47 protein-coding genes and 8 tRNA genes (1 of these 55 running past the window's edge) are annotated in these 57,671 nt (G+C 38.3%); 14 read left to right on the plus strand and 41 right to left on the minus strand.

All coding sequences use genetic code 11. The features are described from left to right. On the minus strand, window positions 1–749 hold a 749-nt coding region (locus Q0779_RS12125; RefSeq protein WP_298772903.1), incomplete at its 3' end, for a hypothetical protein. Between the two features lie 351 nt (window positions 750–1,100). Between Q0779_RS12125 and Q0779_RS12130 the strand changes: the two genes are divergently transcribed. The 6 genes from Q0779_RS12130 to Q0779_RS12155 are packed head-to-tail and all read left to right on the plus strand — an operon-like array spanning window position 1,101 to window position 10,112. Continuing rightward, window positions 1,101–1,430, plus strand: a complete 330-nt coding sequence (locus Q0779_RS12130; protein ID WP_298772904.1) for an Hpt domain-containing protein — start codon at window positions 1,101–1,103, stop codon at window positions 1,428–1,430. Window positions 1,431–1,456: 26 nt separating this feature from the next. Then, a complete protein-coding gene (locus Q0779_RS12135; protein WP_298772906.1) occupies window positions 1,457–2,794 on the plus strand; it encodes an HlyD family type I secretion periplasmic adaptor subunit in 1,338 nt (445 codons plus the stop codon). 9 nt (window positions 2,795–2,803) lie between these two features. Next, window positions 2,804–5,002 (plus strand): response regulator, encoded by a 2,199-nt coding sequence (locus Q0779_RS12140; RefSeq protein WP_298772907.1) that lies wholly within the window; start codon window positions 2,804–2,806, stop codon window positions 5,000–5,002. Continuing rightward, the gene (locus Q0779_RS12145) at window positions 5,003–6,373 is read left to right on the plus strand and encodes a TolC family protein (protein ID WP_298772909.1); all 1,371 of its coding nucleotides are present in this window, start codon (window positions 5,003–5,005) and stop codon (window positions 6,371–6,373) included. Window positions 6,374–6,385: 12 nt separating this feature from the next. Beyond that, window positions 6,386–7,969, plus strand: coding sequence for an ABC transporter transmembrane domain-containing protein (locus Q0779_RS12150; RefSeq protein WP_298772911.1), 1,584 nt, complete (start codon window positions 6,386–6,388; stop codon window positions 7,967–7,969). Window position 7,970: 1 nt separating this feature from the next. Then, entirely contained in the window at window positions 7,971–10,112 is a 2,142-nt protein-coding gene (locus tag Q0779_RS12155; RefSeq protein ID WP_298772912.1) for an ATP-binding cassette domain-containing protein, read from the plus strand. A 283-nt stretch (window positions 10,113–10,395) separates the two neighbouring features. On the opposite strand, the gene Q0779_RS12160 is transcribed toward Q0779_RS12155, so the two are convergent. The 11 genes from Q0779_RS12160 to Q0779_RS12210 all read right to left on the minus strand — a co-directional run bounded on the left by Q0779_RS12160 (window position 10,396) and on the right by Q0779_RS12210 (window position 16,817). Next, window positions 10,396–12,024 carry a phosphoethanolamine transferase gene (locus Q0779_RS12160; protein ID WP_298772914.1) on the minus strand — a complete coding sequence of 543 codons (1,629 nt, stop codon included), beginning with the start codon at window positions 12,022–12,024 and terminating at the stop codon, window positions 10,396–10,398. Window positions 12,025–12,783: 759 nt separating this feature from the next. Then, a complete protein-coding gene (locus Q0779_RS12165) occupies window positions 12,784–13,164 on the minus strand; it encodes a hypothetical protein (protein WP_298772915.1) in 381 nt (126 codons plus the stop codon). Between the two features lie 456 nt (window positions 13,165–13,620). After that, a tRNA-Leu gene (locus Q0779_RS12170) sits at window positions 13,621–13,720 on the minus strand. Between the two features lie 93 nt (window positions 13,721–13,813). Next, a tRNA-Leu gene (locus Q0779_RS12175) sits at window positions 13,814–13,913 on the minus strand. Between the two features lie 82 nt (window positions 13,914–13,995). Further along, window positions 13,996–14,093 (minus strand) — tRNA-Leu (locus Q0779_RS12180). Between the two features lie 165 nt (window positions 14,094–14,258). Then, window positions 14,259–14,344: transfer RNA gene (locus Q0779_RS12185), tRNA-Leu, on the minus strand. A 173-nt stretch (window positions 14,345–14,517) separates the two neighbouring features. Next, window positions 14,518–14,603, minus strand: a tRNA-Leu gene (locus Q0779_RS12190). A gap of 173 nt (window positions 14,604–14,776) precedes the next feature. After that, window positions 14,777–14,862, minus strand: a tRNA-Leu gene (locus tag Q0779_RS12195). A gap of 86 nt (window positions 14,863–14,948) precedes the next feature. Beyond that, a tRNA-Cys gene (locus Q0779_RS12200) sits at window positions 14,949–15,022 on the minus strand. 35 nt (window positions 15,023–15,057) lie between these two features. Then, a tRNA-Gly gene (locus tag Q0779_RS12205) sits at window positions 15,058–15,133 on the minus strand. A gap of 247 nt (window positions 15,134–15,380) precedes the next feature. Beyond that, complete coding sequence (locus Q0779_RS12210; protein ID WP_298772916.1) at window positions 15,381–16,817, minus strand: glyceraldehyde-3-phosphate dehydrogenase; 1,437 nt, start codon at window positions 16,815–16,817, stop codon at window positions 15,381–15,383. Window positions 16,818–17,473: 656 nt separating this feature from the next. Between Q0779_RS12210 and gap the strand changes: the two genes are divergently transcribed. Then, window positions 17,474–18,481 carry a type I glyceraldehyde-3-phosphate dehydrogenase gene (gene gap / locus Q0779_RS12215; RefSeq protein ID WP_298772917.1) on the plus strand — a complete coding sequence of 336 codons (1,008 nt, stop codon included), beginning with the start codon at window positions 17,474–17,476 and terminating at the stop codon, window positions 18,479–18,481. A gap of 111 nt (window positions 18,482–18,592) precedes the next feature. On the opposite strand, the gene Q0779_RS12220 is transcribed toward gap, so the two are convergent. The 3 genes from Q0779_RS12220 to Q0779_RS12230 form a co-directional block, all read right to left on the minus strand. Next, window positions 18,593–18,871 carry a hypothetical protein gene (locus Q0779_RS12220; protein WP_298772919.1) on the minus strand — a complete coding sequence of 93 codons (279 nt, stop codon included), beginning with the start codon at window positions 18,869–18,871 and terminating at the stop codon, window positions 18,593–18,595. A 159-nt stretch (window positions 18,872–19,030) separates the two neighbouring features. Beyond that, a complete protein-coding gene (locus Q0779_RS12225) occupies window positions 19,031–20,377 on the minus strand; it encodes an FAD-binding oxidoreductase (RefSeq protein WP_298772920.1) in 1,347 nt (448 codons plus the stop codon). Between the two features lie 40 nt (window positions 20,378–20,417). Then, window positions 20,418–20,996: a GNAT family N-acetyltransferase gene (locus tag Q0779_RS12230; protein WP_298772921.1), complete on the minus strand. Its 579-nt coding sequence runs from the start codon at window positions 20,994–20,996 to the stop codon at window positions 20,418–20,420. Between the two features lie 244 nt (window positions 20,997–21,240). Here Q0779_RS12230 and Q0779_RS12235 point away from each other — a divergent pair, with 244 nt between their 5' ends. Together Q0779_RS12235 and Q0779_RS12240 are read left to right on the plus strand one after the other, a co-directional pair. Then, entirely contained in the window at window positions 21,241–22,917 is a 1,677-nt protein-coding gene (locus tag Q0779_RS12235) for a hypothetical protein (protein ID WP_298772922.1), read from the plus strand. A 243-nt stretch (window positions 22,918–23,160) separates the two neighbouring features. Then, window positions 23,161–25,566, plus strand: coding sequence for an AAA family ATPase (locus Q0779_RS12240; RefSeq protein WP_298772923.1), 2,406 nt, complete (start codon window positions 23,161–23,163; stop codon window positions 25,564–25,566). Window positions 25,567–25,701: 135 nt separating this feature from the next. Here Q0779_RS12240 and Q0779_RS12245 read toward each other — a convergent pair whose 3' ends face one another. Continuing rightward, entirely contained in the window at window positions 25,702–26,622 is a 921-nt protein-coding gene (locus Q0779_RS12245) for a manganese-dependent inorganic pyrophosphatase (RefSeq protein WP_298772925.1), read from the minus strand. 392 nt (window positions 26,623–27,014) lie between these two features. Between Q0779_RS12245 and Q0779_RS12250 the strand changes: the two genes are divergently transcribed. Both Q0779_RS12250 and Q0779_RS12255 read left to right on the plus strand, forming a co-directional pair. Then, the gene (locus Q0779_RS12250; RefSeq protein WP_298772927.1) at window positions 27,015–27,503 is read left to right on the plus strand and encodes a hypothetical protein; all 489 of its coding nucleotides are present in this window, start codon (window positions 27,015–27,017) and stop codon (window positions 27,501–27,503) included. Between the two features lie 285 nt (window positions 27,504–27,788). Next, complete coding sequence (locus tag Q0779_RS12255; protein WP_298772929.1) at window positions 27,789–28,256, plus strand: hypothetical protein; 468 nt, start codon at window positions 27,789–27,791, stop codon at window positions 28,254–28,256. A gap of 82 nt (window positions 28,257–28,338) precedes the next feature. On the opposite strand, the gene Q0779_RS12260 is transcribed toward Q0779_RS12255, so the two are convergent. The 8 genes from Q0779_RS12260 to Q0779_RS12295 form a co-directional block, all read right to left on the minus strand. Then, the gene (locus Q0779_RS12260) at window positions 28,339–28,878 is read right to left on the minus strand and encodes a DUF2937 family protein (protein WP_298772931.1); all 540 of its coding nucleotides are present in this window, start codon (window positions 28,876–28,878) and stop codon (window positions 28,339–28,341) included. 114 nt (window positions 28,879–28,992) lie between these two features. After that, entirely contained in the window at window positions 28,993–29,427 is a 435-nt protein-coding gene (locus tag Q0779_RS12265) for a DUF4144 family protein (RefSeq protein ID WP_298772933.1), read from the minus strand. A gap of 42 nt (window positions 29,428–29,469) precedes the next feature. Next, window positions 29,470–29,874: a GFA family protein gene (locus Q0779_RS12270; RefSeq protein WP_298772935.1), complete on the minus strand. Its 405-nt coding sequence runs from the start codon at window positions 29,872–29,874 to the stop codon at window positions 29,470–29,472. 88 nt (window positions 29,875–29,962) lie between these two features. Beyond that, window positions 29,963–31,003 (minus strand): hypothetical protein, encoded by a 1,041-nt coding sequence (locus Q0779_RS12275; RefSeq protein ID WP_298772936.1) that lies wholly within the window; start codon window positions 31,001–31,003, stop codon window positions 29,963–29,965. A 327-nt stretch (window positions 31,004–31,330) separates the two neighbouring features. Further along, window positions 31,331–31,867, minus strand: coding sequence for a GNAT family N-acetyltransferase (locus Q0779_RS12280; protein ID WP_298772937.1), 537 nt, complete (start codon window positions 31,865–31,867; stop codon window positions 31,331–31,333). A gap of 97 nt (window positions 31,868–31,964) precedes the next feature. After that, window positions 31,965–35,027, minus strand: a complete 3,063-nt coding sequence (locus tag Q0779_RS12285) for an efflux RND transporter permease subunit (protein ID WP_298772938.1) — start codon at window positions 35,025–35,027, stop codon at window positions 31,965–31,967. A 3-nt stretch (window positions 35,028–35,030) separates the two neighbouring features. After that, on the minus strand, window positions 35,031–36,185 hold the full coding sequence (locus tag Q0779_RS12290; RefSeq protein WP_298772939.1) for an efflux RND transporter periplasmic adaptor subunit: 1,155 nt from the start codon (window positions 36,183–36,185) through the stop codon (window positions 35,031–35,033). Window positions 36,186–36,435: 250 nt separating this feature from the next. Beyond that, window positions 36,436–36,903 (minus strand): DUF6265 family protein, encoded by a 468-nt coding sequence (locus Q0779_RS12295; protein ID WP_298772941.1) that lies wholly within the window; start codon window positions 36,901–36,903, stop codon window positions 36,436–36,438. A 734-nt stretch (window positions 36,904–37,637) separates the two neighbouring features. On the opposite strand from Q0779_RS12295, the gene Q0779_RS12300 reads away from it, so the two are divergent. Beyond that, the gene (locus Q0779_RS12300) at window positions 37,638–37,892 is read left to right on the plus strand and encodes a hypothetical protein (protein WP_298772943.1); all 255 of its coding nucleotides are present in this window, start codon (window positions 37,638–37,640) and stop codon (window positions 37,890–37,892) included. 230 nt (window positions 37,893–38,122) lie between these two features. On the opposite strand, the gene Q0779_RS12305 is transcribed toward Q0779_RS12300, so the two are convergent. Further along, window positions 38,123–38,473, minus strand: a complete 351-nt coding sequence (locus Q0779_RS12305; protein ID WP_298772945.1) for a hypothetical protein — start codon at window positions 38,471–38,473, stop codon at window positions 38,123–38,125. Between the two features lie 122 nt (window positions 38,474–38,595). After that, window positions 38,596–39,678, minus strand: coding sequence for an NAD(P)/FAD-dependent oxidoreductase (locus Q0779_RS12310; protein WP_298772947.1), 1,083 nt, complete (start codon window positions 39,676–39,678; stop codon window positions 38,596–38,598). Between the two features lie 131 nt (window positions 39,679–39,809). On the opposite strand from Q0779_RS12310, the gene Q0779_RS12315 reads away from it, so the two are divergent. Then, window positions 39,810–40,694: a LysR family transcriptional regulator gene (locus Q0779_RS12315; protein WP_298772949.1), complete on the plus strand. Its 885-nt coding sequence runs from the start codon at window positions 39,810–39,812 to the stop codon at window positions 40,692–40,694. Window positions 40,695–40,738: 44 nt separating this feature from the next. Here Q0779_RS12315 and Q0779_RS12320 read toward each other — a convergent pair whose 3' ends face one another. The 5 genes from Q0779_RS12320 to Q0779_RS12340 form a co-directional block, all read right to left on the minus strand. Further along, window positions 40,739–41,224 carry a tetratricopeptide repeat protein gene (locus Q0779_RS12320; protein WP_298772951.1) on the minus strand — a complete coding sequence of 162 codons (486 nt, stop codon included), beginning with the start codon at window positions 41,222–41,224 and terminating at the stop codon, window positions 40,739–40,741. A gap of 140 nt (window positions 41,225–41,364) precedes the next feature. Then, window positions 41,365–42,321 carry an alpha/beta hydrolase gene (locus Q0779_RS12325; protein WP_298772952.1) on the minus strand — a complete coding sequence of 319 codons (957 nt, stop codon included), beginning with the start codon at window positions 42,319–42,321 and terminating at the stop codon, window positions 41,365–41,367. 95 nt (window positions 42,322–42,416) lie between these two features. After that, window positions 42,417–43,208 carry a helix-turn-helix transcriptional regulator gene (locus tag Q0779_RS12330; RefSeq protein ID WP_298772953.1) on the minus strand — a complete coding sequence of 264 codons (792 nt, stop codon included), beginning with the start codon at window positions 43,206–43,208 and terminating at the stop codon, window positions 42,417–42,419. Window positions 43,209–43,271: 63 nt separating this feature from the next. Beyond that, complete coding sequence (locus Q0779_RS12335; protein ID WP_298772954.1) at window positions 43,272–43,727, minus strand: carboxymuconolactone decarboxylase family protein; 456 nt, start codon at window positions 43,725–43,727, stop codon at window positions 43,272–43,274. A gap of 629 nt (window positions 43,728–44,356) precedes the next feature. Continuing rightward, a complete protein-coding gene (locus Q0779_RS12340) occupies window positions 44,357–44,518 on the minus strand; it encodes a hypothetical protein (protein ID WP_298772956.1) in 162 nt (53 codons plus the stop codon). A 213-nt stretch (window positions 44,519–44,731) separates the two neighbouring features. Between Q0779_RS12340 and Q0779_RS12345 the strand changes: the two genes are divergently transcribed. Then, window positions 44,732–45,955 carry an NAD(P)-binding protein gene (locus tag Q0779_RS12345; RefSeq protein WP_298772957.1) on the plus strand — a complete coding sequence of 408 codons (1,224 nt, stop codon included), beginning with the start codon at window positions 44,732–44,734 and terminating at the stop codon, window positions 45,953–45,955. 332 nt (window positions 45,956–46,287) lie between these two features. Here Q0779_RS12345 and Q0779_RS12350 read toward each other — a convergent pair whose 3' ends face one another. The 10 genes from Q0779_RS12350 to Q0779_RS12395 all read right to left on the minus strand — a co-directional run. Next, window positions 46,288–47,280: a transposase gene (locus Q0779_RS12350; protein WP_298772959.1), complete on the minus strand. Its 993-nt coding sequence runs from the start codon at window positions 47,278–47,280 to the stop codon at window positions 46,288–46,290. Between the two features lie 319 nt (window positions 47,281–47,599). Further along, window positions 47,600–48,085 (minus strand): hypothetical protein, encoded by a 486-nt coding sequence (locus Q0779_RS12355; RefSeq protein ID WP_298772961.1) that lies wholly within the window; start codon window positions 48,083–48,085, stop codon window positions 47,600–47,602. A 234-nt stretch (window positions 48,086–48,319) separates the two neighbouring features. Next, window positions 48,320–48,715: an Imm41 family immunity protein gene (locus tag Q0779_RS12360; protein ID WP_298772964.1), complete on the minus strand. Its 396-nt coding sequence runs from the start codon at window positions 48,713–48,715 to the stop codon at window positions 48,320–48,322. Window positions 48,716–48,762: 47 nt separating this feature from the next. Beyond that, window positions 48,763–49,944, minus strand: a complete 1,182-nt coding sequence (locus Q0779_RS12365) for a toxin C-terminal domain-containing protein (RefSeq protein WP_298772966.1) — start codon at window positions 49,942–49,944, stop codon at window positions 48,763–48,765. Window positions 49,945–50,127: 183 nt separating this feature from the next. Continuing rightward, the gene (locus Q0779_RS12370) at window positions 50,128–50,604 is read right to left on the minus strand and encodes a hypothetical protein (protein ID WP_298772968.1); all 477 of its coding nucleotides are present in this window, start codon (window positions 50,602–50,604) and stop codon (window positions 50,128–50,130) included. 246 nt (window positions 50,605–50,850) lie between these two features. Continuing rightward, window positions 50,851–51,363 (minus strand): hypothetical protein, encoded by a 513-nt coding sequence (locus tag Q0779_RS12375; protein WP_298772970.1) that lies wholly within the window; start codon window positions 51,361–51,363, stop codon window positions 50,851–50,853. Then, complete coding sequence (locus Q0779_RS12380; RefSeq protein ID WP_298772972.1) at window positions 51,348–52,634, minus strand: AHH domain-containing protein; 1,287 nt, start codon at window positions 52,632–52,634, stop codon at window positions 51,348–51,350. Before Q0779_RS12380 ends, Q0779_RS12375 begins: the two co-directional genes overlap by 16 nt. Before the next feature lie 195 nt (window positions 52,635–52,829). Further along, window positions 52,830–53,135, minus strand: a complete 306-nt coding sequence (locus Q0779_RS12385; protein WP_298772974.1) for a hypothetical protein — start codon at window positions 53,133–53,135, stop codon at window positions 52,830–52,832. A 2-nt stretch (window positions 53,136–53,137) separates the two neighbouring features. After that, window positions 53,138–57,025 (minus strand): DUF637 domain-containing protein, encoded by a 3,888-nt coding sequence (locus Q0779_RS12390; protein ID WP_298772975.1) that lies wholly within the window; start codon window positions 57,023–57,025, stop codon window positions 53,138–53,140. A gap of 13 nt (window positions 57,026–57,038) precedes the next feature. After that, window positions 57,039–57,671, minus strand: the end of a protein-coding gene (locus Q0779_RS12395) for a hypothetical protein (RefSeq protein WP_298772976.1). The gene runs 2,181 nt beyond the window's last position; the window shows 633 of its 2,814 coding nt (coding positions 2,182–2,814); its start codon lies off the right edge, out of view; its stop codon occupies window positions 57,039–57,041.

The following is a 57,671-nucleotide window of genomic DNA, read 5'->3' on the forward strand; positions in this document are numbered from 1 at the left end:
GACAACAACTGGGCATCGGTGAAGGTCAAGCTGCCGTCTTCTTCAATCACGTAACCGACATCTTCCACTACCGCTGCGTCATTGACATCACTCACTTCCACTGCGATAGTTTGAGAGGTTGTTTTTGAATCAAAATCATCCTCAATCGTCTGATTTAAATCATTTTCATCATCAGGAGAATCTTGTACATTAACTTCGAATGTTTCAGTTGTTGTTTTGGAGTCCACGCCATCATCAAGATCTGAATCTGAACTATTGGAAAATCCAGCATTTGACTCTGCAGTCCCTGATGAGCTAGTACCAGCAACACTAGGGTCGAGAATATTTCCATCAACTCCTAAGTCTTCCCCATGTTGAGAATCTTGGATACTTTCTCCACCAACACTTTGTGCTCCCACACTCGAAGGTTCATTTGCAGAATTGACAGCTTCTCCATTTTCAGCAATGGGACTATCCATCACATTTGATTGTGCATCAGCACCCGATTGAGTTGGAGAACCATCCCCTGATACCGCAGCCGGACTTGATTGATCGACGAAATCATCTTCAGATCCCGCTCCCGTTGCTTCGTCCTCTTGAGCAACTTGTGAATCATCAGCCAAATTTGTTGCATCGACTGTCGTGGCAGCAGCAGTACTTGCAGTGTCTAATCTATTTCTGGCTTCTGAGGAAGATACATCCGCATTTTCAGTATTTTCTTGTTCAACAGCGTCATTTAAGGGGTTATTTTCATTTTCATCAATGGCCATGATGTAGCCTCCATGCAAAACAAAATTTGGCTTTAAATAGGTACTCTTTGATTGCTTTAAGCAAAGCTTAGGATGCAGTGAAATACAAGGTTTTTAAAGATAAAAAGACATCAATGATAAGAGAAAAAAAGGAACTAATCTAAGATTAAAAAAAAGATGACTTTAAAATTCATTAAAACTCAACCAACTATTGATATCAACAGAATAAGATCTGAACCTTTCTTCAAAAGAAAGTCGCTTGATATAATACAACAATCAATATGATTTTTTTTATTATTAGACTACAGTATAGATAGAAAGAATTAATGAAGGATTTAAGAGTTTAAACTTTTTTGAATTCAGGGAGGATATATGAAACATTACCAGCAATTTTTGGACTCTTTAGACAACGACCTAGATATGGTAAATATTATACTCAGTATGTATAAAGAAGAGCATAGTGATGATATAGAAAAAATAAAATCTTATTATAATAATAAAGATTTAGACGGTTTGTTTCATGTAACGCATTCCCTTAAGGGCGTAATTTCTAATTTTTTTGAAGAAGAAATATGCGACTTATTGGAACAAATAGAAACCAAATCAAAAACGGGAGATACACCCGACGAAACCCTAATCCTCTCTGCCTGTGAAGAAATAAACAAACTGAACAGTGACATCAATAGTCGAATTAATGCATAGTCTAATACAGGGGCTGAGGCTGTAACATGAGTGATATAGAGAGGTATATCAACAAAGCATTAACACAAGAGAAAGCAATAAGTAATGAAGAAGACAATAATATAAAAATAAAAAGTGTAATGACAAGTACCCATAAGTCTCTTCTGTTTATATTTATTGCTGTTACTCTTGTCATTATACTTGCCTCACAAGCAAAAATAGATATTATCGTCTCATCGAGAGGTGAATTACTTTTAGATTCAGATATAGAAAAAGTACAACATTTAGAAGGTGGGATTTTAGAACAACTCATGGTCTCACAAGGTGATACGGTATATGAAGGTCAACCTATTGCTAAGTTGAAGTCTCTTGAAAGACATTCAACACTTGAAACGACAAATATTGAGATTATTGAACTTGAACTAGACTTACTTACTTACCAATCTCTGATTAACATGCTATCCCCTGATTTTTCAAGTTATGAAACATTCCCTAAAATAGTGAATAATTATCAAAAAAAGTGGCAGAGCGAATTCAACAAAAACACTTCTAATGAGTCACTTATCTCTCACGATATTGAACATAAAGAAAAGCTCATTCAATCAATGAAATCTAGGATCGTTAGTTCAAAAAGCCAATTAGATATCATAAAAAAACAACTTTCGATAAAGAAAACACTTTTTGATGAAGAAATGGCCTCTTACGTTGACGTGTTAGCCATGCAAATACAAGAAATGAATATGCTCAGAGAGATAGAAAATTTAGAGGAAGCAATACTAAATGAAAACTTTCAAAAACAGAGATTAACTAAACAATTAACCGATCTTATTTCTAACAGAAATGCTGAATATCAAGCAAAAGTCAATGAAAGTGCAAAACAGTTAAAAATTAAACATGCACAAAAGCCACAACATACCGATAAAGTTGACAGGCTCATAGTATATTCTCCCGTCGACGGTATTGTTGACAAAATTCACTTCAATTTCAAATCGGCCGTTATCCCTCCAGGTGAAAGTATCGCAGATATTGCTCCATTAAAAAATACATTACATGGAGAAGCGAAAATACCAAGAAAAGACATGGGATTTGTCGAAATAGGACAAGAAGTGAAATTGAAATTTGATACTTATAACTCAGCTAAATACGGTGCATTATCAGGAATTATTGCATCTATTAGCCGTTCTTCATATGAAGAAAAAGATGCCGAATTCTATTTAGCCAACATCACTCTTGAAAAGCTATACTTAGAAAAATCGGGGATCAAACATAAACTATCGCCCTACATGGAATTTACAGCAGAAATTAAAACCGGATCCAGAAAAGTCATCGATTACGCAGTAAAACCCGTAATGTCTGCGATTGAAGATACATTTGATGAAAGGTAGGAATAGACAGTGAATAATCGTTTACCCTACACATTAACGATGAGCGTACTCTCCCTCATTATCTTAATTCCCTCCATTTATTTGATATTCAATCACAATACCACTAATGAAAAAACATTAATATTATTAGAAAGCTCTAGCACGTTGATTAATGAAACTGAATTGTTATTATTGAAATTAATAAACTGTGATAACCACCCTTGCTTAAAAAATAAAAAGCAGATTGACTCATTACATAAACAACTAAACTCATTCTTAAATACTGCATCGATTGATAAAAACTTGGTCAGCTTAGTAGGCGCAACCGAGTATTCTAAATTAACACTAATTATTAATAAATTTATTGCTACTGGAACAGAACAAAAAATAATTAAAGAGTTAACCCCCATTCTAATAGAAATGAAAAACAGCCACCTTAATATAATTAAAAATCAAAATAAAAAAAACTCAAACAATCAACTTAGAGACAACATAATAACAGCATTATTAGTTATTATTCTAACTATATTATTAATCGTAGCTGTTTATATTATAGAGTCTAAAAAAAACAAACAAAACAAACAAATAAATAATAAAGAGCAAGGGATTGAAAAACTACTAAGCGTAATTGGTGATCTTAATTCAAATTATGCAAAAAGCATACTTAACGATTTAAATTTAAGTAAAGAAGAAAGAACAATATATTCAAAATTAAAGAAACTGAATGATAAAATTGAAGAAAGTGAACGTAACACAGATCTATCGAGACAGCTATATTCAATGATTGGTTACGAAATGAGAGGAATATCAAATACTATAAAAGGCGGAATACACTTACTCATTAAAGAAAAAGAAGAGGATGAAAAATTAACTAACTTAGCTAGAGATCTTGAAATAGCAACTGAAACCTTATCTAATTTAGCCGAAAATTATAATAAGTTATTTTCACAAGGTTTAAAACAAAAAACAGAAAATTACTCCTTTATAAAATTACTAACCGAGATTATTGTCCACATCAGCAACAAAGGCAACGAATCAGAACTCAACATTGAATGCATTATACACAATAACTTACCCAATGAACTTATGGGTAACCCAACAAAACTATTTTGGATTTTATTTCTTCAGCTTTCTAATGCCATTAGCGCTCAAAATAAAGACAATATTCTCATCGATATCAACAGCCATTCAAGCGATGATGTCTCTGGTTCAGTGATAGTTATTACACTGATTTTTTTAACCACATTAGATATAAGTGAAAATAAAATCAACCATTTACACTGGGAGCAATCAAAAAGAGGGACTGTAAAAAATGATGAATGGACAATATCTTTACTCGATAATATTAATACATTTAATACTGAATGGTATAAGTCAGGTCAACAACAAAAATTTTCAATAAAAATGGGCGTTACTCCTATATCATACACAAAAGAATCACCTCTTTTAAAAAATAAATTCTTCCTTATCTGTGCAGACTCTGAGATAAGGATCAGTATCATATCAAAATTGCTTATTTCACATGGTGCAAAAGTTAAAGTCTCTCGAGAAGCTAATGAAATATTCAAATCCATATCAAAAATTTCTTTATATGATGCCATCATAATGACCGACACAGTAAAAGGCATTCAACTTACGTCGTTTTGTAAAACATTACATGAAAGAATACCCGATGACGGTCACACTAAACTCTTACTTGCTGTGTCTTCAAATCAGGTTGTGAAAAGTGCTATTCAATATGTAAATCAAGTTTTTTATACACCATTAATTCCTGATGATTTCATTCCACAGCTTGTTAAAGCTGTCGAAGATGAAGAAAGTAATGATGAAATAAAACATCAATTTCTTATTGTTGAAGATGATAGAATACAACAGTTTATATTAAAAAAAATTCTCCAACAAGCAGAATACGAAACAGATATTGTCAATGGAGGATTGGAAGCTGTTAATTGGGTTAAAAATAATACAACAGATATCATTTTTATGGATTGTATTATGCCTGGTATGGGTGGCCTACAAGCAACGGAGCTGATCAGACAATATGAGAAAGAAAATAATATTCAACCAATTTCAACCATCATTGGCGCTACTGCTTTAACCAGTAAATCTGAACATCAAGCGTGTTTAGAAGCTGGAATGAATTATGTAATAAGTAAGCCTTATAATAGTGATGAAATTTTAAAATCAATTAAAAGATATATTCACATCCATAATAAAAGGGGGTCATAGATGCAGATAAGGATAATATTACTAATTTCTATTATTACGTCAACGGATCTCCTAGCCGCTAGTTTAATTGATATAGTTAATATTGCAAAAGAGAATAATTTATCTTTAAAAAGCAGTGAAAAAAGCTATCAAGCAAGTCAATATGATATTGACATTCATCGTTCTAAGTTTTTACCCAGTTTATCTTTAAGAGCCGATAGTACTTGGAATGAAAATAAGAAATTCCAAACAACAGATCAACATATTATCAATGATTACAACTCTAATAGTTACAGTCTTTCTCTTAGCCAAAACATATTTAATTTAACAGATATTTACACTATTGAGTCTACACAAATTGATGTGGACATTAGCGAATTACAAACGATAAAAACTGAACAGAGAATAATAAAAGAAGCCGCAGTAAAATATTTTGATTATCTAAAAAATAATTCACAAATTAAAGCAACAGAAGCTGAATTTATTTCATCTGAGTCAAGATTTATACACATGAGAAGAAATATTCAACTCGGAAATACTGCAGGTAGTGAAATATATGAAGTTATTGCACAAAAAGAAAATACAAAAAATAAATTACTCACATTAAAGAAAGAAAGAAAAGTCATTCTAAATGATTTATATAACATTACACAAGATAATAAAACCCCATCTTACGATTTAAACAAATTATCAACATTCCCTAAAATTGAAGAGCACAGAGAAATATTTTTAAAGAATACACTTTTTCAGTTAAACTTAGATATATTAATTTCAAAGAAGCAATTAAAAAAAAGTAAGCAAAAAATAAAAGAAACAGCATCAAGTTTTTCGCCAACATTAACTGGAGATATTAGCTATAGAAAAGATAACACCAATAATCCATCTGATAATAGCCCTCCAAACTTTGGTATTAGTGAATCAGTTGTTTATTCGATAAATTTTGATTTACCCCTATCTTCAGGAGGTCGAGATATATACAAATACCGTAAAAACAACATTGAATATGAAAAATCTCACTTAGATCTGATGCAATCAGGCGAAGATAGTATACAACAATTTTATAATTATATTGAAAACATCAATGATTACTCACGCTCACTTGAAACCTATACTATTATTATAAAAGCCAACTATTCTTCTTATAATGGAATAAAAAAAGCTCATAAACTTGGAACTCGAACTATTACCGATCTTCTGTCTGCTGAAAGTAAATTATTCAATAGTATTAGAGATTATGAAAATGCACGTTATAATTATATTATTGAAATAATAAACTTAAATGAGTTAATCGGATTACTAAATGATTACTTCATAAAGGATATTATGAGTGATATGTTACCGATAACCAATGACTTATCTTCATCTCCTATCCCGCTTCATTTAATCAAGTAATGAGATAAAATAATGAGCACCTTTAAATTTAAAAGAAAAATAAGCGATTTGGATAAATTATATTTGTTCATATCAAGCATTATGACCACTTTTTTAGGGCTCGTTCTGCCTTTCTCTATACTCATTATTTTCGATCGTATTTTACCAAATCAATCCAAAGATTCATTAATGCTACTAGGATTAATTATTTTAATCGCCATCTACTTTGACTATATATTAAAAAGGAAAGAAGAGGCTATCACTTCTCTTATAATGAAAAAATTCGACAAGGATTTAACCAGCAATGTTTTTAAAAATATTTGTAATTCTGATATCGCTACATATAGCAAGCACTCTCCTGGAGAGTATTTAGAAAGAATATCAGTCATACCTGAATTAAAAAGTTTTTTTGGTGGGGAATCTGTAAAAGCCATTATTAATACTATAACAAGTTTCATCACAATTCTTATTATCGGACTCATTAATGTATGGTCTGGAACAATAATTATCATTTCTTCAACCATTTTAATTTTTACAGCAATCATTATTTCAAATAAAAAAATCAACGTATTAGTAAAACGTTCAGATATTGAAGGAAGAACCAGCTCTAAGATTATTGAAATAGTCTCTAGTCCTTTAGACATAAAAAGTAGAACAATGGAATATAGAGTAGAAAGTTTAATGACCGAAATGATAAGAGAGCGTGAAGAGCATAGTGTTGCATTTGAAAAACTAGACTCTATTCTAAACTTAATCTTAACTTTTATACAGCAACTATCCATAGCCACTGTTGTTGTCATGTTAGCGCTTTCTGTCATAGCACAAGAGATCGGTCAAGGTGTGATGGCTGCTGTGATATTACTAACCAATCGTTATTTCTCTCCTTATCAACAAGTCATGCAAACCTTAAGCCGATGGAAAGTCAACCAACTTAATGAGCAAAGAATGAATACGCTTTTTCAATTAAATCACAATATTGATAGTGACATTAAGGATTTTTCTATTAATACAATATTGTGTGAAATTAATAATAATGAGGAGATCTGTTTTAAGAAAGGTCAAGTTTATGTTGTAAATGGTAAAGCCAACGCAGGAAAGTCTTATTTGAGCCGTTGTCTTACCATGGAAGAAAAAAGTACATCTATTAATATCATTATTGGTGAGCACTCATTAGGTGAAATAGATTATAATACATGGAAACAACATGCTTTGAAAATTGATAATAATAGCGCTCTTATAGAAGGTAATATCATTGATAACTTAACCTGTTTTAGAAGTTATTTAAATGAAACTGCATTTACCCTCTGTGAAAATTTAAATATAAAAAATGAAATCAATGCACTAAAAAGTGGTTTTTACACTCAAATATCAAGCAACCAACAGCCTCCTTTTTCTAGAAAAGTTAATTACTGTCTATTAATAGTAAGAGCAATATTAAGTAATAAATCAGTTATCATATTAGATGATATCGATACGATATATGATGAACATTTTGAAAAAGTGTTAACATCAACATCCCTTTCAAAAAAAGATAATATAATATTTATTTTTATAAGCAATAAGATTAAAAATAAAGATAATAACATTCGCTATTTAAATATCAAAAAAGGTTATTAAAATGACAATCCTTATTAATTTTTCTGATATTAAGCAAAGGTTAGATGATTTTTCAAACGAGAAAATGGATGATAGGTATTTACATTCACCATTAATTAAAGGCATAGCATTAAGTTTAATTTCTTTACAATGGGAAGGAACAGCTGATATTTTATCTGATGCATTTGTGCCCAAAAAGCAAGATATCGATTCATTTTATTCAACAATAACGCGACTAGGCTATCAATGTAATAAATTAAAAATAAAATCAATGGATCAATTAGATCACATTATCAGCCCCGCGTTTATACAATTAGAAAATATTTCAGGCATTTTGATTAATACAGAAGATGATATTGCTTATATATTTGATTATGTCAATAATATCACCATAGAGCACCCACTCAATGCAACGCCATGCCAACTCTGTGTGATCTCTGAATATTCTAAAATATTTAGAGAGCCCCCCCCTGAGTCACAAGACAAATCAAATTGGATAAAATACGCCTTTTATAGGTATAACAATGAATTTAAAAGCCTCGTTTTTTTAAGCCTCGTTGTCAATATACTTGGTGCACTACAACCCTTTTTCATTATGAGTGTTTATAATTTTGCACTCACCTCTGAGTCAACAAGCACACTATTTTGGCTATGCAGTTTTGCGATCGCACTTGCCCTTGCGGAGTTTTTCTTCAAACGCGTCAGAATGAACATACTCACCTCCTCAGGTAAAGATCTTGCGGTACATATCTCTAAACATGTTATCGGAAAACTTCTTTGGTTACCCTATGCGATGACTTCATCTGCGGGGGTATCAAGCCAATTAGCGCGCTTAAGGGACATCGATCAATTTAGAAAACTTGTTACAGCAGAATCGACACTCAGTTACTTTGACATGCCGTTTATCATAGTATTTATCATCGCTATTACCGTTATTTCAGGCAGTGCAGCAATCACGGTAATAATAGGTATCGTTATTATGTTGTTATTTTGTATCTATGCGAGATACCTATATGTTCATGCCACCTCCAAAAGTTCAACAGCCAATAGTATGGTCTCTTATCAATGGAATGAATTGTTAAGAAGCATCAATAGTATGCAAGGCCTACCACTGCTAAAAGTGATTCAATCACGTTTTCATGCCGCTCATACACAAAGTTTAGAGGATGGTGAAAATGTATCCGTCACTAATAGTAAAATACAAGGAATGGGTCAAGGCCTTATTCAAAGCATAGGTACTGCCAGTATTGTCACTGCGGTACTAGGCGTGATGGACGGAACATCTGATGCAGGAGCCATGCTCGCTATCGTCATTTTAGTCTGGAAAGCACTCGGCCCCATTATGGGGATTTATAACTCCATCGTAAAATTCAAATCTATTCAAGCTTCTGCAAAACAAATTAATGCGCTAATGTCATTAAATGACGATCAAACATCACTTGAAAAAAGCCCACCAATACGCCAATTCAACGGCGAAATTGTTGTTAGTGGACTGAACCATCGATATTTACATGCAGGATCAGGACTCACTAACCTCGGATTCAAATTCGACTCCGGCGATAAAATATCCATTAGTGGCCCATCGGGATCAGGTAAAACAACCTTACTCACGATACTCGCAGGATTAGATGAAAAATACCAAGGTATCGTCTATATGGATGGATATAATATTAAACAATTTAACAATTATCGATACAGAAAGGCTATCAACTATGTCCCCTTTGAATTAAGGCTTTTCGAAGGCAGCCTTGCTTCAAACTTTATTTTACATAATGGTATGATCACAGAAACACAAATGAAAGACATTGTAGCGCTTCTTGATCTCAATGATATTCTGCCCCAAGGTATCGACACAGTATTTAATAATCAATTTATTCAGCAGCTCTCAAGCAGCAAAAAACAATCGATCAGACTTGCACTCGGCTTAGGGGCATGCGACGCCAAAATTGTCATCATCGATGAGCCTTTTTGCGGAGTAGAAGAAGCTCATACTCCATATATTAATAAATTATTGTCCGATAAACTTGCTCACTCAACTGTTATTTATACAACAAATAGCCGTCATTTAATCGCTGCATCCAATAATTGTCTATTACTGGATGCTGATGGAAGTCAGAAGTATTTTGGTTTTCCAGACAAAGTTATACAAAGCATGAATAATTAAGGCCTAGTGATTTAAGTCATCTTTCTTTAAACAAAGGGGCCGCCAGCAAAATGTAAGACACGTTTAGCCGGCTCCTGCTTTATAAAGGAATTAAGACAGCATTTGTGGTGCCTTTTTACGACATTATCGTTTGTTTATGTTCGGCCCCATGAGCGAAGGAGATAGAGCGACGTTTGAGCCTAAACCGAGAATAACTACACCGCATAAGCTCTGCCTTGTACAAATAATCAAAAAACTGCTGCAGAAATCATCGCCAAAGTTCAACTCGTCCTAATCTTCTTTTTTATATTCCCACTCGGCACTGACTAAAGATATCTTTACTAGCAAGATATTCTTTCGTTTTAACATTGAAAATGCCTAAAAGACTATCAAACAAATTATCATGGGAAAATCCACCTTTTTCAGCCACACTCTCAAGACAAAATTGACTTAACCTATTCTGCTGATAGAAGGTATCAGAGAACCACGATAAGAATGGAATATGCGTTTGCTCATTCGGCGCGAGACTGTAAGGCGCTCCATGTAAATATAGGCCTTTTTCGCCTAAAGACTCCCCATGATCAGACATATAAAGCATACCGGTATTAAATGTTGAGTTGTATTGTTTAATATTTTCAACAACTTTAGAAAGAATATAATCAGTATACAATATTGTATTATCATAGGTATTGATTAATTCTTGTTTACTACAATTTTGAATATCACTCCTTTGGCAATCTGGAATAAACTGCCTAAAAGCTTTTGGATAACGTAAATAATAGGTAGGACCATGGGAACCCATTAGATGTAATACAATGAAAATATTCTGTTTTTTTGCTTCCGACAACGCTTTTTTTAATGGTGTCAATAAAGCTTCATCAAAACAAGATGCTGATGTACATTCCTTTGGAAACTGTGCCTTTATTATCATTTCATGCTTAACTTTATTACATACCCCCTTACAACCGCTGTCATTATCAAACCATTGAACGTTAATCTTAGCATAAGATAAAACATCTAAAACTGTATCTTGGCTCTGCGCTTTTTTCAGCGCATAATCTGAACGATTAAGATGAGAAAACATACAAGGGACTGAAATTGCTGTTGCTGTGCCACAAGAAGAAGTATTTTGAAAAGCTAACAAACCTAATTTTCTTGTGTATGCGTTAGTGAGTCGATTATATCCAAAATATGCATCATTCTTTGCTCTGGCCGTTTCTCCAAGCACCATGACGATCAAGTTTGGCTTCGTCCCTTTAGCGTTAATGACCACAGCATCAGCACCTAACTGTTGGTACGGGATAGGTTTAGAAAAATAGTGATTATTAATATACTTAATTGTAGAGGCAACAGCATAGGAAGGTATAATCAAACGTTTCAAGTTATCATTATTTCGACCAAATGCAGCATAGTTTTGATAAAAAATCCCTAAAATAATAAAAATAGCCACCAGAGAAATAACCAAATAAAGCAACTTATTCAGTAATTCTTTACAAAGGGCATGATAAGTAATGTTAGCCTTAAAGATTAATAAACAAGGAAAAACCCCAGTCAATATAAAGTATATTATAGCATTCAAATTGAAATAAGAGAGCGCTTCTGCTTGAGTCGTATCAGCAATATTTTGGATCATATTTCTATCAAATATCACCCCATACTTCATACTTGCGTAAAAAACCAAAGAAGATAGCATCGTCAGAGTAATAAAAAATGGCTTAGTAATATACTTTACTGAAAAAAGTGAAAACAGAGAAAAAAGTAACAAAAAAAGCAACACGGGTATGGATAGAACAAATAAAGAATTTGTATCAGATTGAAGGATAAGACCTTGTTTAACCTTCAAAAAGAAGGGAGCATTGAACACAACCAAGTAATAAAATGATAGTAAAACCACAAATGTTCTTGAAGATATAGAGTGAATATTTTTAAACAAAACCAAACCACCAAAAAGTTAACTCGCAGATCAGCTCACTAATCATGAAGGTGAAATAGTGTCATCAACAAGAGTCAAATATAAAAATTGATATTAATTACTGTCTTGATAGTAGTCCACCTAATATACTAAGGCTATATAAAAACGAAGATATGGTTAAAATACGCAAATCAAACAACAGATTTACCTCACCATCAACTAACTAAACAAATAATAAATTACATTTAATTACCTGGCAAATAAATAACAATACATTTATTTACAAAGTTAAATGAAAAATGAACATTAGATTAATTATTGGCAAAGATAAGCCGACTCCTTTAAAATCTATTATGAATAATATTATCCTTATAATATGATTTGTAATTGAATAGTCGACAACAGATATTAAAATCAATTACTCACCCCATTTTTACTTTTACATTAAAGGTTTGCAATTTTGACTCAAAAAACCAACATCTCGCCCCTTAAACAACGTCAAACCAGCCAAATAGAGACCAAAATTATTAAAAAAACACACTCAATTCCCACTTATGGAGACAACTTGCAAGTTTTTATACAATATTTAGAAAACCTTACAGCTTCAGGCCAAAAAGCGGCTATTACTTTTGATAAAGACACCCCCTATCCCTACTCAAGTATTAAAAAAAGAAAAACACGCTTAGTGAATACACCACATAAGGCTAAACTGCACCTAGTAAGCTCCTTTTCAAATAAAAAATAACATAAAGGTTTGCCTTATTGAATGATGATAAAAGACTAAACCGTCGATACCCACTTTCCTTTATCAACATAGATTGCTTCGCTATTATCAGGCCATGACGGCATCCTCATACAAATAAATATCAGTGGTTCACTTAATACATTCCTATACTGAAAAACAGCATTTGGCTGAATATCAATTGAAGCCCCTTTAGTCAGCGTTGTTACAAAGCTGTCAATGCCATTATCTCGCCATATCTCCCCATGACCACAACACATACCAAAACTCATTGACTGTAGCATAACTGCCTTGTTAATTTGAAATGGGAGCAAGCTACAATGGATCATTCCTCCTGTGGCTCCTTCCATCATAAAACGAACTTCAGCCCCTGCTGGCGAGCGAGTATCAGGTTCATCTGACAATCTTGTTGTTTTCATTCTTACCCACTGTTCATGTTGTTAAAAACAGAGAGGTTTTAACATAGTAGACAATAAATCAATAACTAAGACTCTATTTATCGCAAGCCATAGGCCTAATATACAAAGAATAATTAAACGTCAAAAATGAACAAGAATAAGGGAGATTTTACTTGAGGCTTTCATAGATAAGTCTCCAAAGCGTCAACTTATCTCAAGACTGGACAAGATTTAAAATAAGAAAGCCCTGACTCATGTCAGGGCTTTAATACGCTTTACTATAAAAATGGTACCCGAGCCCAGACTTGAACTGTCACGCGCACTTTACTAACAAGAGTGCGAGGGATGTTAAACCCCTTGTGTTCACCGATCCCACCACTCGAATGTGAGCCACTATTTACTCAATTTGGTATTACACAATTAACAGACACAAAAAACCCGACTTATGTCAGGGCCTGATACTCTTTACTATAAAAATGGTACCCGAGGCCAGACTTGAACTATCACGCGCACTTTACTAACAAGAGTGCGAGGGATATTAAATCCCTTATGTCTACCGCGCTCCCATCACTCGAATGTGAGCCACTATTTACTCAATTTGGTATTACACAATTAACAGACACAAAAAAAACCGACTTATGTCAGGGCCTGATACTCTTTACTAGAAAAATGGTACCCGAGGCCAGACTTGAACTATCACGCACACTTTACTAACAAGAGTGCGAGGGATATTAAATCCCTCATGTCTACCGCGCTCCCATCACTCGAATGTGAGCCACTATTTACTCAATTTGGTATTACACAATTAACAGACACAAAAAAGCCCCGACTCATGTCAAGGCTTGTTTGTGATGGTACCCGAGGCCAGACTTGAACTGGCACGCGCACTTTACTAACAAGAGTGCGAGGGATTTTAAATCCTTTGTGTCTACCGATTCCACCACTCGGGCAAAACTGTTTGCCTTTTAGAATGCGCTTAATCAGGATCAGACAATGTCTTAACAACAAGAGATCACGATAATAGCCAGACCAAACATAAAGTGAATCACTTTAAAAGATTTAAAATAAGAAAGCCCTGACATGAGTCAGGGCTTTAATACGCTTTACTATAAAAATGGTACCCGAGGCCAGACTTGAACTGGCACGCCTATTAAGCGAGGGATTTTAAATCCCTTGTGTCTACCGATTCCACCACTCGGGCAAAACTGTTTTCTTTATTCTGTTTAGAAAGACCACTTTGGCTTTAACAGGAGCATATGACGTCGGTAGTCGTAATATTGCCTTGTTACTTTCTTTCATTCGCAACAAAAGTGCGAATGCTTTTATTTTAATTTTCATTCAGTCCGCTTACAGTAGAAAGCTAACTGATAAAAATGGTACCCGAGGCCAGACTTGAACTGGCACGCCTATTAAGCGAGGGATTTTAAATCCCTTGTGTCTACCGATTCCACCACTCGGGCAAAACTGTTTTCTTTATTCTGTTTAGAAAGACCACTTTGGCTTTAACAGGAGAATATGACGTCGGTAGTCGTAATATTGCCTTGTTGCTTTCTTTCATTCGTAACAAAAGTGCGAATACTTTTATTTTAATTTTCATTCAGTACGCTTACAGTAGAAAGCTAACTGATAAAAATGGTACCCGAGGCCAGACTTGAACTGGCACGCCTATTAAGCGAGGGATTTTAAATCCCTTGTGTCTACCGATTCCACCACTCGGGCAAAAAAATTTTTAATAAATTGACACGTATTATCGGTAGTTAATACTGCCATTGATGTTAAAACCAATGACTCAATCATTCTAAATTTGGAGGCGCGACCCGGAGTCGAACCGAGATAGACGGATTTGCAATCCGCAGCATAGCCATTCTGCCATCGCGCCATATTTTAATAAAAAACAACTTCAAAATTGTTTTTTGGAGCGACATATCGGGTTCGAACCGATGACCTATACCTTGGCAAGGTATCGCTCTACCAACTGAGCTAATGTCGCATCTGTAAGACCAAGAAAACAAACTATACGCATCACAACTTGTTTTTTATTTCACTTCGTCTTGACTACGGGATGGCATTCTACCGATTTGTTTATCAGAGTCAATCAACAAAACGCTTTTATTCTTCCGTTTGCTGCCAATTCGACCAAGCTGTTGTTTTTTTGATTTTTTTGTTCAAATATAAAGCGTCCTGTGAACTGGGGGCGCTTCATCATTAATCAATAAAAGGAGAAATCATCTCCAAATTTACAGTTGAGGTAGAGATTGGTAGTTCAACGCCAACATTTTTTGCATCACCCCCACAACTTGGCAGCTATAACCAAACTCATTGTCATACCACACATACAAAATTGCGCGCTTACCATCGGCAATGGTAGCCTGAGAGTCCAATACTCCCGCGTAGCGAGAACCAACCAAATCACTCGACACAATTTCAGTTGACTCAGTAAAGTCAATTTGATTTTGTAATTCGGAGTGCAACGCCTTATTACGTAAATAATCGTTGATATCTGCTTTATCCGTTTCGATATTCAAATTCAAACTGATAATCGCCATTGATACATTCGGTGTCGGCACCCTTATTGCGTTTCCTGTTAATTTACCTTCTAAAACAGGTAATGCCTTAGCGACTGCTTTGGCAGCGCCTGTTTCTGTGATCACCATATTTAACGGCGCACTGCGACCACGTCTATCGGCTTTATGATAGTTATCAATCAAATTTTGATCATTCGTATATGAATGAATAGTTTCAACATGACCATTCACAATACCGTATTCATCATTCACTGCCTTTAACACAGGCGTAATGGCATTTGTTGTGCAGCTGGCTGCAGAAATAATCGTATCTTCTGATAAAATATCGGCTTCATTAACACCATAAACAATGTTCTTAATCTTCCCTTTTGCCGGTGCTGTTAATAATACTTTTGCCGCTCCTTTTGAATTAAGGTGTAACCCTAATCCTGCTTCATCTTTCCAGATCCCAGTATTATCGACAATCAGTGCATCTTCAATACCATATTGGGTATAATCAATTTCATCTGGAGAGTTAGCATTAATGATTTGAATATAGGTACCATTGGCAATGATAGCGTTATTTTCTTCATCCACTGATACAGAACCATTGAAAGGGCCGTGAACAGAATCACGACGAAGTAGACTCGCTCGTTTTTCTAAGTCCCCTTTGCGACCACCACGTAACACAATGGCCCGTAATCTTAATTTATTGCTGACACCACTTCTTTCAATTAATAAACGCGCCAATAAACGGCCAATGCGTCCAAAACCATAAAGTACCACATCTTTTGCTTCATCATCATGCTCTTCATTGATTGCTGAAGCTAATACATCACTCATATAAGCATCAATCTGAGAATCGTCTGAATATTCACGCCAATAATTCACTGCCACTTTACCAATATCAACTTTACATTGCTTCACAGCTAATCGAGTCAATGCCTCAATAAAGGGAAGACTCTCTCGCAATCGTAGTTTTTCCCCCACATGATGACGAACTAGGCGATGCGCTTTAATAATATCAATGGTAGAGGCATTTAATAAAGGCTTACCATAAACAACAACTTCAACACCTTGATTACGGTATAATTTCCCTAACAAAGGCTGCATAGCCTCAGCCATTTCAAAACGTTCTTGCCAACTTTGTAGGTGTTTATCAGCGCTCATTTATAAATCCTTGATCTCATATCTCTGTGAAAAACAGAATTGTTTGAGTAACAAAAAGAAAGACGGTTATTCATATAAAAACGGCCTTATTGTAATGAAAATCCCTCAGCCTTTCTAGTCAACGGATCTGAGTAAATATGTAATTTAATTAGCAATAAATTCTAAAAATGGTTTTTTTTGCGTGCAATGTTGTAATATTTACATCATTTTCTCTTTTTGGAGCAAAAATAGCGTCCAAAAATACTCAATTACGCCTTTTTATTTCATAGAAAATAAGTGAAATTAGCTATTTTATACCACTTTATCAGCTTATCTACGGGCATTAAGCAATGAATTACACATTATTTGTACGTGTTTTGCCCATTTATATTGATCTCAAACAACGCAAAAACAATCAAAATGCGCTTTACTATAGCCAGCGACACAAAACAGCTCAAACTTCAATACCGCTATACCCGTCGATAACCCGTCACATACAACAAGGAGGATCAATACCTCTGGCTGTACTATTAAAAAGCGAAAAATGTGCTCTATGTAATAAAAACTCCTCTTTTTGCCGCAAATAGGGGGAAATAAGGCGATATAACTTGACGATTTCTGTCAGTTTGGTAATTTTACAACTAATTTCAGTTTATACATGACTTGAGGGATATCAAATGACTATCCGCGTTGCAATTAATGGCTATGGCCGTATCGGCCGCAATATTTTACGTGCACTTTATGAAAGTGAAAAAGATTACCCTATCCAAATCGTTGCTATCAATGATTTAGGTGATGCGTCAATTAATGCGCACTTAACTAAATACGATTCTGTTCATGGACGTTTTAATGCCAAAGTTGACCATACTGAAGACGCTATTTTCATTAATGAAGATAAGATTGCGACTTTTCAAGAGCGTGATCCTGCGAACCTTCCTTGGGCAGAACTGAATGTTGACGTCGTGTATGAATGCACTGGCATTTTCACTTCTAAAGAAGCGGTTCAACCTCATTTAAATGCCGGTGCTAAAAAAGTCATTATTTCGGCTCCAGGCAAAAATGTCGACGCGACGGTTGTTTATGGTGTAAATAATGATGAAATCACTTCAGATATGACTGTGATTTCAAATGCTTCATGCACCACTAACTGCCTAGCACCATTCGCTAAACCGCTTAATGATGAAATTGGTATCGAATCGGGTTTAATGACTACCATTCATGCTTATACGAATGATCAACGTCTTTCTGATGTGTATCATACTGATCTTCGTCGTGCTCGTGCCGCCGCCGCATCAATGATCCCAACACAAACAGGCGCTGCGGCTGCAGTAGGCTTAGTGGTCCCTGAACTAAAAGGTAAATTCGACGGTCTGGCTGTTCGTGTTCCAACAATCAATGTCTCTTTGGTTGATTTATCTTTTATTGCTGCGCGCGATACTAGTGTTGAAGAAATCAATGCCATTATAGAAAAAGCTGCTAAGACTTCACCATTAAGTGAAGTGTTAGCGGTTAATCATGAGCCTTTAGTGTCTATCGACTTTAATCACAACCCATACTCATCAAATTTTGATGCCACACAAACCCGTGTTAGCGGACGTCTTGTGAAAGTGATGGCTTGGTATGACAATGAATGGGGCTTCAGTAATCGTATGCTCGATAATACACTGGCATTAATGAACGCTTAGTACAGTATGTATTAGTACCGTATTAATACATACTGTACTTTAGTTAATGAGTCGTTCTCAATAAAAAACCTGTCTTTGACAGGTTTTTTTACACATCAATCACACCCACATTCATGCCCTTTTAATACGGACTATTTTAAATATATCAATCTCAAAACCTGCGACTTGCTCTACATCACTATAATAAGTCATATTCACCCGTGCGCCGGCTAAACTCTTGTATTTTTGAGTGCGCCTAAATTTAAACGGGGTATCGCACCCTTCGGCCATGAGCGTATGAAGGATCCAGTTGTCTTTTTCTCTTTGAGTATGACTAAAAATTTTCATATCTTCAGAATGAATAAGCCTGTCATGTTTCTGCAGCATTTTGTCGAGTTTTGTTTTTGTCATATTTCGTTGCTATTCCCGTTGCTAGGCTTGCAGCTCAAAACCTAGCAAAAGAATAACAAATCTATTTCATTTTGTAATGGAATAAATGATCAGCAAATCAGGTATAGAGCCGCGTTAGCATATCAATCCTTGCGATCCAAATGCCCCTAAAAAAACAACCTAACCCCATTTATCTTTTAACCACGCATAATGATAATACGCCCACTGACCTGCTCTTCTGGCTCGGGGTAAAGGAAAAGCGGGTAATCCCTGTGTGTATAGAGGCAAATCAGGCACCTTTTCACCTGCAATTTGTTGAGCCAGTCGAAAAGCGGCCTGAGCACTGAATGACACCCCTGCCCCACAATAACCTAAACTGTAACCCACACCGTTTTTTTCATAAACGTGGGGCATGTCATCCATGGCTGCTGCTATCCACCCGGTCCAATGATACGCAATATTGGTGGATGCTAAGCTTGGAAAGCACTGTAACATCGCTGAGTATAAACGTTGCAAGTACTGCGGCTTATGAGCATCTTTACCGTAAATCGCCCCTCGGCCACCAAATAACAATCGATTATCAGGCAGTAAACGATAATAATATTTTAAAATACGAGTATCCATGGTCACTTGATGGGTCTTCAATCCCGATAAAGCTAATTGCTCTTGAGTTAATGGCTCAGTCACAAATATCTGGCTTAAAATTGGTAAAAAGTGGTTATCGACACGGTGATTGAAACGCTTTGGAGTGTAAGCATTACCGACAGTGATCACCTTTCTAGCCGTTAACTCTCCCTTATCGGTGATTAAGCGATGCTTTCCTTGCTCTTCTATCCATTGCTTCACACACGCATTCTCATAAAGAGGTACTTTCTGAGTTTGAACCAATTTTTTATAGCCCAATAGTAATTTTAAAGGATTAATTCCAAACCCGTCATTTAACCTTAAGGCACCATAAGCTTGTTTGTGATCCATCAGCTCTGTCGATAATTGTGTTCGAGAAATAAACGCCGCATCTTCACTTAAATGTGTTCGAATAAAGTCAGCAGCGCCATTTAACTCTGCCATGGCTTTTTCATTATGTGCGATCTTAAGATAACCTTTTTGTTGTGGCTCGCACCCAATGGCATTATCTTGAATGAGGCCTTCAACTCGAGAAACTGCATCACTAAACTCGCGATAAATCCCTTTTGCGGTGTCTAAATCCCAACGTTTAGCCATTTGTTGGTAACCTAAGCGCCCAGAGCCTTTCAGGACAAAACCAGCATTACGGGCACTGGCTCCAAAGCCCACTTGATTGGCTTCTAATACGCAACAATCGATACCAAAGGTATTCGCAAGATAATACGCGGTCAACAACCCAGTGTATCCACCACCAATAATAGCGACTTCTGTTTGTTTTGTGCCAATTAAACTTGGGGATAAAGAAGGTAATGCTTGCGTGCTCGCCCAATAGGAATGAGGCGTATCCAGATGTTGAGGAAAAGACTGAACAAGCGGATCGAAATTAACATTATGCTTCGACATAAAACGACAACTCCAAAAAGCAATCTACTGAGAAAGATAATTAAAACCGTAAGATCATTTCACATGCGCTACACTCACAGGGTGAGCCACACAACACACACTCATAATCGGCATATTCCACAGGATCGCTCCACCGCCCTGAATGTCTCGCAACGATTTCTCCCCCCGCTTTCGTGAAATATTTAACGGCAGCATTATTGGGACTTTGTTGCCAAAGATGGCTAACCCCTCCAAGACCACCCTGCTTTTTAACGGCATTGATTGCTGCGGCCAATAATCGTCCTCCAGCGCCTTGTCCCTGAAAACTTGGCGCAATCGTATTGCATTTAAAATAACACAAATCTTGAACACGTATTCCCCACAGCTCAGGTGAGCACCATTGATCAATCTGCCATTGCTCAGGCGCATATGTAAGTCTAAATCCCACTAAGGTCCTTGCTTGATACAATACAAAGCTGGCATTAATGCCAGTCTTAATTCCTTTATTTCTCATTGACATTAAACTGGATGTGGTTAAATAACCTTCCCCATGCACTGCATTACCTAAAGAGATAACAGCAGGAAAGTCTTCTCTTTCTAATGGCTTAATCACCGAATGAATATCTAAGCTCTGGCTCACTTTTTACACCTTTTAAACAACCAACCTAACAACTTAAATAATCACATATTGAAAACTTAATATAAATCAAAAAATCACTTTGTTAACCAAATAAAGCTAAAAATCAGTTCGAAAAAGCGAAAAACACAGCAAACAGCTCCTATATAAGTCAAATACTGACAAATAAACTTTATTATTGTCGTGACTAGATGTAGATTGTTGTCGTTAAATGTGAATAACCATAATAAAAATGGAGAGCTTCCTCTTGATAAAACCCACACTCATTTCGCTTGTCTTGGTTAGCCTTTTAAGCGCTTGTTCAAAACCAGACAGCCAGCCTCAAACAAGCACCGAAGCGACCAATACTCAAATAGCGCAAGATTACCAGCATATGCTCGATCGTTTTGTCGACGTCGACATGCAAGCCGATTTATCAACCCTGTCAGATCAAGATATTCAAGTACTCAAAAAGTTAATTCAAGTTGCCGATATTTTGGATGTCATATACTTGAAGCAAACCTATGAAAATAATGAAAGGATCCGACAAACGATTCACGATTCAAACAGTCCTCATCAACAAGCCTTGTTATCATTATATGATTTGCATTACGGTCCCTGGGATACATTAGAGGCAAATAAACCTTTTTTTGGTGACACCCAACGTCCTGATGGTGCTGGCGTATACCCTGTTGATATGACCCGAGAAGAATTTAATCAATGGATAACAGCACATCCTGAAGATGAGGAAGCCTTCAAAAGTGGCTACACTGTCATTGTCCGTGAGGGGGGAAAACTCAAAGCAATCCCTTATAGCCAGTATTACGCCACAGAGCTTCAAGCCGCCGCTAAGCTGATGCAAGAAGCGGCTGCATTAACACATGATAAACGGTTACGCGTCTTTTTATTAAAACGCGCCGATTCATTTTTAAATGATCAATACCGCGATTCCGAAATGGCTTGGATGGATTTGGATGGCAACCTTGAAGTCGCTATCGGTCCTTATGAAACCTATACCGATAAGCTATTTGGCTATAAAACATTTTTTGAAGCCTTTATTACTGTTAGAAACCCGCAAGACAGCGCCAAGCTAGCCGTTTATAAGAAATACTTAACACAAATGGAGCTCAACCTTCCCATTCAAGATGAATACAAAAACTTACAACGTGGCGCTGAGTCACCTATTTCAGTTGTCGATCAAGTCGCAGGTGGCGGCGATAACAAACCTGGCGTACAAACAGTCGCTTTTAACCTTCCTAATGACGAGTATGTAAGGGAAGTAAAAGGCAGTAAAAAAGTCATGTTAAAAAATGTACTCAATGCTAAATATCAAGCTATTATGCAACCCATTTCTTCACTCATCATCAATCAAGAGCAGCAACCGCTATTAATGGAGAAATACTTCTTCAATGAAACCCTATTCCATGAGCTTTCCCATGGATTAGGGCCTGGTACACTCACTCTAAATGGTCGTGAAACCAGTGTCAGTGAAGAATTAAAAGAAACCTATTCTAAAATTGAAGAGGGCAAAGCAGATGTTATGGGTGCCTATAATATGCTGTTCTTAATGGATAAGGGGGAACTCCCCAGCACTGAACGGCAAAATATGTTAGTCACTTATTTTGCCGGACTGTTCCGCTCTATGCGATTTGGTATTCATGAAGCTCACGGCGCTGGCGCTGCATTCCAGTATAATTTCTTCAAAGAAAAACAAGCCTTTACTTTCGATAAACAAACACAGACCTACAAGGTTAACTTTGTTGAATTAGAAATGGCCATCAGGGATCTCGTCAAAGAAGTAACGATGATCCAAGCGCTAGGCGATTACCAAGCTGCTAAAGCCTTTTTAGCTAAATATGCCGTACTTGATGATGAAGTCGCGAGTATTAATCAAAAAATGGCAAAGATCCCAACCGATATTAAACCTCATTATCCTAAAATTTAAACAGGCTATGAAATAGTCAGTAGCATAATGGCCACCTTCAGTGGCCATTTTCATCTTGCTCCAAACATGAAGATATAATGACGATCAACCCGCATCATTTATCTTCATGAAACCTTGAAACGTATAAAAAACACCCAACAAATCACCATTTTGTTAATAAACACTGAAAAATAATCAAATATTGCAGAAATGAAATCACTAAGCGTATAGAGTAGAAAAAAACATGCCTTAAGAGGACGCATTATGCCCATACACCCTCTCAGCAGTGAGCAGCTTTATCGTCGCTCTGAACTCAATGAACTCGATGTCAATTGCACATCCACTAAACACTTAGCCCCCCTGAATGAAATTGTCGGTCAAGCCCGTGCTCAGCACGCTGTTGAATTTGCGCTATCGATGAAAGAAAAAGGCTACAATATTTATGCATTAGGTCGAAATGGTCTTGGCAAACGCACCATGATCTTACGCCATTTAAATAAACAACATCAATTAGAAAGCGACGTAACCAATGAGATCACCGATTTGTATGATTGGTGTTATGTGGTGAACTTTGAAGACGCACGACAGCCAAAAGTATTAATGCTTCCCTCACAAATGGGCCCAAAATTTAAAAAAGACATTGAAAAGTTAATGCATAAATTGCTAAAAGCTCTGCCTTTAGCATTCGATAATGAAATGTATTATTCTCGGGCTGATAAACTTAAAAATGAACTGGCTTCAAAACAAGAGCAAGCCATTATTGACCTCACTGAAGATGCTAAAAGACTCGGTGTTAGTTTAACCATTTCAGCAAAAGGAAACTATGAACTGGTTGCACTTAATGGCGAAGAACCCCATACAGAAGAATCATACAGCCAACTCAGCCAGACAAAACAAACAAAGCTACAAGCGTCCATTAGTAAATTAGAAGCTAAATTAAGGAGCTTAATCCGAAAAATCACCGTGTGGGAAGAGGAATACACTGACAAACAGCAAAAACATGATGAACAAGTCGCTGAAGACGTGTTAGAACATAGTTTCCATAAGCTACTTGAAAAATACATCGCATTGCCACAAATCAAGCAATATTTAACGGCAATGCAAAAAGATATACTGGATAATCTCGATATTTTTCTTGAAGAGAATGAAGAACAAATTGCTTTAGCTTACGCGGCCTTGAGTAAAAAAATGCCTAGGCGATATCAAGTCAACATATTAGTTACACAAGAAAAAAAGACTCCTCCCATTATCGTTGAGGATAGTCCCAATTATCACACTTTGTTTGGTTATGTTGAAAATGCCACCTACAAAGGTACCGTTATTACCGACTTTTCTTTCATCCGTGCAGGCAGCCTTCATAAAGCCAATGGCGGTGTATTAATGATTGATGCGGTAAAAGTACTCGAACATCCCTATGTATGGGATGGACTAAAACGTGCGTTGCGTTCCAAAAAGCTCAGCCTCAGTTCGCTTGAAAAAGAAGTGACCCTATCAGGCGCGATCTCTTTGGATCCTGAAGCTATTCCATTAAACATTAAGATTATTTTGTTTGGCGATCATCGCACATATCAACTGTTGCAACGCTTTGATCCAGAGTTTTGTGAATTATTTAAAGTCACAGCCGATTTTGAAGATAGAATGCCTCGCACGCCTCAATCTGAGCACCATTACGCGCAGTTTATCTCCAGTATTGTCCACAGCAATAACATGCGACATTGCGATCGCGCAGCCATCGCAAGGATCATCGAATTCAGTGCAAGGCAGGCTGATAATCAAAATCAACTTTCTTTACATTCAGTGGATGTTGCCAACTTACTCAGAGAAGCAAATTACTGCGCTCGCAGTGTAAAGGCGACACTCATTCGCGCAAGCCACGTTGAACAAGCCTTACAAAATAAAGAACTGAGAATTTGCCGAGCCAAAGATGAGTTTATGCAAAACTTTATTAACGGTTCAACAGTGCTACAAACTCATGGGAAAACCATTGGTCAAGTCAATGCCTTATCCGTCATGTCCACGTCAGATTATTTATTTGGTGCACCGAGCAGGATCACAGCCACGACCTCTTTTGGTGAAGGGAAAGTGTTTGATATTGAGAGAAAAGTGGAGTTAAGTGGCAGTATTCATTCAAAAGGTGTGATGATTTTAACCGCCTTTTTAGCCTCCATTCTGGGTAAAACAGATAAAATCCCACTCTCAACCCACCTAACCTTTGAACAATCTTATGGTGGTGTCGATGGCGACAGTGCCACCATGGCTGAGCTGTGCACCATACTGTCTTCCATCTCAGAATTGCCTTTGCGTCAAGATATCGCAATTACCGGCTCAATGGATCAATTTGGCGGCTCCCAACCCATAGGTGGGGTGAATGAAAAAATTGAGGGTTTCTTTGATGTCTGCCAAATAAAAGGCGCCAAGCCGACTCAAGGTGTGATCATTCCCCATGCCAATATGCACAATTTAATGTTAAGAAAGGATATCATTCAAGCCGTTAAAAAGGGGCAATTTCACATTTGGGCCATCGAACATGTGGATCAGGCCATTGAACTGTTAATGGATACCCCAACAGGCGAACTCAATGCTAAAGGTCATTATCCAGAAAACTCAGTATTAGGTTTAGCCCAAGCCAAATTAACCATATTACGCAACCAATCTGCAGAACAAGCATAAAAGACAATGCCAGTCAGTTTTCCTGACTGGCATCTCTATCACCACAATAGTGTGCTTTACACTATGAGCTATCACCCACTCAGCCAATAAGCATTATTTGATTTGACAAAAATAGACGTTTGAATCAATCATCCATTAGCTAAATACGGCTTGCAGTGGCGGCACAACTTGTTTCTTACGGCTTAATACGCCATCGAGCCAAACTTTACCTTCAATCAAACCCTTATCATAAGCTTGCTCGATGAGTGACGCATCATCACTGCTGACCAGCAACTCTGAGCCCTCTTTCATAATATCAGTCAGTAATAGTAAAACACTGTGGCGCTCGCCTTCCTTTTTTAGGGCTGCAATATCGGCTTCTAGATCCGCTTTCAAATCATCAAATACAGATAAATCAATGACTTCAAGTTGACCAATCCCCACTTTGTGCCCATTCATATTAAAGTCTTTAAAATCACGCATAACCAAATCACGCACCGGTGTACCTTCTACGGCAGATTTGACTTTAAACATTTCCATACCCAGCGCTTTAAAATCCTCAACTTCAGCAATTTCAGCTAAGGCTTCCACACAACGGATATCAGCTGTAGTACAAGTTGGTGATTTAAAAATCACAGTATCACTTAAAATAGCGCACATCATAATGCCTGCGATTTCTTTCGGGATCGCGACATTATGAAAGTCATACATCATTTTAATAATGGTATTACTGCAACCCACAGGGCGGATCCAACATTCTAACGGGGTCGATGTGGTTAAATCCCCTAACTTGTGATGATCAACAATGCCTACAATCGTCGCATCGGCAATATCATCGGGCGCTTGAGTCACTTCAGAATGATCCACAATATACACTTCTTCGCCAGCATAACTGAGTTTGAGCTCTGGCGCGTCAAAACCAAATTTATCTAAAATAAAAGCAGTTTCTGGCGATAACTCCCCCAAACGAGCTGCAATGGAATCTTCACCGATCTGATTTCTTAAATAGGTTAAAGCAATCGCACCGCAGATAGAATCTGAGTCTGGAATTTTATGGCCCACAACATAAACTGACATATACACATCTCTCCTGTAATTTTCTCTATTTTAACAAAAGTCAAAAAGCGGCGAAATACTCTTAAACCTCAATGATGATTAAATTATACTCATAAAAGAGACTTTCTTCGTTAAAAGGCAAGAAATTCCGATAATCGACGGGATCTTGCACTTTTTGCGCGCTCAGGGATCAACACATTCTTTCTAACAAAGCAGGTTTGACCACTTTTTATAAGGAATGCTGAAAAGTGATAGTAGAACGCATGTGATAACATAATAATTCACACAGATTAAATTACATTATTTACAATAAGTTAGATTAAAATTAAACCATTAAGCTGACCTATCAATAGACAAAATAAGACGCATTTAATTCAAACAATCATTCTAATCTTTACATGCAATGGAAAACTATGCCAACTCTTTCGCTTACTCATCCAAAAGTGACTATCTCTCAAGATCAATTAGACACCTCAAAGCAAACCATTCAAGATGTGTCTTTGGGTAAACAACGGCTCACCGCGTTCATTAGAGGCGATATTGATAATGTGACTCAGCTTGGGTGCTTTGAAAAATCCTTTGACCGCCTATTCTGTGACAGTAAAAAAGACAATGCAATGAATGTCATTAATGCCATGGTAGAACTAGAAACAACCGATGAAAGTCACAGCGCTACCCAGCAAGTGATTGCCATGGAACATAATTTTAAGCAATTAAAAGATCTCGCAGGAGAAGGGAATAGTAACTTATTTCAAGTTAAAAGAAATCAAGTGGAGAGTAACACTACTTTCATTGTAGACGGGCAGATCATTGCCAAAGTCAACGCCGTTTGCGGCGGTTTTGAAAACAGCCAAGACCTATCCGATTCCGGTGCTTGGGTAGCTGAAGAGCTCAGTTGGTAAACTCAGTGACTGCTCTGAATGACCTATTCAACACAAACGGATCTTAATTCGCAATAAATCAGCGTTACCAATAACCGTTTTTGAGTGGGGAGTCATCACTACCCACTCTTTATAATGAACCCCATTCGACTCCTGCCTACCTGGTCATACCTCTTTTGTACTGCAATGTTAAAAATTGATAGTCACTCCCAATGGCTTATTCAATAATGATGACGAACAACTTAACTGATTATTGATTATGACTCCCCCTCGTCATCAAATCACTCACTGAATAGAGAGAACAAAATGACTATTTTTGCTTCAGCCACTGTGGATATCTCACAAATTCAAAAACAAGCAGACAACTTTACATCAGATTCAAAGATCACACTCAATAAGAGCCAATTAGAGGGCTTCATTACTGGTGACATGGATAAAGCGACAAAAATGTCATTTTGGGATAATATTATTGACTTTTTCTATCCTTCTTACAATAAAGAAGAAGCATTAGAGCTTATAAGTCAAATGATTGATTTTGAATCTGAAAAAGAAAGCATTCAAGATTGGCATCGTGAATCACAAACGGATTTACTGTCCAGATTACAAAATAACTTTGAAAAGCTATATGAGCTTGCTGATGAAGGAACTCAACAAAAATTTGAACGTGTAGATGACGGTACCAAAACACAATTTAAAATCGATGGCCATACAATAGCCTCCGCTAATGCCATTTTCAATCCATATAATGAAGAACTTATATTTGAATATTTTTAAACTATTCAAATAAATCAAAGAACCACAGATGCTGTTGTGGTTCTTCGACTCATCTCTTTAGGACCCATACACAAAATGAAAGCTAGATAGGCCTTCTTCTTGGTGCTGGACCAAAAACAATACGTTTTAATAAGCACAATGTTTGCCAAATCAGTGCCAAGAATAATTCAGCCACTGCAGCAAGCAGACCACCCACAATTAACCCAACCATAATCGCTTGCGTATTTAATACAATAGAATAAGTATATTGGGCTAATACTTGAGTTTTAATATCCAACATAGGATCAAAAAGGAACTGCACATAAGGACTGTATTGGCTCGCGGAAAAGCGCTGCCAAGCAGTAGATAATGCAATTTGTCGCTGCATGAGTGCCTCAACATTTTTGCCTGCATCACTAAACACGGGATCCTCATTATTCTGATAATAAGCAATCAACTTATCAAGACTGCCACCAAAATAGCGATCCGCATCACCTTGAAAGGCGTTTAAACTCAATTCTGATTCAGTCAATTGTGATTGTAGCCGTTTACCGTATTGATCAACCACACTGGGTGCTTGGATGCCCACCAGCACGCCAGCCATAAATAAGATTAAACGCAAATATTCGATGATTTTTTTCATTTTTATCCACTGTCATAAATCAGGTTTATCCATCATACGGTATAAAAGCGTCAAACGGGAAAGGATTATAAAGAAAGACTCAGCTTCATCAAAAAATATAACCAATAATAAACATTACCTTCTTGTAACACGATTAAGCTCATAAACAATATCAATAAGCTGACGATGAGTCTTCGCATCAATTTTAGCACTGCAAACTTGCTGCACTAAACAAGCATGATGCCTCACTAAAATTAATAACTCAGATAATAAAAAACGCCGATTGGTCGCACGCAGAACCAATCGGTCTTTATTTTCTACCAGATAATAAAGCTGGCCACTGGCATCAATCAGTTTATCTTCTCCTTCTATCAAGGTCGGCGCCTCATGACAATACACTACCCAAGCAGCTTCATCTGCAATATAAACCAGTTCGTCATCACCTTGATAGCAAACCAGTGCAGGCCAATGAACATCTGAAGATACCCCTTTTTCTAGCACAGCATCACACACTTGAGTAGCTTTGTTCCTTGGTGAATAAACCAACTCACATTTATCCAATATTTTCAAACGCCACCTCATTAAGTCATATTTTTACTCATTATAGGAATATTATCGACAGGGTTCATGCTCACTATAACAAGGAAGTGAAGTCTCAATAGTATCCCAACAGGCTTTTGAATCAACAAAGTTATGGGACATTGGCCGCTCGGCAATATCACTGTCTAATAAACCTAATCGCAGGCGATACCGCTTGAGATCTGCCGCGTTTTCACTGTACAACGGAGATGCGCATCGTCGACAAAAATAACGCTTTTTTCCAGGCTTCACTTCATAGTGATTAATCAGCATTTGCCCTTTTATAATGTGTAAATCAGCGCGCGAAACAAATCCATTGGTGGCATAAGCCGTGCCACTGGATTTTCGACACAATGAGCAATGGCAATGAATAATCTGTGTTATCGCCCCCTCAATCGCCACTTCAACACCTTTGCACAGACAACTTCCTTTAATCATATTTTTCCCTACATCAGTGACATTAAATACATCAGCTGCTGATCACTCAACAAGTATCCTTTTATATTAAGGCTATATTAAATTAAAGCTATAAATAACTCACACCCAGTTCAGCCAGATAAATTTTTGCATAAGGTTCAATATCATCTGGAGCATGATTCACTTGCACGACACTGATAAAATAGTACTTATCTTGATATTGAAAGAGCTTTGCTCCCCTTAATAAAATAGAGTCTTCATAAATGATTTTCTCATCATTTTTCTCCTTAAGAGTAAAACGAGTATAGTTCTCTGAAAAACCATTAGTATGGATAGTAAAAGGCAATGTCGAATTCATGTCAATGCCTTGTTTTGCTCCAAATGTCGCCACTTCAAAAGGCCTTAGCCGCATATTCACTTTATTAAAAAAGCCTAATTCCTTAAGCTCTACAAGGGGTAATGTTCCCATAATATGTCGAGCATGATGATCCGTAGACACCACCAAATCATCCCCTTTATGATGTAATTTCAATGGACGCTGTACATTAAAATGACTTAAGGTTTCAACAGAAGGTGCTAAATGTTGTTGAGCATGATGAGGAAAATTCAATGACACAGGTTGCCCCGTTTCAGTACTCACCGCATGCCAAGTATTCGCCATGGGGATCACATCTTTTTTTAAATCAAACACGGGCGCTTTAGGCGACATTTTAGGCATAAAACCTTTTAATTCTTCATTTGCCCACCAAGCCACAAAAATTAAAATAGCAGCAGAACCTGTCACTTTGAGTGCCCCTATCGTAAAAGACGCATTATGGACCCCTCCTAAGAATCGATATAAGATAGAGGCCACTGCAATCCCCAAAAAAATAGCAATAATGGGCGGTGGAACTAAAATAGGACTTTTCAAATACCATAGCATAGTCAGTACTGGTGCTAATAATAAGGTCATGACAATAGCGATAATCACCACAATATCTTCTGCAGATAACGCTTGTCTAGGTTTGTGACTGGAAGGGTTTTGATGAGAAATCAATTTGTCAGCCCCTCCTTGTCCCCTCTTAATTTGCGACGTCGAGAAATCAACCTGATTTTCCATTAAATCAGCCGACGTTGAATGAACGTGATTAAGCTTACTTGCATTAGCCATGACTTTTCATTCCTTTGTATGATTCCATTATTGCGCTTAAGAGCATTAACAATAAGCGCGAGTATTAAAGTGAAAGTAATGATCAGATGATGAATATAAAAACCCAAGCCCCCCTAAAAATCATACGAGTCGATGGGGTATAATAGGATGATGAGATAATTACAGATTTAAACCTTGTTATTGATTGCTCCATGCATAAACATTAGGCTTTTTTATGAATAATACTGATCTTTTTTGAATAAACGTATCGATGATATCTTTTATTTTGTTCGATAATAATAAACGCGCGACAGTAAAGTCAATAAAAGTAAGCAATACTGCTAAACGTTAAACGCCTAGCAAGCGAAACATAAAGGTATATGAACAAGGCTTGCCATCAATGCGGAACATATCGTCTATTTCCCCTCCCACAGTAAAACCATATTTTTGATATAAGTTGATTGCAGCAAGATTACTGGAAAGCACCCATAAGTCGAGATAGGCAACCTGAGGAAATTGGGTTAACCAAGTCACAAGCGTATCAAGTAACAGTTTGCCTAAACCTTGATGCCGATACTCTGTCGCGACTCCCATCCCCAATACCACTCGGTGTTGAGTATAAGCTTGAGTATGCCCTCTGATCTCAATGTGTCCAATAACCTTGCCTCCTTCAAAGGCTAACCAGAGTCTACGCCAGTCAGTCTCGGCAAAAGTCTTTTTAATACCATGATAGAACTGTGATTTTGTCATGGTATTAATATTGGACTCAGCACTCGATAAAGACTGGAATAAATGCGTATCACCTGCGCTATCATCAGATAAGTGCACTTGTAAGTACTGAAAAAAAGCATTGATATCATCAGGTGTTGCCAGTCGAATATCCATAATAAACCTCGTTCTTGATGCATATTGATTCAGTGTACTCTTTTCTATTCACAGGATAAATCTTTCTGATTATATTTCTCATTGGTTAAGTCATCACCTAAGAGCAAGACGGATCAGCTTTCTTCTCGACTTGAATATTGAAAAAAATGGCATAAAGCGTCGGCACCACCAGCATAGTAAGCACAGTCGCAAAGCCAAGTCCCGCCATAATCGTAATCGACATGTTGACAAAAAACACATCAGGAAGCAGTGGGATCATGCCTAAAATAGTGGTCGCCGCAGCAAGCACAACAGGGCGTAATCGACTCATTGATGAATCAATAATGGCAATAAACTGCTGTTTACCTGTATCAATTTGCTGATCAATTTCATCAATTAATACGATGGCATTTTTAATGAGTAGCCCCACTAAGGATAATGCCCCCAGTATTGACATGAAATCAAAAGCCCCCCCTGTCGTTAATAACCCCGCCGTGATCCCAATAATTGCCAAAGGAACGGTTAACCAAATAATAAGTGGTTGTCGCAATTGCCCAAACAATAAAATAGAGGTTAATATCATGAGTAAAAAGCCAACAGGCAAAGCGCCCGCTAACCCAGCCTGTGCTTTTTGTGAATCCTCATACTCTCCTCCCCAAGCTAAATGATAACCAAGAGGGAGCGGCATCGCTTCTATTTTGACTTTTAAACGCTCAAATAAAGGCTCGGTGAGTTCGCCTTTTGGATTGCAAGAAGCAATAATGGTTTGAATACGGTTTCTTCCCCTCAGCACCGTATTTTCCCAGCGGGTTTGATATTCACTCACCACCTGAGATGCGGGCACCGTTCTTCCCAATACCGGACTCCACACTTGCACATCACGCAAATTAGCCACATCGCCCCTTTCTCCCTCAATGGCCCGTAATTTTATTGGCAATGAACGGTTGTTATCACGATATTTCCCCACCGTATTGCCTTCACCAGAATACTGTAACGCCAAGGCTAGCTCTTCACGAGTGATCCCAAGCTGTCTACCCACTTGCTCATTAAAAACAGGGGTGATCACTTTCACCGGATTTCGCCAATCATCTCTCACATCTTTAGCATCATTATCACTGCGCATAATAGCTTGCGCTCGTACTGAAAGTTCTCGTAATACACTCGCATCGGGCCCACTAAACCGAGCTTCTATCTTACCATCTCGTCCCGGACCAATGCGGAGTGCTTTAATGATAGGGTCGTTAGATAAAGTATTTTCTCTCATAAAATCTTGTACTTGTTGCCACACATTTGGGATCATTTCACGGGACTCGGTTTCAACAATAATTTGAGCATAAGCCGCAGCAGGTTCTTTTGAGTCATACACTAATGTAAAGCGCTGATGAGCGCCGCCAATCACAGTGCTGGTTTGCAAAACTTCAGGTAAATTATCTAAATAACGACTGATTTTTAACGCGGTATCACGAGTATGTCGAATATCACTGCCCTCAGGCTCCCATACATCAATAAAAAACATAGGCGTATTAGACTCAGGAAAAAAACCATTTTTGACATAACCAAAACCGATAACCGCAGCAACAAACAATATCACCACACCACCCACTGTCACCCAACGATACGTAATCGCAGCGGTGACCAATTTTCGATAACCAGCAAAAAAAATGCCCTTATAAGGCTCAACTTCTGCGGCAGACGCATCCCCTTTTTTCATTAACAAGGCACATAATAAAGGCGTGGAACTAATGGCGGTTATCCAAGATAAAGACAAGGAAATTAAAATGACATAAAATAAGGACCCCGCAAACTCCCCCGTCGAATCCGGTGATAAACCGATGGCAGAAAAGGCAAGAATACCAATGGCTGTTCCCCCCAGCAGCGCCCAAATGGTCGAACCCACCGTTTCCGAGGCAGCTTGAGTCGCACTGAGGCCTTTTTGCATGCGAACCATCATGCCTTCAGCCACCACAATGGCATTATCTACCAGCATGCCTAAGGCTATCACTAAGGCCCCTAAGGAAATTCTTTGTAAATCTATCGAAAATAAATTCATGAAAAACAATGTGCCAGAAACCGTGATCAGTAGCACACTGCCAATAATCAAACCCACCCTTAAGCCCATGAACAGTAACAACACCACAATCACAATCGCCACGGCTTGCCCGACACTGACAATAAAACCGCTAACCGATTTATCCACTTCCTGAGGTTGGTTATAAATAAGCTTAAAAGACATTCCAATGGGAATAATAGATTGTAACGCCTCAAAACGCTGGCTCAAGCGTTTACCTACCTCAACAACATTCTCTCCTGGAAGCATAGACACACCGATTGCTAACCCCGGCTCACCATTCACATAATAAAGCTTATTGGGCACATCATTATAGGAACGGGTAATGTTGGCAATATCTTTAAGATAGAGCAGTTTTTTATTTTTAGAACTAATGAGCACATCGCCGATGGATTGTACCGACTGAAACGTACCTGTTGGGCTGATCCGTAAGTAATCATCCCCGACACGAATACTCCCCGCATCGATGACTTCATTTTGTGACGCTAAAATACTGGCAATATTTTGCAGCGAAATACCCAGCTCTGCTAAATGTGAGCGTGAGATCGTCACATACACCACTTCTTTTTGCTCGCCATCAATCACAATTTTTCTCACACCAGGAACTTGCACCATGTGTTTTTTAACATTATCCGCCGTATCAAACAGATCTCGCCATGAGTACCCAGCTCCCGTTAAAATACCATACACCCCATAAACATCACCAAAGTCATCAATCACCATTGGCGCATGAGCGCCTGTAGGCAAAGACGGCGTCACATCCGCAATTTTACGGCGCAGTTCATCAAAAATATTAGGAAAGTCTTTTTTTCTGAATTTATCTTTAAACTCAATGGTAATATCAGAAAGCCCAGGGCGAGACACCGACATTTTAATCCACTTAACTTGAGGCAACTTCTGAATGGCATCTTCAATGTAATAGGTCACTTCATCTTGTACTTCTTGCGCCGTTGCACCAGGATACAAAGTGATGACTTTTGCCAGCTTAATCGTAAATTCAGGATCTTCTAATCGGCCCATTTTGTTAAAGGCCAAAATGCCACCCACCAGCAATATTAAGATCAACAACCAAGAAATCACTTTATTATTTACTGAGTACTCGCCAATATTCATCCGTTATTCTCCTTGGCCAGTCTGAAACAGCCTGTCTTCTTGGCGAGGTACGGCCTGCTCTGATTGCACCATGCGTGAGACTTTCATTCCCTTAGCTAAATACGTCGCTCCAACAGCAACAACCTCCTCATTGCCCACTAAGCCTTTTGTCACTTGTATTTCATTGTGCCGCATTCGACCAATCGTCACCGGCTGAGCGGATACTGTCATGGTGTCAGGATCCAAGACCCACACCCGTGAGCCTAATACAGGATCGGCCACAACCGCTGACGCTGGCAGCCAAAAAACGGGTTCAGCTTGAGTAAACTTGGAAAAATCTATCACCACATTCACCGTCATTCCCGGCAGCACAGTAAATGCCTTGGGAGAAGGCATAGTAAAGCGCACCTGAAATGTCTGTGTATCGGGGTCCGCTTTTGTCGCAATTTCTTTGGTCTGTAAAGGAAAATGATGTGATTTTTGCCCCTCAAACTCTGCATAAACGGCAATATCTTTTTTTCTATCTTCGACTTCACTGGCCCTCAGGCTCCGTACAATCGATTCAGGAATATTAATCACCACATCTAAACTATTCACTCCTTGCAAAGCAAAAATCACCTGCTTAGCCGCCACTTCTTCGAAGTTATCCACAAATCGGCGTGCTATTTGACCAGAAAAAGGCGCTCTTAATTGGGTATAATCCAATTGCTGTTTTGCATTAGCCAACGCGGCTTTATCTTTTTTTGCTTCCGACTCCATGCGGTCATAATCCATTTTAGAAATATAACCGGATACAATCAGCTCTTTTGCACGTTCGAAGTTACGCCGCGTTTTATCATAGCTGGCTTGTTTATCTTGTACGCTGATTTTGAAATCTGTGTCATCTAGCTTTGCTAACACTTGGTTTTTATCCACAATGTCGCCTTCTTTGACTGCAATGTCTGTTAGCGTGCCACTGACCCTAAAGGCCAGATCTGCTTGTTGTGACGCTTCAACTCGTCCCGGAAAGTGGCGAACCGCCCCCGCCTCACTCATTTTTACCGTAAAAATTTTAACAGGACGAATAATCGGCGCCGTTGGCTTAGCATCTTGCTTATTGCACGCCGATAGCAATAAAGTCACGATACCCACTCCAAGCAATAACACTGGCTTTGTCGTGCATCTCCCCAATAAAAACATGGTTTTTCCTTAACGGATCATTGTGATATTAAGCATAAGCTTAGGTGGGATAATAGGAGTATGCTGATTTTTATAACAGGATTTTATATTTAAGCCAGTCGCATCAATAAAAAGCGATAAGCTATTAGATAAAACTCAAGACAACGAATGCGCAATAAGATTGCTTGGCTCAGATTAAATACTCATACCAAATTAATGCAAGTCTTATATAAGTGAAGAAATAGAGACGCAATAGCTTTTATTCACCTTCTCATTGGCGTATATAATCCATGATCAATTGTGTATTATCTTTGCCTAATACCTTTACATGAATATGGTTATCATCAACTAATTGATAAATTATTGTTTGCGGAAAATCATGCTCTTTATTTTCAAAAACTAATCGATTACTTTCACAATCAATGAGTTTAAAGGCAATAGGAAGTAGATTACTGTCCACTTTAGCCAAGTAAAAAACCATATTAGACATGGCAACAATTCTTAATGTTTCAGCACTTACCCGCTCATTAGAGGTTGTTCTCGTCTGACCCTCACCTTCCATCGTGTTTTCACTTACCGCCCACCAGGATTCCCGCACCTTTTGCCCATCCCCTTGATATTGCCAGTGCCCATTGAGCCAACTCACAGACGTTAATGAATGACAAGGAGTCGCAGCTAAGGCTTCTGTCACTACTAAACTGAACAGAAACAAACTAAAATGTAAGGAATATAGACTCAAGATTTCCCCTTTGTTGACTCGTTTAGTGCGAGTTAAATGATCAATAAGAGTGCCCTTTTTTTAAAATCAATAGCCCTTTGATTATAACAAGGCGCCGAGTACTTGCTTGATTTGCGAATAATCCCCTCACAAAAAGAAAACTCAACCCTCTGATTATATTTTAATGATAATGGGGGTAACCCAAGCACGGCATAAACAAGTAATGTATAAAAAGCACTGTATAAATAAACAGTACATTATAAAATCCCTTTCTTTACTCTGTCAAAATAACCCAACCTAAGAACCATTCATCATCAAATCACAATCAACAATAACAACTAACAATTTGATTATTAATATATTATTAAAATAACACTGACAGATAGTATAAAAATCACACTCACACTAAGTATCCATACTGTTAAAACATGAAGTACTGTATATAAAAACAGTACTCTCATCGTTTACGTAAAAATCCGACTTAAAATGAACAGAAACAGCATAATAACCACATAAAAATACTCGGTTAATCCCATCAGCAAATGTGAATATCACTTGCATCATTCACCCGCCATGAGCACAAGCGCAATGAATATTCATTAGACAGATAAAGGGAGAAGTAAAGAGGAGTAAAAAAATAAGGATAACCACCTGAAAGGCCCCTCAATTGAAAAACATGAAACAGCTTTATTCTTACCAGAATCACCTATACTTATTACTTCTTCAACCCAATGTGCCATTAACGTGGAGCAATTATGTACAAGGAATTTAAAGAGAATTTACACAGCGAAAAAGACTCTATGGAGAATGCGGGGATCGCTATCGATGATAATACAGTCAATAACTATAAGGACCTCTACCATGAAGGTGGCTTTCCTTGCCCAGCTTGCTTTATACGTAAGAGTAAAACCGTTTCAATGAAATGTACCGCTCACGATTGGGAACAAAGAGTCAAACATGATCTCTTTGAATGCCCTGAATGCCTAGGGTTTATCGAAGTCTGTCCTTAAATCGCTCACTTAACACTACTCCATAAAAAGTTGCTCATAAGATCACTCGATTACGTTTTCAACAATGAGAGGATAGATTCTATCCTCTCATGACTCGCCATTGATATCTGTACATAACCTGCACATAACCTGTACGTGATACATTAAGAATTTAATCACGCTTTAACAAAGCTACTGGTGACTAAGCTCTGTTGATCATTCATGATATTTTATACAACACTATGTCTTGTTTATCGAGATAAGGAAATAAAGGCCATTTCAACAGCATTTCCAGCCTTTATGACTGTCGTATTAACCGTCACTGAAACTTGACGATTTTGAGCTTGAGCTGCGAGTAAAACGGACAGTGCGCCTGAATATGAAGGGTTTGAATTACTCATGTATACATAGTTCTTTCCTGAACACAACACATCACTGCCATTTTTAGATAATTCCACTAATAATGTATTTTCATGCCCATGAGAAGTTTCACGTTCACCTTGAACCATAATACGTTCCACATCTGCCAACCCACAATTGAATAATTCAGCTGACGCGCCACAAGCCATAAAATTCAAGCTCAAAAGCAACCATTTTTTCACTTAACACTCCAATTCATCACAAAAAAGCCTTGCATTATACTGATGAAACAATTGAATTTAAATATCCAGTTTATTTTATTAACGTATTAATTTAATTCTTAATTTCATTCACGATAAAAATGTTAAACACGCTTATCGGGTACTGCCCCGTAAAGTTTATACATATTACGGATCCCCATGTCTTTTTGTTTCATATTGACAAAAAAGTTCGCCGTCGTCACGCCAAAGGGCATTTGTGCCACTCCAGAGTCTGTACCTGTAGGGGTAATAATGGCAAATGGCGGGGTTTTATAGGGGCTGATTTTTTTTCCTTGCAACGATTTTACTATCTGCTCTGCTAACCTCGCCCCTTGCACACTGGCAATATAACCATGTTTATGACTATCAAGGGCCGCACAGTCACCTAATGCATACAAATGCGCAAAGCCCACGACTCTCATATATTCATCCACCTTGACTAATCCAGTATTATCAAGAATATCTGGAAGCTCAGCCTTTAAAAACTCAGTATTAGGCAACATGCCAACACACTGATAAGCAATATCAACCTTAAGAGATTCATTGCTCTTTACGCACCGATAAGCCTCCCCCTCTTGAATGAACTTACGATTCAATTTCACTGTTACGCCTTTCGCCATTAATTGCCCATGCGCTTTACGCTGAGCTTTTGGTTTCATGTTATCTAACAAGCTCTCACTTGAATGCGCTAAAGTAATGGCTTTATCTGGGAAGCTACTTGCAATTTCACCCGCAAACTCAACACCCACACTGCCCCCGCCCATCACTAAAACCGATTGAGCAGCAACCAGTTGCGCATGACTTTGCATCAGTTCTTGACTGCGCGCGTGATAATCCAATGCCACATGTGACTTCGCCAGTGGCAATGTCGGATAACGACTTCCTGAAGCAATAATGGCGTATTGAAAACCAATACACTCGCCATTATCCAATTCGGCCTCTTTTTCATTCATTGACGTAACACAAGCCTGAATAAAGGTGCCATGAATAAAATCACGATAATATTTACGCGGCGTATTCCCCATGGTTTTCGGCGCTGTCACATTACGCAACACGGCAAATGTGACTTCAAAATAATTTTTCCTATCAAGCAAGATCACATTCATGCCATGCTGTGATAACTTTTGCGCTGCCGCTACGCCAGCAAAACCACCACCAATAATCAATACATCTGTTTGCTTTTTCATAATACGCTTCCATCTTGAAATAAATGACAAAATTGAATCCATTTTCCTTTCAACAGACAATAACATTAGTTAATATCTAATATAATTTGTTAATTACTATAAAGATGTAAGGTTTTTTCTAAGGAGAAATAATGACATTAGATCAACTTAGCGCCTTGCAGGCCATTGTTGAAGGCGGCTCTTTAAGAGACGCTGCCCAGAAACTGCATCGAACTCAGCCAACCATTAGTGTTGCGATAAAAAATCTAGAGCAAGAGCTTGGCCTCACACTGTTTGATCGCAATCAATACAGAAACACATTGACTCCCCAAGGTCTGGCTCTTTATGAAAAAGCAAAACACGTCTTAGACCAAGCCCACTCATTTAAGCAACTGGCCACCCAACTGGCCATTGGAGAAGAATTACAAGTCGGCATAGCCTTTACATCCGCCATTCCTATTGGGCCAATTATCAGTACCATAGAGCAGTGCAAAGTGGCCTTTCCAGGTACTCGACTGGACGTCTATTCAGAGAATGGCATGGGCCCTCTGGACCGACTGAATAGTGGACAAGCCTCTATTGTGGTGATCCCTTGGATGAAGAATATTGATAAACTGGAATCAATACATTTCATGAACATGCGTTTTATCTCTGTCATTGCAGCCAGCTCCCCCTTGTTGCAAACCTATGATGAGGTGCCTAAAGCCATCATGAAAAAGCATCCACAAGTCATCATTAGCGGTCGAGCATCTTCAACCACCAGCTACGGTGTACTGGAAGGAGGTGAGCAATGGAGAGTCAATGATTTCCAAACTAAAAAAGAAATCATTATGCAAAGCATGGGATGGGGAAGCTTACCTGAGCACCTAATAAAGAATGAGCTTCAACAGGGCTTACTCGCCCCTATCAAGGTTGAGGGAGAAACGAGAATGCCAAATATTGACATTCGAATCGCAAGATCAACCTCAAAGCCCGTCGGCCCAGTTGCTCAGAAACTATGGCAATTATTTAAAGAAAACAACACTACGCCTACATAGTATTATTGACTTTATTCACACTTGGCAGCTTACAGCGTCAGTGTTTATAACCACTTTCTATCTAAATCTTTAGCGTACAGTAAAATAGCGCGTTGATATTCTTTAATACTGTCACTGCTGGTGGTTGAGACTAAAAGCGTCAGTAAAATCGATATCGCTTCCTTGTGACGATGTAAATTATACAGGCACATAGCATAAAAAGGCTGCACTTCCTTTGATTCAGGGTACTCTGAAAGGGTCTGTTCAAAATAATCTAACGCTTGATCATAATGACCAATGCTCCTATAAGTACTTGCTAAACCAAATAAAACATCAAAACGTTCGGTTAACGACAATCGACCTGACAATGCAGCTTGATAATGCTCTATAGCCAACTTCTCTTTGCCCTCATTGTCAAATGACCACGCTATGTGTAAATGTGCCTTACTTGCATATGCTTCATCATCAAGTAAACTGGCAAGCAAATCGCGAGATATCTGGTGCTGGCCTTGCTGACGAAAAAGGATGGCTTGTTTAATCACTTTTTCCATTATTTTACCGCTACATATCAATGCCTATACCAAATCATAGCATTGACCTTGCACCTAAAGTCAATACTCATAATGCTCAGAAAAAAGTGTCATTTCGTCTTTCGGTTTTATCATTATCTCGCATCTATAATCATCAAAAGTCAGTTATCAAGCGCGAATAAAAAGTCATCAACCACTCGATTAAAGCGTTCCGCTCGCTCCCAAAACATCATATGTTTTCCCATATACACAGCAGTAGCAGACGGCGTGTTAGCTTGGATCCATTGATTGGCAACCGCTTTATTTTCACTGCGCACGACATACAGCAATGGCATCTTACCCTCCAAGGCTTTAAGATCGTCACTGTAATCTTGATAAAAGCCCGTTGCATTGGTGATTGCAGCGACACTACTTGATGTTTGCTTGGCAATAGCTGATACCCAAGCGACATTTTCGGCCGTGGGCTTTTCTAACATCCATTGGCTAAATTCTGTGATCACCTTGTCTCTATTTTCGATGATCCCTTCAGTAAATGATCGCGAATATCCATCCGCATCATCGTTCAAATACCACACCCATTCATCATAGGATTGACCCGCAATATCAGGCCCAGTGTCAATCATGATCATGCCTTTAATTTTTTCAACACCAAACTGATTAATGTACGCTAATTGCTCCGTCACACCGTATGACCACCCCGCTAAAATGATATTGTTCAAGTCTAGCTTTTCAATTAATTGGGCTAAATCTCGTGCATGCTGCTGATAAGTATGCCCTTCAACAGGTTTAGATGACTGACCTTGACCTCGAGGATCGTAAGTCAGTGCTCGGTACTGAGTAGAGCCTTTAAAGTGGGCAAGCTGACGCTCAAAAACCGCCGTTGACATCATCCAACCTGGAATAAAAATAATGGTCGTATTCCCACTGCCAGTCTGCTCGAAATGTATGGTCAAGTCTTTATTTATCATGACGTCCTCAGCCATGACGCCTTTTGCCACTATGCTCATCCCTATCATCATGATTAATATATTTATTAACTTCATCATTCTCTCTTCTTCATTCAGTTCACTTGAAACAACACACACCACGTCTTCCTCATTTTGAGAAACAAAATCCATTCTTTCATTAGGCTATAAGCGCTCAATGGAGTAACACTATTTGACGCTGATGAATAGAAGCGTTGGATCAAGCCGTATTGTGTTCGCTTAATCTGTTATGTCACTCGTTTGCGGTATTCCATTGGCGTCACTTTAGCAATATGCGTAAACTCTCGTGTCATGTGTGCTTGATCGGTAAAACCATGCTCGAATGCCACATTCGCAAGGGATGTCTCAGCAGCATATTTGAGAAAATGCATCGCCTTTTTAACTCGTAATATTCTTTGATAATACTTAGGTGTCATACTCATCCACTTTTGGAACTGTCGCTCTGTTTGCCGCTGGCTCAGGGGAACAGAGTGATTAAGCATCCCCAATTTTAGTTGGCCATTACAATTCTTATCTATCGTCTTTAACGCATGTTTAAGTGGATCTGGCAGCACATGAGCAGATCTGATCATTTTATCAAGCCATCGGTACAAGGCCGCGATTTGCCCATGTTGTCCTGCTATTTTTGCCAGCCGCTCGTACAGCGCATAAAGATCAACATTAAAAGCATCTTCCCGATTAAGAGTTAAATAAGTCGGCCTCGAATACAACGAACCTAATAAGCCAAAACTCACCGCCGGATGAAAGCGTATTCCCATCAATTCGGCCCCAGGTGGCAAAGAGATTAACTGCGCTTGCTTGCTCACAGGCAGTAATAATACACCAGGAGAATATGCAGTATCATTCAGCGCTATGTCACCATTGAAATGAAAAACGATACCGCTGCACGCATCACAATTGAGCCACCTTTGAATATGACTGACATTTTGTGGCGAGGTCTTCGCTGACCATATCGCTTGAACCTCATTTAACAAGCGCCCTTTCGGCTTAAAAAGTGTAAAATCAAATTCAGGCTTCACGGAATAACGACTCCATTGCTTTGATGATGAATTGAATCAACGATTAATAAGCTATTAATCAACTTAAGCGGAACGCGGCTTATAATCACCCACATCAGGCTTAAATGCCTTACCAATACGATTCCAACTATTAATCGCATTTACTGCCACAGTCAAGTCAACTAAACCTTGCTCACCCAATGCGCTCAATGCACTCTGGTATTGTATATCGCTCACAGGCTCGCCTGAAATAATCAACTCTGCCCAGCTTAACGCACTTTTTTCCAGATCAGAATAAAATGGCATCTCTCGCCAAGCACTTAACCCATAAAGTCTCTCAACACTTTCGCCTTGGCTCAGTGCATCTTTGCTGTGCATGTCAATACAGTAAGCGCATTGATTAATTTGAGAGACTCTCAACTTAATCAACTCCCAAAGCGCCGCTTTATCTTTAAACTCTTGCCCCAGATATTCCTCTTGTGCCAATAATACTGCCATCGCTTTTGGTGCAGTCGTAAAATAATTTATCCTTTGAGCCATAATACGCTTCCTTATTCCTTTGTTCACTATCCTCGAATAGAATGCAGTGTAACCCTGAGCCCATATGATTGATTGAAAAAAATCGACACTCACCAATAATGGCAAAAATTGAATGCCGCATTAAAATGCCGGACCATAGATAATGAGCCCAGATAGATGCCCATTTAGCTTAACTTCAAGCTTATATTAACTTAAAGCCATCAGAATATAGGTAGCTATTTTCAATGGTAAACTGGCAGGAGGGACAATAGTTAAACCCAAATGAATAATTAAACCACTATGAGTTGATACAAGTTCATAGGAGTTGATACGGGTTAATATTGAGCAATAAAAAACCACCGCCAGTGTTAGTTCTGGCGGTGATTTTTGTTAAACTTACATCAATTAACGAAGGGCAATTAACGAAGGGGGTCTTGCTTAATTTTTCGTTAATTTTAGGTGGGTTGGTTAATTTTAATTACTTTCAACAACCTTAATAAACTTCTGGTGCCAATATTCAGAGTTAACTTGTTTAGAAATAGACTTGATGAGATCTGGTTCCACCATTGGCTTTATCCTGAGCAACATATTGGTAAATCCATTCATGCGAGACAGAAATATCTATCTTATTCGCAATATGACTAATTTGCTCAGGGCTCCATTGCTGCTCTAGCATCCATTCGATGAAAATCACGGCGCATTGGCTGACTGTATATTTCGCTGCATTTTACCTTCAACACTCGGGCAATGGCGGCCTTTGAATGATCTTTAGCAAGTAATGCTGAAGTCTGGTATCTTTTTCCTTCGGTCAACTATTGGTAGCTCATGGTAATTCCGCTTTGATTTTGGCGATGAAAAGCATACCACTACCAGCGGTTAGCTCTCCATCATCAGATCATCCATGAGTATTGCACTTATTATATGAATTTAGGATACGTTAGTTTTAAATGACTCCATAAATTTGATATCCAATCAATTCAAACCTAGTCTTAACGTACATAACGTCCAAACACAGAGTGAATATTTTGCTTAAAAAACAAAAAATTGCAATAATTGGTGGTGGAGTAGCAGGTTTATCTTCTGCATGGTTGCTTGATGAACATCATGATATTACATTATATGAAACCTCTTCAGAGTTAGGTGGTGATGCTAAAACTTTTAAAAGAAAGGGGATTGCGTTTGATTACGGATTTAGAACTGTGTGCTGCAACTATACTTATTTTAAAAGATTACTCAAAATCTTAGATGTCCCCACGGTTAAACGACCATTTAATGTTCTTTATCAAAATGAAAAACACAGTTACCTTACACCTTTTTTATCGATTCATGGTAATTTATTATCAAAATTAAATTTAAGGTATTTAAAAACTATAATAGCTATGAAAAAGTTTGTTTGTAATGCGAATATTATCAATGAATCTGTTACTGTTGAGGAATATGCGTTACATTGGCTTAAAATAGATACTACTATATATAATGAGGTTATTTTACCACTATTTTGTTCTGCATGGAGCTGTACTGTAAATGATTTCCGTCAATTTTCTGCCAAAATTATTGCTAATTTTTTATTTGAAGTGGGCTTAAGTAAACCATTTCCACCTAAACAAACCTTTTTTACTAATGGTTGTAGTGAATATATTAATAAGTTACATCAAGATTTAAACCATACACAAGTCATATTGAATACTCCCGTACAGTCAGTGACTTTTCATAAAGATTATTGGGTAGTAAAAACAAATGAAACCACCCATCAATATGATCTAGTTATTTTCGCTATACCTGCTAATAAAGTGTGTGCAATAATTGAATCGGACGAAATCAAGGCTATTTTTAACCCTATCAGATATTCAGAATCATCAGTTGTTATCCATAATGATTTAGATATTGTAGGTGAATTTCCTCCGCGTACAACATATAAATATATTTATAATCAAGAATCACCGTTTCTAATTGGTCACTATTTACCTCACCCTAATGAAAAAATATTCATCACATATCGAGTTGACGATAATCTTTTTAAGACAGACAAAGTCTTTTTTTCAAGGACATTTCAACATGTCATTATTGATAAAGAACTTCTGAATGCACGAGACCAAATTAAACAAATTCAAGGATTAAATAATTTATACTTTACTGGGGCTTATTTAGTCAATGAAGTTCTTCATGAATCTGCACTGAACTCTACAATGAATATTATTACAATGATATGCCCTGAATCTAAAAGGTTAAAAAGCCTGACTTCAATTTAACCTTATTTGTAGTTAAGCCTAAATTCATATAACCTAGATCTCAGCAATAAGCGACACACTTTTACCTGTTAGAAATTCATAAGGACTGAGAATAAAATTAATTAAAAGTACGAGTAAAATTAATTAAGACATCCATAATTATTTTTTGACGTCATAACTCAAAATCTACACGCCAAAAATCTGCTATTCAATCTTTTTCATTAATATAAAGGTTAATTTAACATTGAAACTATCAGTAACCATATAAAAGTAACGGTAATATATGAATAATAAGCAGAATAAATAACTGAACCATGTTCAGCCTCATAAAAAAGAGCTAAGAAGTATTAGCTCTAAGCACTATCAAGCCAACGATGGCAATTTCTTGCGCCTTGTCGTCGCTTTCGTTCTAGATGTGCACAATAAGCATCCAATTCTTGCAAGCCGCCAACAGACCCTTTAAATAAACGCGTAAATTCGGTCGTCAACTTCAGCCAATTCTTTTGAGGAATATTAAGTCTATTGAGAATAGGCATAGCTAACTCACTGATTGAACCTCGCTTATCGTTTCGCTTATTATGAAGAATGAGTCGCCCCGTTTCATCCACTAACTGCAAATAATCATCCAAATGAAAGTGTAATCCTTTTGGCATATCAAGCCTTTCATTACCTACAAACGCCAATAAATTTGCGGATTGATCACCTTTTAACGCGGCCTTTATTCGACGCTGAATACTAGTAAAATCTGACTGTTCAGGCGTATCGGCCATTTTTGCGCGAATAGGATTCAAATCAACATAAGCCATACAAGCTAACACAGCCGCTTCATCAAGTAGCGCCTGAGATTTGAAGCGTCCCTCCCAAAACCGTCCACTGCATTTATCTTCTATGTTCGCTTTTCGTGCAATCGGTTCATTTAACGCCCTCATGAACCAGCTAATATCACTTAGACGACTACGGTACTTGGCAATGGTTTGAGATAATAACACGGTTTCAAATTCTTCCAGCGCACTACCATTAACAAATTTTTGAGTAATTTCAGTTCCTTTAAACAACTGATGCCAGCGCTGCGCAACATCCAATTTAGACCAAGTATTCGCTTCATAAATATCGACACACAGCACAACATGCAAATGATTGGACATCACTGCATAGGCACAGATATCGATTGCAAATACTTTTGCTAACTGAAGAATACGCTCTTCAACCCACACTCGCCGATGCTCATACGATTGACCTGTATAGTCATCTTTACCACACAAATAAGCTCGCCTCACACACCGAGATATACAATGATAATATGGCGTATCCTCGATGCTAATAATTGCTTTCCTTGGTATTGCCATAAACCCTCACATCGATTATTCATCAACTAATCAAAGCCTAGTTTACAGCTGCAAACTAGGCAAATAATCTTGGGTGTCTTGATTAATCGTGTCTTGATTAATCGTGTTTATAATTTAAAAAAGTGATCGCCCAAATCCCCTAAATCACCGCCATAAACCAGCGTATTGACCCCGGCACTAATGGCAGATTCGATAGGCATACAAAATAAAAAACCACCGCCAGAAGTGATATCAGAAGCGGTGGTTTTGGTTGAAATAACAACAGTTGATGATGGGTGATTAATTAATCTATGATAAGTGTCTCAGTTAACTACTATTTTCAATCTAAGCTAATCTCTTTGATATTAACACCAGCAACCCCTATACCAATTAATTTATCACCTTTTCCAACCAAAAAGTCTACAGAGAAACTACGATAAATTTTTGTAATTTTCTCTTTTTTAAAAAACATAACCCTTAAATACTTATGACTCCCATAAACTTCGAAGTCTGACTCCACATCTAAAAATCTATCTTCAGGCCAACCTGTCACATCAATGATAGGCAAAAAACTTTCAATCAAAAGTTCATCCAAATGAATATCTGCGATAGATGATATAGATTTCAACATAACAATACTGATTTCTGAAATACACCCACTGTCTGGATTTATAGCAATTTCTATTAAGGTATCTTTAAAATTACCTGTTCTCCAATAAAGTGGCACCGAAATTTTTTGCTTCTTAAACTCAGCAATAAATGGTACATAACCTGAATCTAGAACCTGTATTTCTTCAGGCTCTTTTATTGAAATAATATTTAACATGTTACATGTCATTTATCTTTACTCTTAGCTGATGTGTATCTAGCATGATATAAGGCAGGAAGATGACCTTCAACTTTAGGTTTACCAACTGGACATAAGTCAAAATTTAAGCATGCTCACTCAAATCCCTTGAAAAACAACAGAAAGCAATAAGAAAAAACAATAAAAAACCACCGCCAGTGTTAGTTCTGGCGGTGATTTTGAGAACTTAACTCATTAACTTTGGGAGGATAGTTAATCTTGATTATTTTTAATCAATGGATTTACCAAATCAAAACTACTCTCTGGTAATATATTGCCAGTTGAAATAGCCAAAAAAACCATATCGAACCGCTCAATAAATTCTTGTAGCTCTTCATCAGTGACACCATTTATAAGTACAGTATCATTTTTATTAAAATGGGACGCAACCATCATCCAAACAGATTTTTGAATTCCGAGTAATTTACCAAACAATTGTTTATCCACTTCATCATAAGTTTTTAGCCAAATAGCCAAATCTGCCAACTCCTTATGGAGTTTCCAAAAAGCATCTATGTTCCACTCATTGTGCTCATATAATCGTTCAGAAAATGAACCTTCCCAGTCAGGGTGGGTAGCTGAATATCTTTCAATTTCATATAATTTCATAATTAACACTAACGCCTATTTTTTTAACATAAACATGAATAAGTAAATTAATCACCAATTTGATTTAAATTAGCATCAAATGTACCCAAACGGCCTTTTTTGCTTCCTAGTTTTTCAACAGATTTAGCCATTTTCCAAACCCCACCATTATGTGCGCCATTGCCATCACCACTACCTACATCACGCGATATATAAAGATCTTTCTTTTTATTATGAAAGACTGTTTCACCATGTGTTTTAAACTTTGTTTTTTCAAATCCCAACTTTTTCGCAGCTACAGTTGCTTCTTTTGTAGTCTTATAGAAAACCTCTCCAGGTTTCGCTGTAACACTATAATCTCCTTTTTTATCGCCATTCCCAGATCCTTTCCCTGAATGACTATTATGCCATGCCTGACCTTTGCCGGGTTTATAAGCATTAAGTTTATCATTACTGATGCAATCATACAGATATTCAAATTCATAAATGAATTTTGGATCAACGCCCCGCTTTTTTAATTCATCAAGTACGGCGCCTGCGGTTTGCTTAACGGTTTTGCCAACAGTAAGATCAACGGCGAGATCAATCCCAAAACCAATGGCTGCATCAATTAAAATTTCTTTTTGTTTTTCAGGCGTGGCTTCGCTGAACCCCTCAAACTTGTCAATCAAATCCTTAATCGATTCTATGACACAATAAGCCTTATAAAGGCTATAGGCGCCCATGAAGAAAAACCAAAGCGCATTATTTTCAGCGGCATTGGCGCCTGCATCCGCTGCAATATTCACATCAGCATTAGCAATAAAGGCACCCAGTGCACTGCCTAATTTGGCTAGATCTACGCCAGTCTTTTTAAGATCGAGTAGCCTTTCCATGGCCGTTTCAAGGCTAGTATGAGTTGCAATTTTAGCGGCTTGTTGCTGCTCAGTTAATGCCGCAAAGGCCTTTTCATCCATGCCAAGTTCAGCCAGAGCTGACTCAAGGTCGTTCTCAGCCTTATTATAGGCTTGCTGTGATTTAAAGGTATCAGCAATCACCTCCCCAACAACCGCACCACCTGCGCCGGATAAACAGCTGATTTTGTTTTTCTTGTCGCTACCATGAACATTGGCAGTGGCTAAGCCTATGCCACAACCCAAAGCGGCGTGGGACATATAGCGTACGACTTGATTAATATCATTGTTTTTAGCGGCTTCACCAATCTTGCCTGCCATGTTTTTACCCAGCTTAGCGATGGCGCTGGTTTGCATGGTTTGGACTTTTATAATTTAAAAAAAGTGATCGCCCAAATCCCCTAAATCGCCGCCATAAACCAGCGTATTGACCCCGGCACTGATGGCTGATTCGGTAGAAATACAAAATAAAAAACCACCGTCAGTGTTAGTTCTGGCGGTGGTTTTGAGAACTTAATTCATGAATTTTAGGTGGGTTGGTTAATCTTTAATTAAATTCATCTTCCTTGGCAGCCAACCTGCTTTAGGCTCGGTATAGTAAGGTAAGATTTCATTGGGAAATAAAATATCCCATATCAATCGCTTAGCAATCAACTTTAACATTTCAGGGTGGTAGTCATCTGCTCCATTAACAAAATACACTGAATCTTCTGGATAAATTTCATCCCAATAAGAACTTGCTATACAGTGAAATCCTTCGCCCAGTGGCACTTCTTCGCCCGCATTATTTTGATTCAGTGCATTCCAAAATGCCTCATCGGCCTGAAAGGCAAAAAAGAACTCTTGCTTTAAGGTGGCAAAAAATGTTGCTTCATTCCTTAAATGCATATAATAAGCTCGTTCCAGCATGTCCTCCACATCCGGGCGCTGTAATGGTGAGTCATAATGGTCTTCGTAACCGTATTCATTCTCATCAACAAATGAATAAATCAATTTGTACAAATAAGTAATTTTCATTATTAATAGACCTATTGGTAATATATAAAATGTTATTTTTTCTTCTCACTGGCGACTTTATACAAACAATAGTGGTATTCATGTGCCCTTATTTTGAAGCAATGGACTTCCCAGACTTTGCTAGACAAATATCTCATCCCGATTGAATCACAGCTCATAAAAAAACCACCGCCAAATGTGATATCAGTAGCGGTGGTTTTGATTGAAATTACATCAATTAACGATGAGGAGGTTGGTTAATTATTGTTAATTCACTTTTTTGTAAAAAACTAGGTTGTTTATGTGACCATTACTTTCAAAACCACAAGGCCAACCTCCCTGTAAATATACTGAAAATATTTTTTCAAAGAATATATTCTTTTTTCCTAAAACTACCCTGCTATGCATACAGGCAAAAAGATCTGAAACAATATCATCAAGTAATTCTTTATGTTCTAGCGATAGCTGATTCAATACACATTGATTTAAATTATCTAGCTGTGAAGCCAGTATATTTTCAACATCTGGAAACACTTCTGATGAAGTATAAATAATATCCCAAATTTCACTCATTTTATCAGAACGAAAATCACTCCAAGTCAGCTCTTCTTCACCATAGACACTTTCCCATGCCATCATTTTTGCCCTATCAATATCAAAAATAATACGCTGATCCGAAACTTCACCTTCATGCTGCTTTAAAAGTGCACCACTATTTAAAAAATCAATAATTTCATTAAATAAATCTGTATATTTACCTAAATCTACTTGTTTATCCATTGTAACCACACTTCTGTTTTAGCCCCATCCTTATTTCGAACTGGCATGCCCGATTCTGTAATACTTCTCAATTTAACTTGTAAATCGTATACTTGTTTTTGTAATTGAGCAATAGGTAAACTATTGTCCATTTCATTTAAGCTTTTCCTTACCGCTAAAGTATAATTAGGGTGACTCCCTGTATGCCTAGGCAAACCGCTAATAGAACCTTCAGGCTTAGCTTTGCTCGCTGGTAAAAAAATGCCGTTTGATGCGTCATCTAAATCCATACCCACTTTTTTTAAAATCGGATGACTTTTCAATTCCGAGGGAATTAAATGTTGAGCTTGATAACCCGTCCATGAATCTGAACGGTTTTTCCCCATAGACTCATTCAAATTTTTACCAAGTTTAGTTGAACTCCCCCCTGTTACTACCCCGGGTTTACCAGAAAGCAACCTTTGAGGTTGATCAGCTATCGATACAGAAGGTTTTTGACCTATTCCCAACTTAGGATGTTTAAAGGTGCCTTGTTCAATTTGGTTAATGACATCTTCAAAGGCTGCATTCAATTTTTTGCCAAATTCAAATTTATTGAGCCCTGCTGATAACAACTTAGTCGCTGCTTTACTCCCCATAGTCATGATGACTTCAGCAGCAAAATCTTCAGCTACACCTTTAATCATCTGAATTTGTTGTTCTTCTGGAGCTTCTTTAAGATCTTCAACAAATGCTTTTATATCATCGACTCTGTCGGCTAACTCACACAACGCAATAAAATCAGCATAGAAGAACACGCCTCTTAGGATCTGACCAAATACGTTATTGTCTACTGCATTTTCAGCTGCATCCGCAGCGATATTGACATCAATGTTTGCAACCATCGCACCGACAGCCACACTCAAACGAGCTAAATCTACCCCTGTTTTTTTAATATCTTGCAACTGATCTATCAACTGCTGATAGTCTTGCTCTAAGGTTTTATTTTCAGGATCTAACCTTAAATTAGCCAGCTTTTCAGCAGCTTTTAATTGTGTATTATCATAATCTGACTGACTCTTATAGATATCCCCTATCACTTCCCCAGCCACAGCGCCACCTGCACCCGATAAGCAGCTGATTTTGTTTTTCTTATCGCTGCCATGAACATTGGCAGTGGCTAAGCCTATGCCACAACCCAAAGCGGCGTGGGACATATAGCGTACGACTTGATTAATATCTTTATTTTCAGCCGCTTCACCAATCTTACCCGCCATGCCTTTGCCCAGCTTACTGATAGCGCTGGTTTGCATGGTTTGGACTTTTATAATTTAAAAAAAGTGATCGCCTAAATCCCCTAAATCGCCGCCATAAACCAGCGTATTGACCCCGGCACTAATGGCAGATTCGGTAGGAATACAAAATAAAAAACCACCGCCATTATTCGTTCTGGCGGTGGTCTTGAGAGCTTAACTCATTAACTTTGGAGGAGTGATTAATTTTTACAACTAATCATACTCAAATTTAACATCAAACTCCCCATCGGGAAACAAGGTAAAAAAGCACTTTTTATAGAGGCCTTTTTCCTTGGTTGAGACCAATTCGGCGAGATCATCAAAATAAAAACCCAGCAAATCTGGCCCACCAATAGAGATAAGCTGACTCTCGTCATTTAAATATTCAACTAAACTTCTTGTATGCGTATCACTCAACCTTTCATAAACCACGTCAATTCGCTGCCAGTTATCTTGCAGATCATTGTTTAACGCATTGGCAATGGCTTGGTAACACTCAATGGGATCGACAAAATCCAAGGTTAACCTCCTTCTTTATTTGCAAATTTTTCTGTAAATACTTTACCCTCATTAACTTTGTATTTTACTATATAGCCATCTGGCCTGACAGAAGTATTTCCGGGTTTAAATACACTTTTAAATTCAGCCACGACGGTATCGCCCACCTTTAAATGATCCCTTAGCTTACGTTCCAAACTGGCGTACTCTTTACCATTTAATTTACGGTTTCCGGGTGAAATGTTGAGATCTCCGCCTTGAAAGCCAAATTGATCAGCCCCCGCATGGAAACCAATATCATTAGTTTCTCCTTTATGACCAATCATTCTATCATCATAAAAGCGATTACCGCCATCTTGTAACCTTAAACGGCCAGAGGAACTTACTCCTCGACCTAACTCATCCGTCGTATAGGACATCCCATCAAATTCATACACCGTATTCGGTTTAGGATCTTTACATGCCGCACGATATTCGTCTCTGGTTTTTAACGATACGGTTTTTAGATTCGGATTAACGTGAGATTGGGCCTTATCATCAACTTTTGTAGGTTTTTCATGAGTAACAGGTTTCCCTTTCTTCCCAGCACCCGGCTTGTACATCTTCAGATTGCCTTGTTCAAGCAAATCTTGCACATGCGCTAGCTCATCAATAACATGCTTGCCTACGCCCGTTTTTTTCATTCGGGTGATGATCTCATCCATCACCTTACCCGTGCTTTTTCCGATAACGGCACTTTGCAACTGATCAATGGCGAATTGCTGTAACAGCGCTATGCGCTGTTCATCTGACGCATTTTTTAAGTCATCGACAAGCTTAATGACATCCTTGATACTTTCATAAAACTCATAGGCTTTGTAAAGAAAATAGGCGCCTTGCAGCGCAAACCAAAAAACATTATTTTCAACCGCATTTACACCTGCATCGGCGGCAATATTGACATCCGCTTTCGCGATAAAAGCCCCTAATGCAGTACCTAGCTTAGCAATATTCACACCACGGTCTTTTAAGGTTTTAATGGTTTTTAAGCCATTTACCAGTGTATAATTACCCGCAATTTGCTTTTGTTGTTCTTCCGTAAGTGAGCCTATATCCTTAGTCGTTAAGCCGTATTTTGCTAACTCATCTTTAACCTCAGTAACCTTATTGTTATATTCTGTTTGGCTTTTATAGATATCCCCTATCACCTCCCCAGCCACAGCGCCACCTGCACCGGATAAACAACTGATTTTGTTTTTCTTGTCGCTACCATGGACATTGGCGGTGGCTAAGCCGATGCCGCACCCCAAGGCCGCATGGGACATATAACGTACAGCTTGACCTATAGACTTTTCGTCAACAGCAGCACCGATTTTCCCCGCCATTGTTCTACCCAGTTGATTTATGGCGTCTTGCTGTAAGCTTTGAACAAATTGATCACCAAAATCACTTAAATGACCATGGGAAAAAATGGTATTGATCCCCGCATTCACCGTTGCGCGAGTTACCATTTGTGTGGCTTGATTGGCTAGTTGAATGCCAGTATTGACCTCTTTAACAACTTCACCACCTTTGACAACTTCTTGTGTGGCATCAAAAAAATCCATACCACCGACATATTGCAAGGCCCCCGCTGTGACCATAGACTGGGCAACCGTTCTTACCGTATCTGTGGAATGCATTTGCTTAGCGGTATCAATTAGCCCATTACCATTGGCCAAACTTATGGCGGTTTGGGTCGATAGCGCTAGCATACCCGCAGCAATGGCGGCTTCAAATGTAGCCGCCATTCCTGCCATGCCCACGGCACCAGCGGCCGCACTGCCAGCAATCGCTGCACCGGCATTAGCAGCCAGTGCAGCTAGGCCAGCGCCACCCGTTACCACCGCCATCGCAATGGCGATCACCGCCATGGCCGCTGGGCTTAGGTTGCTGGTTTTCTTGTGTTCATGAATGTTAAGCAGTGCTTGATAGCTGGTCTCTATGTTATCGTGGTACTCAGGGTCGTTATAGAGATCGGCCATCCATGACAGGCCTTCGGTTTTACTGAACTCATCGAGAATGTCATCTAAGGTCATGTCCTCACTTTGACCCAGCTCAATGCTTAAGCCATGAGTCGCATGAATTTTGACGCCACCAACAATATTGTTATACACCGCAGTGTCCACTTTATCGTTAATGGTTTGGGTTTTAATCTTCCACATGCCTTTTTTGACACGGTTCATGAAGTAGTGATCTTGCTCTTTAGCCAGCAGCAAGTTTATCGCGCCGTCATTGGCATTGATTTGGGTACCGTCGCCGGATTTAATCTCGGTGGCTCTTAGCGTAATATCACCAAAATCTGAGGCGATGAGCACACCTTTACCCGCCTCTAAGGCCGAGCGAATGGCAATGGTTTGAAACTCTTGCTCTTGCAGGGTAACGTTACCGACTTTACCGTGGCGGCTTTGTTGAAACTCATCGAACTCGTTGGTGATGTAAATGCCTTGATCGGCCAAAATTTCAATCACGCCTTGATCGGCGGTTAAGGTTGAGGCATTAATTTGAATGACGCCTGAGGCCATCAAATAAATGCTGTCTTTGGCGCTTAATACCGAGGCTGTGTGACTGACAACCGACTGCTCTGTGTCATAGCCGCCCACTTTATCATTGCGCACATAGCTGGTTTGTTGGCTGACAATGGCAATATTGCCGTCGGCCGTCAGCATGATCGACCCTGTTTTACTGTCGACCTTACCGCCTTGAATGATGATGTCATTCATACTGCGAATATTAATGGTACCGTTGGCATTGACGCTGGCAATGGGGCCTAAGCGGGTGCCTTGCTCATAAGGTGTGGCGTAACGGTGCACCATGGTTTTTTGCAGGTATTGATTGGCCACAATGTTAACATTCTGCTTGGCCGATATCGTGCCAGACAGGTTTTGCAGCGTGCCGCCCACCAGTAGATTGAGATCCCCTGATGCCACCACAGTGGCATTGGGTTTAACGATAAAGTCCCCTAAGGTTTTAATAAAAGTGTTACGTGCACTATAAAGTTTACCCGCATTCACTGTGACGCTATTAAAGGTTGCCTTACTGCCGCCAATGCGCACTTCATGGCTGGCTAGCATCACTTTTTCGACATATTCTTTGGGCAAATGCACTATGGGCACTAACACCCACTGACCGTTGATTTTACGTCGCTCGGGCCAAATGAAGTTTTTGTTATAGCTGTTCACTTGGCTTTGGGTCAGCTTGTCACCAAACTTAATGCCCCACTGAATAGCGGATTTGCTTTTACTGAAGGTCAACGCGGCAGCATACAAGGCATCAATTTGTATAGCCTCAGTGGCATAAGCTTCACTGACTAGATTGCGGTTCAGCAGGTTAAACACTTGTGAGCGAATGAGCCGAGATTGAACAAACTCATCGCCAATGAGTTTAGGCACACCAAAATGCGGAATAATAATGGTGATATCCCCTGTCATAATGGGGATCATGCTGGGGGCTGGCAGGGCCCGTTTATTGTGTTTGAGCAGCTTTTGCTGAAAGCTGGCAATGTCCTGGGAGGCGGATTTTTTACCCACCTCCACATAATTGGCGCGCTGGTAGAGATGCTTGTCTCCTTTGGCACGCTCAAATTGGGCGCTGCTACTGACGTCGCCTTGAAGTTGACTGTCAGTAATAATTTGCGCCGCCGAGGCCATACCGGGCACGACAATTTGCGCTAGCATCACAAAAGCAACAAAATAAGCCGTAAAACGTTGCAAAAGCGTCTTTGGCTGCTCAGTTAAGGGGTCTTCTTGCTGAGCATGTTGGGCTTTTTGCGCCTCTGTCAATTGCTGCTGCATTTGCCCTAAAGAAAAAGGATTGGATATGGGTAAACCAACAAATTGGCGCAACAAGTTCGCGGCAGGGCTCATCACCCTGCGCGTTAAAAAAGGTTTCATTGATTCCGTTCTCTTATTTTGGTAAGTAAGTCATGAGTTTTTTAAGAGGGATGGTTTTTGTGATTTCTTTTTTCACCCCCCTCACAGGTACTGTACAATGTATGACTTGATGACCACTCACTATTACTTTTTTATTATCTTTCGTACTCGTATGAGAAATATATTCATATCGGACAACTCCAAAATGTTGGCATGGTACACCTCCCTCAATTTTCTCATTCAAGTTTTCAAAATAGTTCTTTGCTGCCGCTTTGATCTGATTCGGGGTATAACCAGTATCCTCAATCTCTTCATCGGCTACAGCTTCGTTAAGTAATTCTGTAATGCTTTGAGTGAATTTTTTGGTTTCTTTCTTGTACGCATTATTCCCTTCAACTACGATATGTTCAGTATTCTTTTTAAAAAACTCACCCCAGACTTTTAATACAAGAGCCTCTTCAACACTTAATGGCTTACGGATTTCTAAGGTACCATGCAGTAACGTTTTGTCTTTATTGAGGTATTGCTCGATCACTTTAACAAGATCATCAGGAGCCTTAAAATAGGTTATTGAATCAAGATACTTATCTACTGCTTGTTTCTTTTTATGCTCTAATACATCGAGATCATCTATCACTAAATCAGCCGCTTTATTATTCACCCCATA

Origin of the sequence: uncultured Shewanella sp. (assembly GCF_947491715.1) — a bacterium.
In the GTDB taxonomy this organism is placed as follows: domain Bacteria; phylum Pseudomonadota; class Gammaproteobacteria; order Enterobacterales; family Shewanellaceae; genus Shewanella.

Excerpts from the sequence above, each read along its gene's own strand:
- Q0779_RS12370 (WP_298772968.1), bottom strand. The coding sequence starts at position 50,604 with ATGAAAATTACTTATTTGTACAAATTGATTTATTCATTTGTTGATGAG.
- Q0779_RS12220 (WP_298772919.1), bottom strand. The coding sequence starts at position 18,871 with ATGACAAAAACAAAACTCGACAAAATGCTGCAGAAACATGACAGGCTT.
- Q0779_RS12155 (WP_298772912.1), top strand. The coding sequence starts at position 7,971 with ATGACAATCCTTATTAATTTTTCTGATATTAAGCAAAGGTTAGATGAT.
- Q0779_RS12260 (WP_298772931.1), bottom strand. The coding sequence starts at position 28,878 with ATGAAAAAAATCATCGAATATTTGCGTTTAATCTTATTTATGGCTGGC.
- Q0779_RS12130 (WP_298772904.1), top strand. The coding sequence starts at position 1,101 with ATGAAACATTACCAGCAATTTTTGGACTCTTTAGACAACGACCTAGAT.
- Q0779_RS12300 (WP_298772943.1), top strand. The coding sequence starts at position 37,638 with ATGTACAAGGAATTTAAAGAGAATTTACACAGCGAAAAAGACTCTATG.
- Q0779_RS12355 (WP_298772961.1), bottom strand. The coding sequence starts at position 48,085 with ATGTTAAATATTATTTCAATAAAAGAGCCTGAAGAAATACAGGTTCTA.
- Q0779_RS12310 (WP_298772947.1), bottom strand. The coding sequence starts at position 39,678 with ATGAAAAAGCAAACAGATGTATTGATTATTGGTGGTGGTTTTGCTGGC.
- Q0779_RS12380 (WP_298772972.1), bottom strand. The coding sequence starts at position 52,634 with ATGCAAACCAGCGCTATCAGTAAGCTGGGCAAAGGCATGGCGGGTAAG.
- Q0779_RS12365 (WP_298772966.1), bottom strand. The coding sequence starts at position 49,944 with ATGCAAACCAGCGCCATCGCTAAGCTGGGTAAAAACATGGCAGGCAAG.
- Q0779_RS12350 (WP_298772959.1), bottom strand. The coding sequence starts at position 47,280 with ATGGCAATACCAAGGAAAGCAATTATTAGCATCGAGGATACGCCATAT.
- Q0779_RS12280 (WP_298772937.1), bottom strand. The coding sequence starts at position 31,867 with ATGGATATTCGACTGGCAACACCTGATGATATCAATGCTTTTTTTCAG.
- Q0779_RS12165 (WP_298772915.1), bottom strand. The coding sequence starts at position 13,164 with ATGAAAACAACAAGATTGTCAGATGAACCTGATACTCGCTCGCCAGCA.
- gap (WP_298772917.1), top strand. The coding sequence starts at position 17,474 with ATGACTATCCGCGTTGCAATTAATGGCTATGGCCGTATCGGCCGCAAT.
- Q0779_RS12250 (WP_298772927.1), top strand. The coding sequence starts at position 27,015 with ATGCCAACTCTTTCGCTTACTCATCCAAAAGTGACTATCTCTCAAGAT.
- Q0779_RS12315 (WP_298772949.1), top strand. The coding sequence starts at position 39,810 with ATGACATTAGATCAACTTAGCGCCTTGCAGGCCATTGTTGAAGGCGGC.
- Q0779_RS12150 (WP_298772911.1), top strand. The coding sequence starts at position 6,386 with ATGAGCACCTTTAAATTTAAAAGAAAAATAAGCGATTTGGATAAATTA.
- Q0779_RS12360 (WP_298772964.1), bottom strand. The coding sequence starts at position 48,715 with ATGAAATTATATGAAATTGAAAGATATTCAGCTACCCACCCTGACTGG.
- Q0779_RS12210 (WP_298772916.1), bottom strand. The coding sequence starts at position 16,817 with ATGAGCGCTGATAAACACCTACAAAGTTGGCAAGAACGTTTTGAAATG.
- Q0779_RS12270 (WP_298772935.1), bottom strand. The coding sequence starts at position 29,874 with ATGATTAAAGGAAGTTGTCTGTGCAAAGGTGTTGAAGTGGCGATTGAG.
- Q0779_RS12145 (WP_298772909.1), top strand. The coding sequence starts at position 5,003 with ATGCAGATAAGGATAATATTACTAATTTCTATTATTACGTCAACGGAT.
- Q0779_RS12335 (WP_298772954.1), bottom strand. The coding sequence starts at position 43,727 with ATGGCTCAAAGGATAAATTATTTTACGACTGCACCAAAAGCGATGGCA.
- Q0779_RS12285 (WP_298772938.1), bottom strand. The coding sequence starts at position 35,027 with ATGAATATTGGCGAGTACTCAGTAAATAATAAAGTGATTTCTTGGTTG.
- Q0779_RS12225 (WP_298772920.1), bottom strand. The coding sequence starts at position 20,377 with ATGTCGAAGCATAATGTTAATTTCGATCCGCTTGTTCAGTCTTTTCCT.
- Q0779_RS12135 (WP_298772906.1), top strand. The coding sequence starts at position 1,457 with ATGAGTGATATAGAGAGGTATATCAACAAAGCATTAACACAAGAGAAA.
- Q0779_RS12320 (WP_298772951.1), bottom strand. The coding sequence starts at position 41,224 with ATGGAAAAAGTGATTAAACAAGCCATCCTTTTTCGTCAGCAAGGCCAG.
- Q0779_RS12375 (WP_298772970.1), bottom strand. The coding sequence starts at position 51,363 with ATGGATAAACAAGTAGATTTAGGTAAATATACAGATTTATTTAATGAA.
- Q0779_RS12245 (WP_298772925.1), bottom strand. The coding sequence starts at position 26,622 with ATGTCAGTTTATGTTGTGGGCCATAAAATTCCAGACTCAGATTCTATC.
- Q0779_RS12240 (WP_298772923.1), top strand. The coding sequence starts at position 23,161 with ATGCCCATACACCCTCTCAGCAGTGAGCAGCTTTATCGTCGCTCTGAA.
- Q0779_RS12325 (WP_298772952.1), bottom strand. The coding sequence starts at position 42,321 with ATGGATTTTGTTTCTCAAAATGAGGAAGACGTGGTGTGTGTTGTTTCA.
- Q0779_RS12390 (WP_298772975.1), bottom strand. The coding sequence starts at position 57,025 with ATGAAACCTTTTTTAACGCGCAGGGTGATGAGCCCTGCCGCGAACTTG.
- Q0779_RS12275 (WP_298772936.1), bottom strand. The coding sequence starts at position 31,003 with ATGGCTAATGCAAGTAAGCTTAATCACGTTCATTCAACGTCGGCTGAT.
- Q0779_RS12290 (WP_298772939.1), bottom strand. The coding sequence starts at position 36,185 with ATGTTTTTATTGGGGAGATGCACGACAAAGCCAGTGTTATTGCTTGGA.
- Q0779_RS12255 (WP_298772929.1), top strand. The coding sequence starts at position 27,789 with ATGACTATTTTTGCTTCAGCCACTGTGGATATCTCACAAATTCAAAAA.